Raw genomic sequence first — 57,671 nt, 5'->3', positions numbered from 1 at the left:
TGACCTTGGTTGGGCGACCCAGCATTTCGTTCACGGCGGCATAGGTGTCTTCGATCAGCTCGAAACGATCGGCCAAGCCCAGCGCGCTGGCCTGGGTACGCAGGTTCGACAGCTGGCCGCCCGGGATTTCGTGCTTGTACACGCGACCGGTCGGCCCTGGAATACCAGACTCAAATGGGGCGTAGACCTGCCGTACGGCCTCCCAGTACGGCTCCAGATCCCCCACGGCCTGCAGGTCCAGTCCGGTGTCACGCCCGGTGTTTTCAAAGGCTGCCACAATCGCCGACAGCGACGGCTGCGAGGTGGTGCCAGCCAGTGGTGCCGACGCACCATCGACGGCATCAGCACCCGCATTGGCTGCTGCCAGGTAGGTAGCCAGCTGACCGCCCGCGGTGTCGTGGGTGTGCACGTGCACCGGCAAGTCGAAGTTCTTACGTAGCTCAGTAATCAGCTTGGTGGCTGCGGCAGGGCGCAACAGACCAGCCATGTCTTTGATCGCCAGAACATGTGCACCAGATTTCACGATTTCTTCTGCCAGGCGCAGGTAGTAATCCAGGGTGTAAATGTTTTCTTTCGGCGAGGTCATATCACCCGAATACGCCATGGCAACCTCAGCGACCGACTTATTGGTCTCCAGCACAGCGTCGATAGCCGGACGCATCTGCGAGACATCATTCAACGCATCGAAGATACGGAAGATGTCGATACCGGAATCAGAAGCCTCCTGCACGAAAGCCTTGGCGACGGCATCTGGGTACGGGGTATAACCCACCGTATTGCGACCACGCAACAGCATCTGCAGGTTGATATTCGGCATTTCTTTACGCAGCAGATCCAGGCGCTGCCACGGGTCCTCGTGCAAGAAGCGCATGGAGACGTCGTACGTAGCGCCACCCCAGGCTTCCACGGAATACAGGTCCGGAGTCATGCGTGCGACGTGCTGGGCTGCGGCGAACAGCGTGGAGGTACGCACGCGTGTAGCCAGCAACGATTGGTGTGCGTCGCGGAAAGTGGTGTCGGTGACCGCCAGCGCATCTTGCTCACGAATGGACTTCGCGAAGCCTTCTGGCCCAAGCTCTAGTAGACGGTCACGCGAACCCTTCGGGATCTCCGGTGCCAGCGTCTTCGGCAGTTTGTCGAAAGCACGCAAAGCGGTCGGGCGCTCGCCGTGTGGCTTGTTCACGGTCATATCCGCGATGTATTCCAGGATGCGGCCTGGCTCATCGTCAGCCGGTGGGGCTTCCAGCAAGTGCGGGTGATCCGCGATAAAGCCGGTGTTGATGCGCTCATTGGCGAATTCCGGTTCCCGCAGCAGGGCGCGCAGGAAGCCGATATTCGTAGACACACCGGTAACGGTGAATTCGTTCAGTGCCCGCTGCGCGCGAGCAACCGCGATCTGGAAATCCGCTCCCCGGCACGTCATCTTCACCAGCAGCGAGTCGAAGTTCGGGGTGATTTCTGCACCAACAGAGGTAGCACCGTCGAGGCGCACACCTGCACCACCCGGCGAACGATACGACGAGACCGTGCCGGTATCTGGGCGGAAGCCGTTGGCAGGATCCTCAGTGGTAATGCGGCACTGCAGCGCGGCACCGGAGAGCGTGATGGAATCTTGCGTGAGACCAAGCTGCTCCAGGGTAGCGCCAGCGGCAATGTGCATCTGCGATTTCACGATGTCTACCGAGGTCACTTCCTCAGTGACGGTGTGTTCGACCTGCACACGTGGGTTCATCTCGATAAAGACGTGCTTGCCGTTTTCGTCGACAAGAAACTCGACGGTACCCGCACCCTCGTAATTAATGTGCTCACAAAAACGCACCGCATCGGCGCAGATCTTTTCGCGCAGCTCGGCATCCAGGAATTGCGCCGGGGCGATCTCGACGACTTTCTGGTGGCGGCGCTGCAGCGAGCAGTCACGCTCATAAAGGTGGACGACGTTGCCCTGCGAATCCGCCAGCACCTGCACCTCAATGTGCTGTGGTTTAATCACCGCGGTTTCCAGGTAGACACTGGCATCACCGAAAGCGGCTTCGGCCTCACGGGAGGCCTCAGCGATCTTGGTGCGCAGCTCTTTCTCGCTTTTCACAAAGCGCATACCGCGTCCGCCACCACCGGCCACGGCCTTAACGAACAGCGGGTATTCAAACTCCGAAGAATACTCCACCAGCGTGTCGACGTCCGACGACGGCTTGGAGTCTTTCAGCGTCGGCAAGCCAGCCTCTTCCGCAGCATGCACAGCGGCGGACTTGTCACCAGTCAGGTGCAAAGTGTCCTCAGTAGGGCCGATGAACTTAATGCCGTTTTCTGCACACTTCCGCGCCAAATCCGCGCGCTCAGAGAGGAAACCATAACCCGGGTAGACAGCATCCGCGCCCGATTTTTTGGCAGCACGGATGATTTCGTCGACGTCCAGATAAGCCTTGACCGGCTGGGCCTCAGCACCAATGCGCACTGCCTCATCAGCAAAAGCGCGGTGGAACGAGTTGCGGTCCTCTTTCGGATACACCGCGACGGTACGCGCCCCGGTTTCGAAAGCGGCGCGGAATGCGCGAACGGCAATCTCACCGCGGTTAGCGACCAGAACTTTGTTGAAGGCTGGCAAGCCTGACTGTGCCACGTCAACTTCCTTTCGGATATACACAAGAGAAATCACCCAACCGGCACCCTCGTATGTAGGCATACGGCACACAGGCGCCTGGGTAATCTAGGTCTCAATATACTAAACCCGCCGTGGGTGACGGCGGGTGGGGTGATAACTCGACAGATATTGCGGAATCTGGCGCTACCGAATTCGGCTTTAGGTCAGCGTATCTGGCGCAATCAGGCGACGAGCGGCCTCGGTAATCGAACCAGACAGCGATGGGTACACGGCAAACGAATCAGCCAAATCCGTCACGGTGAGGTTATTCGCCACTGCAACAGCGATCGGCAAAATCAATTCCGAGGCGTGCGGGGCGACGACGACGCCACCAATGACCAAGTCCGACTGCCCACGGCAGAAGATCTTGACGAAACCGTGGCGCAGCGAACGCATCTTCGCGCGTGGATTGGTGTGCAGCGGCAGTTTGAACTTGCGGGCCAGCACTTCCCCGTCTTCGATTTCTTTTTCTGTCACACCCACAGCGGCAATTTCTGGGCGGGTGAACACCGCAGTAGCCACGGTTTTCAAACGCAGCGGAGAAACGCCTTCGCCCAGCGCGTGATATGCCGCAATGCGCCCCTGCATGGCGGCCACCGACGCTAGTGGGAACAAGTTCGAGCAGTCACCAGCAGCATAAACGTTGGGCACGTTGGTGCGCGAAACGCGATCCACCATGATGTGTCCGGATTTTTCCATCTCTACGCCGAGGCGTTCCAGGCCCATATTGGAAGTATTCGGGATGGAACCGATCGACAGCAGCGCGTGCGAGCCGTGGATTTCGCGGCCGTCGTCGGTAATAACGACCACGCCTTCCCCGCCCTCACCGTCGGTGCGCTTGATCTCGGAAACACGCGCGTGCTTTTCCAGCTCCACACCGCGTTCTGCCAGAACCTCCTCCAGAGTATCGGCGGCGTCGGCGTCGTCATGCGGCAAAATGCGGTCCCGGGAGGCAACCATCGTGACCTTGACGTCCAGCTCAGAAAACGCGGAGACGAACTCAGCACCGGTAACACCGGAACCGACCACGATGAGGTGTTCTGGCAGCTCCTCCAAGTTATAAATCTGCTGCCAGGTCAAAATGCGTTCACCATCCGGCTGCGCGCCCGGAAGGATCCTTGGACTAGCACCGGTAGCCAAAAGCACCAGGTCACACGGGATAAGTTCTTCGCGGCCGTCTTCCTTATGGGTCGCGGTAACCAAGTGGGTGACACCAGAAACCATTTCTTCGAAGCTGGCGCGGCCGTTAATCACGCGAACGCCCAGTTCTTCCAGGCCTTCAGCAATATCGGCAGACTGCTCATTGGCCAGCACCTGCACACGCTCGTTCAGGGCTTTCACCGACAGATTGGTTTCACCGATGCCTTCGTTCAGGCCCATGTCGTCGGCACGGCGCAAGTCGGTTTTAATATTCGCGCCGGCGATAAATGATTTCGACGGAACACAGTCCAATAGCACCGAGTTGCCGCCCGGAGCCAGATCATCGATCAACGTCACTTTGGCCCCATATTTGGTAGCCGCCGAGGCTGCTTCATACCCGGCTGGTCCGCCGCCTATGATGACCATTCGCTTTGCGGTGTGAGACACGCGGGCTCCTTACACTCTCGTCAAAAAATTTTGTGCAGTCTTGGGTTTCGTCATAATTAGTTCCTCGCCACACGCCCGCACACCTGATTTGGCACACAAAACTGTGCGGCGAAGATTACACTTTTCCCTATTCTAACGTGCTTGGGCTTCGTAACGCGCAACGATGCCTGCGAACAGACGGATTCCCACGGACACCGAGCGCTCATCAGGGTTGAAGTTGCCTTGGTGCAAATCCTGCATCTCGCCAGTTCCCGACCAACAACCCAACCGCGCCATCGAGCCCGGCACGTGTTCGAGGTACCAGGAGAAATCTTCGCCGCCCGACGACTGCGGCGCCTGCACCGCAGCGTGCGGATCAATACTGGTCACTGCCTCTGTCAGCAGCGCGGTGGCCACTTCATCGTTGAGCACTGGTGGCACTCCCTGATCATGCGTGACGACGTAATCGACGCCCGTCGGAGCCAGGATCTCGCCAATAATCTCCGATAGCTCCCGGCGCAGCCACCGCCACACGGTGATATCCGCGGTCCGCAGTGTGCCCATCACAGAGCCTTGTTCCGGGATCGCGTTCGGAGCAAAACCGGCATGAATAGCGCCAAAAACCACGACGGTGCCGGTACGCGGATCAACCCTGCGCGACAGCACCGCCGGTAATTCGGTCACGAGTTTACCCAGCGCATAGACGACGTCGCTGGTGAGATGCGGGCGTGAGGTGTGGCCGCCAGTACCAGAGACCGCGATTTCAATGACGTCGGAGGCCGAGGTGATAGCACCGGTGCGGATGCCGATTTGGCCGACTTTTAGTTTTGGTTCAGCGTGAACCGCGTACAAAGCAGATACGCCCGCCAGCGCACCCCACTCAATGACATTGACCGCACCACCCGTCATGACCTCTTCTGCGGGCTGGAAAATGACGCGTACCCCGAAGCTCAAAGCACCAGGATAGGCGTTAGTCAACTGCCCTAGGGCGCACGCCAAACCCAAAGCGACGGTGGTGTGGATGTCGTGGCCACAAGAATGCGAAACTCCATCAATCTGCGAGGCAAATTCAGCACCGGTGAGTTCTTGGATCGGCAGCGCGTCAATATCGGCGCGGAAGCCCAAGCGCCTTTTTCCGTGGTCATCACCGATATCCACGTAGAGACCGGTTTCTGGGAAGCGGTGCGGCTGCAGGCCATATTCTTCTAATACGCCACAGAGGAAATCTGTGGTGGCGTGCTCTTTGTGCGAAAGGTCCGGGTTGCGGTGAATGTGACGCCGCCAGCCGATCACCTCGTCGTGGTGGTGCTCGATCCACTCAGCAACGAACGAGGCAATGTCCATTAACCCGATCCTTTCTTCAGCTATTTCACGCTCATAGTTTTCTGAGCTGTATATTACGGCACGTGTGCAGATTATACGCGGTTGTGCCTACAGGCCGGTGTCGTCGGCACGCTGGTCTGCCCACTGGTTCTGGGAACCAGCAAATTTCGGCAACTCGTTAGCCCGCGCACGCGTCAGATAACCCGAACTAAACGGCGCGGTATCAACCTCGTCAACAGGCCACACCCTGCGCAGATGCGGCGTGCTCGCGGTACAAGGCCCGTCGATTAACGCATCAGCTTGCGGCAGCAACACCCCAGGCGGGACGTAGAGAATCTGGGCCAGTTTATACACGGTGGACAGCTGCGGATCGCAGGCTTTCGCGCCGGATTCATTGCGCTCCAAGTTAGAGATCACCGTGCGCGACAGCCCGGATAATTGCGCCAACCTGGCCTGCGAAAGACCACGCATTTTCCGCAACGCACGCAGGTTATTCGCCAGTGCATGGCCAAAACTCGCCCAATACCAACGGTGGTATTCCCCCATTGCAGATCCTCCCCGAAATCCCCCGAAATCATGTGCAATGAGGCCTAGCTTACAGGTAGGTGTTTAGAGGTAGGGGCTTACAGGTCGATATTGCGCGGTCCATACAAGCGGTCGCCGGCGTCGCCAAGCCCGGGAACGATATACGCGTTGTCGTTGAGTTCCGGATCAATCGCCGCGGTCACTAGGCGAACCGGCAACCCGGACTCTTTCAGCGCCTGCACACCGGGTTGCGCCGAAACGATGCATACCGCGGTGATATCGCGCGCGCCGCGGTCTGCCAACAAGCGCAACGAATGCAACAGGGAGCCGCCGGTGGCCAACATGGGATCGACGAGAAAAACCGTGCGGTCGCTGAGATCGTCGGGAAGCGCTTCCAGGTACGGCACCGGCTCGTGGGTTTCCTCATCGCGGGCCATACCGATAAAACCGACCTGCGCATCCGGGATCATCGCCAAGGCCGGGTCCACCATGCCCAACCCGGCGCGGATGATCGGCACAATAATCGGTGGGTTCGACAGCCGCGTACCGGTGGTGTCGGCGACCGGGGTGGCCAGGGCGAATTCGTCGACATCCAGATTGCGGGCGGCCTCATAAACCAGCATGGAACCGAGATCTTTCAGGGCAGCGCGGAAGGCGGCATTGTCGCTACGTTGATCGCGCAACAAGCTCAAGCGTGCGGCGGCCAGGGGGTGTTCTACCACGGTGATATCCATATCCCCCATGCTATGCCATGACGAAGTAGTTCCGGTGACTGTGCTCGGTGATATTCGGGGTGTTCGGTGATATTCGGGGTCCCGCGGAACCATTCTGCGGATTGCACTGTCTAATGGACCATGACGACGTTTGCTTTAGATTATGACCACGCCACTGCACTAGCGAAGGATCTAGAACGCGCCGCCATAGATGTGCGCGAACCCGCCGCCCCACCTGTCGATCTCTCCCTGCCCGCTCATGCTGCTGGCCACCAGGAATTCCTCTCTGCTATGCAACGTGCCAGCTCCGTTACCGCCATGCAGTCACGCCAGTTAGCACAACGTTTATCCGCCGCAGCTGATTCTGGTTTTGCGATGGTCCGCGATGCTTCCTTGGCAGAAAATGCCACGAGAGCTGGGATCCATTCGCTTGCCGACGCCGTGCCGACGGCTGAGGAGGTGCGCTGATGAGTGTTGTGGAAACCGTAAGCCGCATTAGCGAGTTAGTGCCTGCCCAGTTGGGTGATTATTCCGTACCCGTTATGCCGGATGTGTCTGCCGCCGGTGAATTGGCAGCGATCAGCGGGGCAAGCGCAGCCGATATCGAGGCTGCAGCAACGCTGATTGATGGGCACAATCACCAGATCGCCGGGATCACCGCTGAGGCACAAGCGGCGATAAGCGCCACCGCAGAACAACTATTCGGAATAGGACAATCGTTTCTGCACCAGGCCGCGCCAGTCGCGCTTTCTGCTTTACAGCCAACCCCGGGTGCAGCCACCTCTGCTATTGCGCAGCTTGAAGCGGTGGCACGTACGCATATTGCCCAAGCAGAAGCGGCTGCAGGTGAGTTAGACGAAACGCTTTCTACCCTGGCGGGTCGGCTGCACAACATTGCCGACGAGCCTTTCGCGCTTACCGAGGCACCAGCTGCAACCCAGGCCGCCGCAGCGACCTCCACTGCTGGCCCGCCGCCAAGCACGGTTCCTACCGGCGATGCCGGATCAGCTACCACTTCTGATCCTGCTTTCGCACCGGCAGCGGTAGACGCACCAGCCCCGAGCGATGATGCTGGGGCTGAAGCTGGACGCCAAGCCGTGGCTGCCGCGCGCAGCCAACTGGGCACGCCCTATGAATGGGGCGGGACCACCCCCGGAGTCGGTTTTGACTGCTCCGGGTTTACGCAGTGGGCTTGGGGCCAAGCCGGTGTGGATATTCCACGGTTGGCGCATGAACAAGCCGTCGGCCAGCAGATTTCTGCCAGTGAATTACGTGAAGGAGACCTGGCTGTCTGGGACGGGCATGTCGCCATGTACGCAGGAAACGGTGAACTCATTGAGGCTGGCAGCCCGGTTTCCACCTCACCACTGCGCACTAACAACCTGGATATGAACTTTCATGGTTTCTACCGGCCGACGAGCTAGCGTGTCTACCGGCCGACGGCACCACCCAAGCACCACGACGGCACACTGCCCCACCACGTTCGCTAAACTTAGTGCCCATGAATAATCGCGCGATCATCCCGGTTTCTCTATCACTGAGCAGCGGTGATTTTTATACCCTGTGGGCTCCGACCTGGAAAGAAAACGGCTCACAGTGGGAAGCTTTTCTCGGCGACGACGACAACGTCCTGGTCTTTCCCACAGTGGCCGAAATGCTGGTGTATCTTGAAAACACCACTAAGCACGACCTTCGTGAGCACCCGAAATGGGGGGATTTCGCGAAGCTTCCAGAATATCGCGCGCACCCAGAAGACCGCGACCACTACGACATCGTTGGGCTGCCACACTACTTGGCCGACCGTCCGTCCTATGACGCGGTGGCAACCTCGGCCAAGATCTTGTCCATCACCAAGGCGCTGGGAAATGTCTGCGCCGACGATGACACCATGATCTTCTTTTCCACCCACTCCGTGCTCGGCAATGTGCAACGCGGCGCTGATCACTACTCCGGCGACCATGGGCTTTCCGAGTGGTCATCAGTAGGGCGTGCGGTACTGACAAACTGGAAAAAGATCGAATCCAACCTGGCAGACAGCGTGCGCATCGTCGATGTCACCGAAGATTTCGACAGCGTGGATAAAGACACCATCGCCGATGCAGAAAAACGCATCACCCAATCGAAAGAACAAGCAGACAAAGAACGCGCAGAGCGGGAAGAAGAACGCAAACGTCAGGCCGAGGCTGCGGATCCGTATGATTCTTCTGCCTGGGCGGCGGCAGGCATCGACCCAATAAAAATCACCATCGACGGCAAATCCGTCTACACATTGCGCTGCTATCTGGACGGCGCGCCGATCTTTTTGGGGCGTTTCGGCACCATCAACACCTTCCCCACCGGCCGTCAACTGTTGCGCTGGATCATCGAAAACGACGAACACGATCTCGCAAAAGTTGCTACCTGGGAAGACATCGTCACCGCCGCCAATGCTGGTGAACTCGAACTGACCGTACACCGCGATAACGCCTACAGCTTCCAGGGTCTTACCGAGGACATGGAAAAAGGCCCCGAAGCCGTGGATATCCCACAGATGTCAGCCTGCTACGAATTGCTTGCCGACGCCGCCGACTGGGCCGGCGATGATTCCATCAACTCCTATATGCTGGCAAACCCACGCTTCCAGGATTACCTGGGCTATATGCTGGGCTCGCAGCAAACTAGTGGCTACGTGCCATCCAAGCCGTACACCGACCACTCGAAGGGATGGCGCGGCTTGGAAGACATGCTGGTTAAGCGCTTCGCGAAATTCTAATCAGCCTGCTAATCAACGGCAGCATCGCTCTTCTCTGGCTCGTCCATATCATCTGACTCATCCGCATCATCTGGCTGGCGCAGTTCCGCGTCGGCCAGTTTTTCATAGCGCGGCAAAATCTGGGTCTCCATGAGCTGCTGACGCTCCGGCTCAGTCAAAAAACTTGCCGCAACTGTCTTTGCCGTGAGGTCAAAGAATTCTTCCAGACCATAACCGAAAGTTTCGGTCAGCGCGTTCATGACATCGGTGCAATTACCGGCTGCCACCTCCCCGGCGGAAATCGTGCAACTAAAACCAAGCTGCTGAAACAGCGGAAGCGGATGATCCGGCAGCTCACCAACAGCTGCATCGCCCAACGAGTCGTCGGCAAGATCCCATAATGGCGTCATTTCTGCAGCAATGCCACGATCACGCACCCAACCAGAAATCTTTCCCGGCACGATGCCGGTCATATCGGCAGAAAAATCATCAACCAACGCCAACGGACGCCCCAGGCGCAGCGCCCCCAATCGCACGGCTGCGCCGATGGATTCGATATCAGCAGCGCCATCGATGGCAAACGGCAGAAAATTTTCCCGCAGCTTGGCACAGGCGGCTGCCAAAGCCGAGCCAGCAGCGCCCGGTTTGGCATCATGGGTAGTTCCAGAAACCAGGAACACCACACCAGCCAGGTTCGGGTCACCTTGTGCATGCAGCACAAGCTCCGCCAACTCAGCGACGGCATCGCCGTCTGCGCGCGCAACTGGCAGCAATCGCGCCCGGATTCCATCCACCGCCACGGCATCCAGAGCGGTGGCGAAGGCGTCGGCAAGCACAAAGTTGTCGGTGCAAAAATCCTCCACCACAACACGTAATTCCAGGTACACCACGTTGTCGTCGCGGTATTTGTGCACGGTGGACTGGATGTGTGCGGCCAGCTCCTCGCGCGTGGTCACCGCTGCACCATCCTGGGTGCGGGTAGGCAACTGCTCGTGGATCGTGACTTTCGGCAGCTCACTGATCAACTGGGAAGCAAAATTTTTGTGCTCGGGGCTAATCGCAGGGGTCTCAATCATGCCCACGATGGTACCGCGCGAATTTCACACGCAGAGTTTCTTCGCCCCGCCCAAACAAAAAGGCAATGCTGCCATAACAAGGAGTAGACTTATCGGCTGTTATGAATGAGAGCAAACCCGGCCGCCGCGCCCTTGTGAGATACGGATCGACCTGCTGCGCGGCTGTACTTGCCACTGGCTTGGTCACGGGAACCACCGCGTTTGGCATCGGCACACTCAACTCCGCTGCCCCACACGCTGCCGCGGCCCCGCTGATCCACGCCCAGCAGGAAGAACCCACCCCGCTGGAAGGCCCAGCTCCAAGCGAGGGCGACGAGTCGGCAGCTCCGGAGCCACTTAGCCGCGAGGAAGCACCCGATACCAGCTCGTGCCCAAACCGCGTGCACCCGCCGCAGGCTCGCACGACCTCTGAGGCTGTCGCGCCCGGTCAACCCTCTCCTACCCCATTGCCGCCGCTGGAAAAACAAAATTGCGGGGTCAGCACTGCTCCGGGTTTTCATGTCGACGAATCCGTCTTGGCTTCGGCCTGGTTGGTTGCCGATATTGATTCCGGCGAGATCATCGCACAGAAAGATCCCCACGGGCGCTACCGCCCGGCCTCGATCATCAAGGCATTGCTGGCTTTGGTCGCCATTGAAGAGCTGGATCTGGAAAAGACCGTGACCGTCTCGCAGGAATCTGCCGATCAAGTCGGCTCCCGAGTAGGCATCGGCGCCGGTGGCGAATACACCATCGAGCAGTTATTACACGGTTTGTTGCTGGCATCGGGTAACGATGCCGCCCACGCTCTGGCACAGGAACTTGGTGGCGACGAGGTGACGCTGCGCAAAATCAATAAGCTTGCCGACGATCTCGGCACCACGGACACCTACGCCGCAAGCTATTCCGGCTTGGACGTGGCGGGTAACTCGGCTTCTGCGTATGACCTGGGGTTAATTTATCGCGCGGCCTACCAAAACCCTACTTTTGACCGCATCGTGAATACTGAATTCATTGCATTCCCGGGCTTCGACGAGCACGAGGGATTCGAAGTGTGGAACGACAACCACCTGTTCATGAATGCCCCGGATGGCATGGGCGGTAAAACTGGTTACACCGACGATGCCAACCACACCTTCGTCGGTGCACTGAACCGTGACGGCCGTCGATTGATGGCGGTAATTCTCGATACCACCGTCGACAAGGCCCGCGCGTGGGAGCAAGCGCAGAAACTATTGCACTCGGGATTCTCTGTGGCGCCGGGCACGAATATCGGCATGTTGCAACCAGTCGCCGATGCGGACACCGAACCCACTCTGACACAGGGGGCGAGCCCGGCACCGCAAAATTCCGACGATGCCTCACCGGATAGCGCGGACGCGGGCAATGCCGGTACGAATGCTGAACCCCACGAAAAGACAATCTTGATTGTGGTACTCGCGGTCATCGCCGCTGGCGCCGGAATTGCGGCAATTGCTGGATTCTTTTTGCGTAGGCGTTAAAACTCCTTTTTGGGGGCAACGCCGCTGATAACTATTCTGACAAATACCCCAGCGATGCGCTATACCTCAGGTTATTTCGCCTTAAAGATCCGGCGAAGCGCCCAACCACCAGCCGCACCCAAGCCTGCACCGGCGCCTAGCAGGGTTCGGGTCGACGGGCGCTTTTTCACCTCGTGGCGCACTCGAATCACGGCTGGTTCGGGAACCGGAACCTCTTCCGTGGCACGAGCCTGCTTGGTGGTGGCGGTGAATGCAGAAACGTAGAGCACCACGCGCCAGATCAGATACAACACAATCATCAAAGCGATGATCGGCCCGAAGATCGCGCCAGTTGGGCTGCCTGTGGCCGAAGACAGGATCACGGTAAACAGCTGCTTAATTACTTCAAAAACAAGTGCACCGAGCAATGCACCAATGAAGCCGGCTTTCTTCGGTACCTTCTTACGCGGCAGAATAACCACCAGCCACCACATGACCAGGAAGTTCGCCAGAATACCAATGAACAGCGCGGAGAAGAACAGAATATAGTTCAACCCTGGCATGACATCGTCAACATTCAGCCACTCTAAAACGGTAAAGACAATGCCAGACGAACCCACAGCGGTGATGCCGAAAGCAATGACGAATGCCAGGATCAAACCGATCAGGCCCAGCAAATCATTGAACTTCTTGACGACGAAGTTTGCGCCATCGTTCGGATCCATGTTCCACATCGAGGAAATGCCGGCGCGCAGATTATGCATCCAGTTCAGACCGGTCCACAGCGCAGTCAAACCACCAATTCCGGCCACGGCACCACGGCGCTCCACCGCGCCTTCCAGGATTTCGTTGGCGATCTCGCCCATCTGGCCTTCCAGCGACTCAGTAATTTGATCCTGGAAACTAGCGAACAGTTCCGGACGACCCGCCAAGACCTGCGCGGCAGCCGCAACGATCAACATCGCAATCGGAAAAACCGCCAACACCGAGAAATACGTAATACCAGCGGCAAACTGATTACCACCCTGTGCACCGTAACGCTCGACGGTGCGCATGATGTGGTCGAAAAAATCAGACTTGTGCCGCATCTTCTCGACGAATCCAGGATCATCGTCCCGCACGCGTTCGATGCCGTAGTTGTCCTGGTTTTTCTCAGCTGACTTTGTGGTGGTGGCTGCCACTTCAGTGTCCTTTAAGTTGGTAATTGGCGCTGGCTTGCACGGCCCTGGATTTTCTCTGTGAGCGTTGCTTCCTCACTCTAACGCATCCGTAGCTAACGCGGCTGCGCTGGCAGGAAACCCACCTTGTCATAGACGTCGGCAAGCATCCCTGCGGCAACATCCCGGGCACGGTCCGCGCCGTCGGCAAGAATCTGGCCCAGCTGTGCGCGATCATCCATGAGTTCGTCGTAACGAGCACGCAACGGGTTTGTGAATTCTTCCAGCGCATCAGCAGTATCAACCTTGAGGTGGCCGTAGCCCTTTCCTTCATAGGAAGCAACCAGATCATCGACAGGAGTATTGGTTAACGCGGACTGGATGGTGAGCAAGTTGGAAACGCCCGGCTGCTGCTCACGATCAAAGGCGATCACGCCGCGGTCATCAGTCACGGCGGACTTCAGGCGCTTTGCGGAGGTCTTTGGCGGATCCAGCAGGTTGATCAGGCCCTTGGGGTGCGGGGTGGATTTCGACATCTTGATCGTCGGATCCTGCAGATCGTAAATCTTGGCCGAACCTTCGGGAATGAATGGTTCTGGTACCTCAAACGTTGTGCCGAAACGCGTGTTGAACCGCTCAGCCAGGTTACGGGTAAGCTCCAAATGCTGGCGCTGGTCCTCGCCCACGGGCACATACTGCGGGTGATAGAGCAGAATATCTGCGGCCATGAGCATCGGGTAGGTAAACAGGCCCACCGAAGTGCGCTCCTCGCCGTGCTTGGCGGATTTGTCCTTAAACTGTGTCATGCGCGCGGCCTCGCCGTAGCCGGTCAGGCACTGCAATACCCAGTTCAACTCAGCGTGTTCTGGCACATGCGACTGGATGAACAGCGTGGAACGCTCCGGATCAATCCCCAGCGCAATCAGCTGCGCAACACCGGCGTAGGTGCGCTCGCGTAGCTGCTTCGGGTCCTGTTCCACGGTCAACGCGTGCATGTCCGGGATGAAGTAGAACGCGTCGAAGTCATTCTGCAGTTCGATCCACTGCTTCAGGGCTCCGAGGTAGTTTCCCAGGTGGTACGAATCAGCGGTTGGCTGAATGCCAGACAGCACACGAGGTTTGTCTGTAGTAGGTACCGATGCGGTCATCTTTTTATCCTTTACTCAGTACTGAAAGTGGCAGTTTACGTTGCACTTAACGTGGTTTCTGGCACGCAAAAACCCTGCTGGCGCAGAGTACAGCCAGCAGGGCGCGAAGCTAACGGTAGCTTGTAGGTAGTCGGCTACACCTTGCGCGAGGTTGGATCATACAGATCCAGCGCAGTGGCGAAAGCAGCAACGATGCACGCGCCACCGACACCCATGGTGATACCCGAGACCAGCCCTGCCATGGAGAACTGTACGTTCATGTACCAGACAATCGAGCCGGCCAGGATGGCAATGCCAATGATCAGCCAGGATAAAACGCGAATCATACTGAATTCTCTTTCCGGTCAGTATCAGAAAATAAGTCTCTTTTATGCTAGCAGCTTAGTCGCTTTCCGACGATTTTGACTGCTCATTTTCAGGGTTCTTAGAAGTGTCCACGGATTTCTTCGACGTCTCCGGCTTGATCCCCCTAGCAACCTTCGATTTCGCTTTCCGCGCGGTTTCACGCACAAACTGCGCAGATAGGCGCAGGCGCGGATCCACCGGCTGGTTTTCGTCGTTATACGCGAAAATTGGCATGGACTTGTTGTATTTCACTGCCCACATGCGCACCGCGAATGTCACGATCAGCCCTGCGGGAATCACCACGGCCGGTGGGGCACCTAATTGTTCCAAGACCATATACGTCACCGAGCCGATCAGTGCACAGGCTGCATACAAATCGCCCATGAATACTAGCGGGACACGGTCGCTTAGAATATCGCGCAAAATTCCGCCGAAAACACCGGTGCAAATCGCGGCCACGATAGCGATCAATGGCCCATGGCCTTCCGACAACGCCACCTGGGTACCCAACACTGTAAACGCTGCCAGCCCCACTGCGTCGAGAGCCAGGAACAGCGACCGGAAATAGTGCATGAAAAACGACAGCGACACCGTCACCGCCGCTGCTACCAGCACCACGATCAAATAAACCGGGTTATCCACCCACACCAGCGGGTAATGCCCAAGCAACACGTCACGCACGGTTCCCCCACCGAAAGCCGTAATAGCGGCGAGCAAGGAGACCGCAAAGAAATCCAGCCGTTGGCGCCCTGCGGACAAAGCCGCGGTCATCGCCTCTGCAGAAATACCAACCACATACGTCGCGGTTAATAACGTCGTCACGGTCATAGGTGCACGTCCTTTACATGAGAATCGAGCTTAGTGAAATTCCACCAGCAAAGGCGAGTGATCGGACCAACGCTGCTCAACGGTCGGGGCTTTTTCTACCCACGTCCGTTGTGCGCGTTCCAGCATGGCGCGGGTGGCAGCCTGGTAATCGATACGCCACCCCGCATCATTGTTGAAAGCCTGGCCACGGTAGGTCCACCAGGTATACGGGCCGTCGTGTTCCGGATCTGGGTTTAGGCGACGGGCCAGGTCAAACCACTGCGGATCCGTGGCTGGCTCACGCTGGGTGTTCGCTGCATAGTCCACAACACCCTGGTAGTCGCCGAGGTATTTCTTTTCCTGCGGGGCTTCATCAGGAAACGCACCAAAGACGGAATCAAAGAATGCGCGTTCTTCGGGCAAGTGGCCCGACACTTTTTCGTTTGGTTTGTTGTTTTTCAGATCTTGGCTGCGGTGGCAAATATTCCAGTCGCCGCCAATGACCATGTTCTCGTGTGCATCTGCGCGCTGCAGCAAGATCGAATCGAATTCGTCCAAGAAGGCATATTTTTCATCTTGCTTGGCTGTCCCCTGCGCGCCCGACGGCAGATACAGCGAGGCCACGCGCACGTCACCAAAACTGGAGTCAACAGTGCCCTCAATCCAGCGGCCAGCGGTGGCAAACGCGCTTGCGTCGCCAAAGCCCACCTGGACGTCGGCAAGCGGGCTGCGCGATAAAATTCCCACCCCGGCGCGGCCCTTGGCTTCGGCATCGGCAACGACTAGGTGCCAGCCGGCTTCCAGCGCCGGGGCTAATGCCTTTTCGGTTTGTTCCGGGGTCGCGCGGACTTCCTGCATGAGAACGACGTCGGCCGAGGTATTTTCCAGCCAATGGTTCATTCCCAGGTTGTCGTCGTTACGCTTTTTGCAGGCGGCGCGGATGCCGTTAACGTTAACTGTGGCTATCGTCAGTTGAGGTTCAGACATGGCCACCACTGTATAGCGTGGGTGCCACAGTCAAGAAACTAACCGGTTTTAGTGAAAGACTTGTGCCGCAACCAGATGGTCGGGAACCAAATGACGATGGCAGCGATGGCCAAACCAGCTCCGGCGAGAGAAGGTGCGCTGTAGCTGTAACCGGCAGAAATCACCGCGCCGCCCAGCGCGGCACCAGCGGCATTCGCCATGTTGAGGGCGGAGTGGTTTAGAGCCGCAGCCAGGGTTTGGGCGTCGCCAGCGGTATCCATCAGGCGAATCTGCAACGACGGCACCAGCGTCGAACCGAAGAAGCCGACCAAGCCGAAGTTGATGGTGCCCAACCACGGGTTCGACGAAGTGAAGTAGAACGCGACCAGCACCAGGCAGATCATTGCCAAGGCGAACAAAATGCCCTTTTCCAGGTTCCAGTCAGCAACGCGGCCACCGAACCAGGTACCGGCCACCATGCCGATGCCGTAGGCCATGAGCACGATCCACATCAGCGACGGATCCAGGCCTGCTTGCTCGGTCATTGTCCAGGAAATATAGGTATATACCGCGAACATGCCGCCGAAACCAACGGTGCCCATCGCCAGCGTGAGCCACACCTGGCCGCGTTGTAGCGCGCCCAGTTCCGTGCGGACCGACGTCGCACCCATGCGCACCATGTGCGGCATCAGGTACCACAACGAGACCAAAGTGATCACACCGACGACAGTGACGAATACGTAGGAGGCATGCCAGCCGAAGGCCTGACCGAGTGCCTGTGCTGCAGGCACACCACCGACGGTGGCAAAGGACAGACCCATCGAGACAAAGGAAATCGCGCGCCCACGCTCGCCCTCCGGCGCCATGGAGGCCGCAGCCAAACCGGCCACCGAAAAATACGCTCCGTGCGGCAGGCCGGCAATAAATCGCGCTACCAGCAAAAACTCATATGTCGGAGCAACGACCGACAAAAAATTACCAACAATAAACGCACCGACCAGCAACAACAACAGGCGTCGACGCGGGATTTTGCCGGTGACCGCCGTGATCGCTGGCGCGCCGATAACCACACCCAGCGCGTAGAGCGAAATGATGCGCCCTGCGGTGTCCTCGGTGACTCCGTAATCTTCGGCGATCAGCGACAAAAGGCCCATGGAGACGAACTCCGTCACGCCGATTCCGAACCCACCCAACCCGAGGGCGACCATGACGATGTATCGCCGTTTTTCGGTAATTTCCGTCTGCCGTGGCAGGGCTCGACGACGGGGGCTAGAAGCTAAATTGCGCAAATGACTCAACTGTGGCACGCATGAGACCCTACGCCCATAAAAGCGCAGGTGCCTAGTCCGTCAAAGTTTCTGTGGCAGGTACCACAACTACCTTGTGAAACCTCCATACGTGGGTCACAATTCTCGGCGTCGAACAGCAAACTAGTCAGTTTATAGGTAACCTGGGGCCGCAACATTTTAGTGACGAAATATTTCAAGGAGTCTGAAATGGCTAAAATTGTTTGGACCCGTACCGACGAAGCCCCACTGCTGGCTACCTACTCGTTCAAGCCAGTGGTTGAGGCGTTTGCTTCCACCGCGAATATTGATGTCGAAACCGCCGATATTTCTTTGGCCGGACGCATCATCGCGCAGTTCCCAGAGCGTCTCACCGACGAGCAGAAAATGGACGACGCCCTGGCACAGCTTGGCGAGCTGGCGAAAAAGCCAGAGGCCAACATCATCAAACTGCCAAACATCTCGGCTTCCCTGGTGCAGCTCAAAAACGCCATTAAGGAGCTCCAGGAAGACGGTTACGACCTTCCTGATTACCCAGATAAGCCAGCGAACGCCGAAGAAGAAGAGATTCGCGATCGCTACGATTCCGTGAAGGGTTCGGCTGTGAACCCGGTGCTGCGTGAGGGCAACTCCGACCGCCGGGCACCGCAGGCTGTAAAGAACTTCACGAAGAAGCACCCACACTCCATGCAGGACTGGCCAGCAGATTCCAAGTCCGCTGTGGCCACCATGGACGACAACGACTTCGCGCACAACGAGAAGTCCGTCATCATCGACGGTGACGACGAGCTGAGCTTCGTGCTGAAGGCCGCTGACGGTTCCGAGAAGGTTCTCAAAGAAGGCCTGAAGGTAGAAGACCGCGAGGTCGTCGACGCCACCTTCATGTCCGCCAAAGCCTTGGATTCCTTCCTGCGTGACCAGGTTGCCTACGCCAAGGAAAACAACCTGCTGTTCTCGGCGCACCTGAAGGCCACCATGATGAAGGTCTCCGACCCAATTCTATTCGGCCACGTCGTACGTGCTTATTTCCACGACGTCTTCGACAAGTACGGTGACGCACTCATCGAAGCTGGCCTGAACGGCGAAAACGGTCTGGGCCACATCCTGGAAAACCTGGACAAGCTGGACAACGGCGACGAGATCAAGAAGGCTTTCGACAAGGCGCAGGAAGACGGCGCCCCACTGGCGTACGTCAATTCCCGCAAGGGCATCACCGCCCTGCACGTGCCTTCGGACGTCATCGTGGACGCTTCCATGCCTGCCATGATGAAGACCGGCGGTCAGATGTGGAACAAGAACGACGAAACCCAGGACGCCCTGGCAATCATCCCGGATTCTTCCTACGCCGGCGTTTACCAGACCGTCATCGAGGATTCGCAGAAGAATGGTCAGTACGACCCAACCACCCTGGGTACCGTGCCAAACGTGGGCCTGATGGCCAAGAAAGCCGAAGAATACGGCTCCCACGACAAGACCTTCAAGATCCCTTCTGCAGGCACCGTCGAGGTTCGCAACAGCGCCGGTGAAGTTCTAATCTCCCACGACGTCGAAGAAAACGACATCTGGCGCGCCACCCAGACCAAGGATGAGCCAATCCAGGACTGGGTCAAGCTGGCAGTTTCCCGTGCACGTACTTCCGGCATGCCAGCCATTTTCTGGTTGGACGAGAACCGTGGCCACGACGCCACCTTGATCAAGCTGGTGAACAAGTACCTTGCAGATCACGACACCGAGGGCTTGGACATCACCATCATGGATCCGGTCTCGGCCACCAAGAAGTCCGTGGAGCGCATGCGCAACGGTGAGGACACCATTTCCGTGACCGGTAACGTGCTGCGTGACTACAACACCGACTTGTTCCCGATCTTGGAGCTGGGCACTTCCGCGAAAATGCTGTCGGTGGTTCCGCTGATGGCTGGTGGCGGCCTGTTCGAGACTGGTGCTGGCGGATCCGCTCCGAAGCACGTCCAGCAGGTTCTGGAAGAAAACCACCTGCGCTGGGACTCCCTCGGTGAATTCCTGGCTCTGGCAGAATCCTTCCGCCACGAGGCAGCGAAAAACGACAACGCCAAGGCGAAGGTCTTGGCCTCCACCTTGGACAAGGCCACCGAGAAGCTTCTCGACGAAGGCAAGTCCCCTTCCCGCAAGGTAGGCGAGATCGACAACCGTGGTTCCCACTTCTACCTGGCGATGTACTGGGCGCAGGAGCTGGCGGCACAGTCCGAGGAATCGGAGCTGGCTGAGCACTTCGCACCAATCGCAGAGAAGTTCTCCGAGGCCGCCGACAAGATCGACGCCGAGCTGATGGAAGTTCAGGGCGAAGGCGCTGACCTGGGTGGCTACTACCAGCCATCCGACGAGCAGGCTTCCAAGGTGATGCGTCCATCGGCTACGTACAATCAGCTGATGGAAGAGCTGAAGAAGTAATCTTTCGGCTTAAGTCGGGGATGCTGCCGAAACCACAAAGCATGCAGCAGCTGTAGTAGCTGCTGTTGCTTTCGAGCCGTTCTGAATTCGGCAGCTGCGGCGGCTAAATTAGCTGCAGAACCTGCGCCGTATAAGCGGCGCAGGTACATAATTAAAGCTGAAAGCGCCCGGGGCAGGTTTTTCTGCCCCGGGCGCTTTGGTTTTCTGGTTCCGGGTCTGGCTCCGGACTTGGATTCTCGGGGGGTTGCCCGGCTCTGGCTCTGGGCTTAGATTCTCGGGGTGTTGCGCGGCTCTGGATGTTGCCGAGATATTCGGGTTTTGTGTCTTTTTTGCAAATAGTGGGCCAAAACCCGCCCTTTTTGCCACACTATTTGTAAAAATGCACCACTAGTTTTGGTTCAAAAACCCATTTTCCCAGGTTGCGAAGGTTTCAGGGCTGCCCCAGCCCCGTTTAACCCACCAGGTTGAGGAGGTTTCAGGGCTGAACCCCAGGTTGCCCCAACCCCATTTATCCCACCAGGTTGCGCAGCACATCCCAGAAGGTTCCGGCCATCACGACGATACCGATGATGACCACGAACCAGTTGCTGGCAACCGGCCGGAAGCGCTTGAGAGCATCGACTTTGTAGATCGCCCACACTGGCAGCAGGTACGTCATGAAGCCCATGAAGATGCCACCGATCAGCGTGATCATGTCCAGGATGGATGGGTTGATGATCGCCACGGCGGTGACCACAACAAACACGAATACGTAGATCGCGATGGCCACGCTACGTGGGTTAGCATCCCGCATCGCGCCTGGGGCCACCAGTTTGCCGAAGTACCGGGTACCTTCCACCGTGGCCAGCAGATGGCCGAAATACGACGAAACAATCGCACAAATCACCACGATCGGCACAATATAGGCCAGGAACTGCGTTCCGGTTTCATTCGCCAGGTAAGACAGCACGGGGATGTTTTGCTCGTAGGCTTCTTCCATGCCGTCCGCACCCAAAGCGAGTGCGGAAGACCAGACGAAGAACATGGTGAAAAGCGTCAGCAATGCCGTGGCAATCAGGATGATCTTAGAGGATTGCTTCTCGGCTCCGTCACCGTAGAAGCGTTCCGTGTCCAGCACGAACTGCGAAATTGCGGCCAGGAAGCTGAAGGAGAACACCAGCACCGGCATGATCAAGATGATGTCGCCGAGGTTAGCAACGAAGCCGTCGGCGCTGTAGTGGTAGAACGAGCTGAAATCCCACTGCGGGATCAGGTACAAAGACACCGCTGCCAGCGCCACGATCAACGGGTAGATCACGAACTGCGCAACCAGCAGCGCGGTGTTGCGGCCTAGGGCAAAGCCGAGCGTCATCAAGCCGACGCAGAGCGTCGCCAAGATTGGGCGCGAGATTTCCGGGCCGTTCAGCTGGTTTTGGATGAAGCTGTCGACGGTGTTGGTGATCGAGATGCCGTAGATCATCACGATCGGGAACACCGTGAACCAGTAGATCAGGGCGACCAAAATACCTGCGTTTTTGCCGAAGAAACTGGTGACTACTTCCAGCACGTCTTGGCCTTGCTGCGAGGATCCGCTGAGCATGCGCGCGTAGGCGCGGTGCGAAAAGAATGCCATGGGGCCGATCAGCAGGGTGGCTACCAAAAGCGGCCAGAACCCGAAGCTACCGGCATTGATGGGCAAAAAGAGGATGCCGGCACCGACTGCGGTACCAAACAGTGCCAGGGCCCACTTCGAGTTGTTGGGTTTTTCTCCGCGGACGTCCTGATCGTAGCCAGAACCGCCTGGTGCGCTGGGATCGCCAGCTGTACCTTGGCCGCCTGCGGTTTCGGTCTGTGCTGAGGCGGGAGTGTGTTTTTCGCTCACGAGCTGGAGCCTTTCCGTCGTCAAGAATGATTATTAATAATCACAGATTGTTGAGCAGTCCACACCATTATGTCAGCCACATCACAAGAATGAAAAACCGGATCTGAAGCACAAATAAATCAGCCACATCTGGCTTGTCGACGAATCCCGCCGCGGAAGCAGAATATAATTCTACAAGTAGACAGCTCTGTTCATCTAGACTGTGTGAAGCAAGTTACCGTCCACGTCGGAAAGCGACAGATATGCCTCATACCACGCCTTTTGGCCCAACTTCCACGCTGAACCACGCCAGCATCGGCGAATTCCGCACGGAGGCTGGCGCCATGATGGATGAGGTCACACTGGGCTACCACGTCTTCGGCACCTTCCGGGGTGAGCTGGATGGCCCCAATAACGTCATCCTGATCGAACACGCCCTAACCGGTTCTTCCGATGTCTCTGACTGGTGGGGAGAGCTCCTTGGGCCCGGCCGCGCACTCGATACTTCACGCTGGTGTTTTATCTCCGTGAACGCGTTGGGCGGCTGCCATGGTTCCACCGGGCCGTCTAGCATTGCCTCCGACGGACGCGCCTGGGGTTCACGCTTCCCGGCGGTATCAATTCGCGATATCGTCGCCGCGGAGGCCCAGCTGCTCGCCATGCTCGGCCTGGAAAAAATACACGCCGTCATCGGCGGTTCCATGGGCGGTGCCCGCGCGCTCGAGTGGTCGCTGCTCTACCCTGAAATGATGGATGCGGTGTGCATCCTGGCGGTCTCTGCCCGGGCTTCCGGCTGGCAAATTGGTATTCAGTGCGCGCAGATTTCCGCCATTGAGCGCGATATCAACTGGCACGGTGGCGACTACTACGACACCGACGACTATCCTCTCGAGGGCCTGTGCGCCGCCCGCCGGATCGCACACCTGACCTACCGCGGTGAGCAGGAGATCGACGAGCGCTTTGGTTCCGATCCCAACGAAGGCGAAAACCCCTTTGGTGAATTCCGCGATCCCACCCAGCGCTTTGCCGTCAATAGCTATCTAGAGCACCAAGGCCTTAAGCTGTCGAAGCGTTTCGACGCCGGTTCGTACGTCGCACTCACCGAGGCGCTAAACCGGCACGATATTGGGCGTGGGCGCGGCGGCCTCAATCGTGCACTCGGAAATTCCACTGTGCCCACGATGATCGTCGGCGTCGACACGGATATTTTGTACCCGTATCACCAGCAAGAACACCTTTCGCGCAATATCGGCAACTTCTTGGGCATGGCCAAAATTGTCTCCCCCGTGGGTCACGACGCCTTTTTGACGGAAACACGGCAGCTGGATCGCGTTTTTCGGAAGTTCTTGAAGCTGTCCCTGCCGGAGCCCTACAGCATTTAAGCCTGCCTGCCCGCGCCCTGCCAGGCGCAATGTGGGCCATCCCCACCCCCGCGCGACACTATCCATAAGCCCCGCGCGATACTTGCACACCGACTGCAATCTTGCATAGTATGTGCAAGTATTTTATTTGCTGCATACCGCAAAGGATTGTCATGTCGCGCTTCCTCTACCGGCTCGGTAGCCTCGCCTACCGGCACGCCTGGCCTTTTCTCGCCTTTTGGCTCATTGTTCTTACCGGCTTAGGCATCGCCGTTGCCACCGTTGCCCAGCAACCTTCGCCGAATTTTTCCATGCCGTCGATGGATTCCACCGACACCCAAGAACGCATGCAGGAGCATTTCGCACGCGATAAAGCTGCGCAGGGCGAGGCCACCGACGAGCAGGATTTCGTCTCCGCGCCCGAGGGCACGGTGGTTATCCAAGCACAGGATGCCCCACTAACGGACCCGAAGGTCATGGCTGAAGTCGACGCCTTGGTCGCCGATATGCAGGCCACCGGCGTGCTCGCTACCCCAGAATCCGTGGTCAACCCGGTTATGGCGGCTGCGGGCATGGAACAGCAAATGCGTGAGCAGCTCGCCGCCCAGGGCATGCCGGAAGAAAAAATCCAGGCGGACCTGGCCGCAATCTCGCCATTATCGGACGACGAACACACCGGCACCATCTCGCTGACCTTCGATGCCGTAACCGCCATGGACATTGCGCCCGAAGACCGCGAAGCCATTACCTCGCTTGTCGACGCCTTCGACGAGCAACCCGGCTTCCAGGCTGGATATTCCGGCAACGCTTTCATGGGTGAAATGGGCATGGACCCAACCGCGGAAATGATCGGTTTAGCCGTTGCCGCCATCGTGCTGCTGGTGACTTTCGGTTCCGCTATCGCTGCCGGCATCCCGCTGATTTCTGCGATCGTCGGTGTTGCCACCGGGCTGCTCATTGTCATGTCCGGCACCGCACTGACCGACGCTATCAATGACATGACCCCGGTTTTGGCCAGCATGATCGGCTTGGCCGTGGGCATCGACTATTCGTTGTTCATCCTTTCGCGCTTCCGCAACGAGCTGATCACCGTGACCGGGGCGCAGCACCAGTCGCCGAAGGAATTCGCCCAGACGCTACGTGGCCTGGACAAACCTACCCGCGCGCACGCGATGGGCATGGCGCTGGGCACCGCAGGCGGTTCCGTGATTTTCGCGGGTGTCACAGTACTGATCGCCTTGGCTGCCCTGAGCATCATCGATATTCCATTCTTGACCGCCATGGCCTTAGCCGCCGCAGGCACCGTCGCACTCGCGGTGCTGGTCGCACTGACGTTCCTTCCCGCTCTGGTCGGCCTGCTGGGCTCTAAAATCTTCGCATTACGCATCCCGGGCCCGAAGGTCCCGGACCCAGAAAACGACAATCCCACCATGGGGCTGCGCTGGGCGCGGCAGATTCGCAAGCACCCAATTCTGAACCTGTTGGTTGGCGTCGTCATGCTGGGCATTCTGTCCATTCCTGCAGCGCAGTTGCAACTGGCTATGCCTACCGAGGGCCAAGAATCGCCCGGCAGCCCGCAGCGCAACGCTTATGAGATGACCGCCGAGGCCTTCGGGGACGGCCGCAATGCCCCGATGCTCGCGTATATCGACGCCACCAACACCCCTGCCGGGCAGCGCCCGCAACTGATGCAGGAAGCGATGACGACGTTTACCGCCACCGACGGCGTCGTCAATGCCCAGGTGATAGATACCACCGCCGAAGCCGATGGCATCCAGATGCTGATCACCCCCACCACGGGCGCTACCGACGAGGAAACCACCGATACCCTGGAGCGTCTGCGCGAGAACCAGACGCACTTTGCTGAGCAGTACGACGCGGAATTCGGCATCACCGGCATCGCCCCGATCTTCGACGATATTTCGCAGCTGCTGACCAGCATTTTGATCCCGTATATCCTGATCGTGCTGGGCCTGGCATTCATCGTGTTGGTGCTGGTGTTCCGCTCCATTCTGGTGCCGCTGATCGCGGCCGCAGGCTACGCCCTCTCGGTTGCTGCGACCTTCGGCCTGACGGTGTTCATTTTCCAGGAAGGCGGGTTCGGCATCGTCAGCGATCCGCAGCCGATCTTGTCCTTCCTGCCGATCATGCTCATCGGTCTGACTTTCGGTTTGGCCATGGACTACCAGGTCTTTTTGGTCACCCGCATGCGCGAGAATTTCGTGCGCGTCGGAAAGACCGCTGGCAATGCAACGGCGAACGGCTTCAAGCACGGCGCGCGTGTGGTCACTGCTGCTGCGCTGATCATGATTTCGGTATTCGCGGCGTTCATGCTTCTCGACGAACCGTTCATCCGCACCATGGGATTCGCACTGGCCGTCGCCATCCTGTTGGATGCGTTTATCGTGCGCATGACGCTGGTTCCGGCCACGATGTACCTGCTGGGCAACAGCGCTTGGTGGTTCCCGCGTTGGCTGGATAAGATTTTGCCGCGCCTGGATATCGAAGGCGAAGCTTTGGAAGACGACAAGGAGAAGCTGTTGGCACGCACGGAAAAGCAGGCCAGCGATGACTAGCCTCACGGGCCACGGTGCTGGCAACAGGGCGACCGGGGGCTCGCCCAGCAACACCAGCCTGCGGGAGAAAAAGAAAGCCGAAACCAAAGAGGCCATCGCCCGAGCTGCAGCGCACGTCTTATTGCGCGACGGCGCAGAGGCGCTGACTGTCGCCCATGTTGCCCAGGCGGCCGGGGTTTCTCCCCGCACGTTTCACAACTACTTCCAGTCCATGGAAGAGGCCTTGCTGTGGTTTATCCATTTGCACGGCGCGGAGATCACCGAGGCTTTCGCGCAGGTTCCGACTGAGTATTCCGTGGTAGAAGCTGCCCGCGCGGTGTTTGTTGTGGGTTCCGATGCTGGTGCTGGCACTAGCGCTGCCACTGGAACTGACACTAGCGCTGCCACTGGCACTGGCGAGCAGTCCTCGATGGTTGCGTTAATGCACGTGGTGCAGCAGGTAGCGGCGATGCCGAATATAAGTGCAGCAAAATACGCTTTCGAGGAGAACTACGGCGACACGTCCCCGCATTTGCTTGCCGACGCTTTGGCCGCGCGGATGCCGGATGCTGATCAGTTCACCATCCACACGTACGACTGGTTGATCGGCGCCGCGATTGCCTCGGCGGTCGACGAATACACGGCTGCACGGTCGTCGGCACGCAGCCGCGATGTCGGCAGCTCCGGCGTCTCTGATTCTGACTCTGAAGCAACCGAAGCAACTGAAGCAGTTGGCGAAAAGACCCGCCCTGAGTTGAATTCTTTGCTCAATAGTGCGTTCGATGCACTGAAGTTGATCTCCTGATGGTCTAGGAATTATCCACGTCAGGATTCATTAATTAGCAATCTTGCTCGACTCCGCACGGCTCTGTGTGCAGCGGCATCTTATTCTTAAGTTATGTCGTTGCCACAGCAGTCTTATTTAATTAACCTCCTTAGTCCTAACTACATCGCCGACCACACAGATCCCGGAAGCTTCCACAAGGGATCCACTATCGATCCCGCGGCAATTTCCGGCCATACAGTAACCGACAAATCTATTAAAGCTTTTGTGCAGGGATCGACAATCCACCCCTATGAGGTGCACATCAAGCTGGTCGAAGGCGTGCCCATCACCTATTGCAGCTGTCCTGTGCAGCACCAATGGTGCAAGCACTGCGTCGCCGTCGGTTTACGCAGCATCGCATTATTTCAAGCGCCCGAGGATCGTTTCCTAGAAAACTTTGTGGAGACCGCCAGCCCGAGTGAAATCGTTAGTGCATTCCGGCAAATTTTTCAGTGGGAACCACAGGTGCAGCTCCCGCTACAGCTACACGTTTTGGCGCATACTGGCACGACCGTGAGCATTTCGGAGTTTCTCGAAGATCACCTTGGCAAAGCCATTGGCAGCTTTCTGCCGCCGCGGTGGACAGAAAACAGCCCTCCATCCGGAACTGGTGCACATTCAAGTCTGCAACCGGGCGTCGGCAAGCGCGAGCACACTGCGCGGTTTGAAGAAATGATGGTGATTTTTCGGCATTTCCTCGACCACGGACATACAGAATTAATGCTCCCGTATCTCGAGGAATTCATTAAGCAACTTGCCACCAACCGTACGCTGAGCCTTGCGGGATCTGAGGCTGCGAAAAACACGCTTAACGATGCGCTCGCTCTGCATTTATCCGCGGCCAAGGCTGTGGTGAACTTACCGGATGCGCATGCTGGGGCGGATATCGCGCGCTGGATAACCTGGACCTATTTTTTCAGCGAAGATATTGCGCCACGTCTGCCCGTCTACGCTGCCGAGGAAGCATTGGGGCAAACCGGCATAGACTACTGCGTAAATTTCGCATTCCTGGCAGAAGGCTACTACGGCAAAGAGCACCCGCGGCTGTGGGCGTACCTGCGCGACGTCATCGCCATCGCCGCGCCGCCGCAAGCTAGTGCAATTACAGCGTACGCAGAGAGTTTAGGCCTGCCGAGGAATAACGCCGACGCAGCCGCCGATGAGGTTCCCGGCGAGTGTTAGGATCACGGTCATGCCTGAACATGCACCGGATGCACCGCTGCCCCACCACATCGTCGTGATGGGGGTTTCTGGCAGCGGCAAGACCACCGTCGGCACGGAGCTGGCGAACCTGATGGGTCTGGTCTACCTGGATGGGGATGATTTTCACCCGCAAGCCAATATCGACAAGATGGCCAGCGGCATCCCGCTTGACGACGCCGACCGCTGGCCGTGGCTACGGCGCGTGGGAAATTGGCTCGCCGAGCAGGAGCACGGCGCCATCGTTGCCTGCAGCGCGTTAAAGCAAAGTTACCGCGAGGTACTGCTTTCTGCATGCCCTGGCGCAGTATTTGTGCACTGCACGGGCACACGCGAGCTGCTGGAGCAGCGCATGCTGGAACGCACGAAGCATTTCATGCCGGCGCACTTGCTAGACTCGCAGCTGGCGACACTCGAACCGTTGCGTGGCGACGAGCCCGGCGCGAGTTTCGATGTCGCAGCCCCGCCGACACTGGTGGCGGAGGCAATGAAAGACTGGATTACAGCGCGCTGACGCCGTAAATCACCATAACCAGGGCGAAACCAATAACGGAGATCAGTGTTTGGTTCACCGTCCAGGTTTTGAGCGTGGTGGCGGTATCCATGCCCATCAGGCGGCCAACTAGCCAGAAGCCGGAGTCGTTGACGTGGGAGGCAATAACGGAACCAGCCGCCGTCGCCAAGACGATCAGTGCAAGCGCGACTTCAGAGTAGTCCGCGGCGGCCACACCCGGTGCCATGAGTGCTGCGGCCGTCGTCAAGGCCACGGTCGCCGAGCCTTGCGCAACGCGGAGTGCGGCGGCGATCAAGTAAGCGGCGAGGATCAGCGGGATGCCCATGCCTTCCATGGATTCGGCAAGCGCATCGCCAATGCCTGAGGTACGCAACACGCCACCAAACATGCCGCCGGCACCGGTGATCAACACGACGGAACAGATTGGGCCCAGTGCGCCGTCCATTGATTTCTCGATGGCTTCGCGGCTTACTCCCCTACGCAATCCCAACACAGCGATGGCGGCAAAGGCGGTAATCAGCAAGGCGATCGGGGTTTGGCCGAGGAAACGCAGGAATTGCACCAGCCCGGAATCGCCATCGATCCAACCTGCGGTGGCGGCGGTATTCGCGCCGGTATTGCCGAAGATCAGCAGCATCGGCAGCAACAGGATCATGGCGACGGAACCAGCGCCCGCCGGGTTCTTCGGGGCCTCAGAGCGCGCGCCCAGCAGCAAATCAGGTACCGGCAGCGGGAATTTACGGCCCAGGAACTGCCCCCACACATAGCCGGAGATATACCACGTCGGCAAGGCAATAAGCAGGCCGAACAGCAAGATCAGCCCGATATCCGCGTTATAGAATTCGGCGGCCGCCACCGGGCCTGGGTGCGGCGGCAAGAACACGTGGGTGACAGAAAACGCACCGGCGGCCGGAATACCATAAGCCAAGATCGGGCCATCCAGGCGCCGCGCGACCGCGAAAATGACCGGCAGCATGACGATGAGACCGGCGTCGAAAAAGATCGGAAAGCCCATCAGCAACGACGCCACGCCCAGGGCGAATGGAGCTCGTTGTTCCCCGAATTTGCTCACCAACAGCTCCGCCAGCGATTGCGCGCCACCCGAGTTTTCCACCAATCGGCCCAGCATCGCGCCCAAACCAACCAACAAGGCCACCGATGCCAAGGTAGAACCGAAACCGTCGGTCATGGTCGGGACGACGCCTTCCAGCGGGATGCCCGTGGCCAAGGCCGTCAGCGCGGAGACGGTGATCAGGGTGATGAATGCGTGGATGCGGAAATAAATCACCATCAGCAAAATCATTGCGACGGCGGCCGCGGCGATGCCTAATAGCGGTGCGGTGCCCAGCGTGGGCTCCCAGGTATCCATTGGTGACATTGGTGCAACTTTCTACTCTGTGCGGCTATGTGCGGCGCACGACTAACTTCCTAGTGCATCCACCGAGGCGGACAAAAACATCAGCGCTGCTCCTGCAACAGCACTGAACGAAGCATCGAACCTGCGCGAACGCACAGCAAAAACGCCCAGTTTTGCGGAATCGCAGGTCAGCCGCAACGCAGCCAGCCAAAGCATCGCCACGCCCAGGGCAAACGTGGAACGACGCCAATGATCCGCCACCAAAAACCAGGCGGCGGCGGCCAGCAGCACGATAAACGCGGCCATCCCGACCCACTGCAACCACCCGGGTATGCGCGAGGACGCCAGGTTCAGATCATGCGGGTTGGCCAAGCCGCTGCGGTCGACCTTGTTCCGGTGGGTGCTCAGGCGACGAGCACCGTCACCGACGGGTAGTTCGGCGCGGCCACTGGCCCGGTGCGAGTGTGGTTTATCCGGCATGCAATTCTGCTCGCTCCACGACGTTGTGCACCAGGAATGCGCGGGTCAGGGGGCCCACGCCGCCGGGGTTGGGCGAGACTGCACCGGCCTTGTCCCAGACTTCGGGTGCGACATCCCCGGCGAGTTTGCCGTCGACGCGCGACACGCCCACGTCCAGCACGGCAGCACCTTCTTTCACCATGTCCGCGGTGAGCATGTGCGGCACGCCAGCAGCGGCGATGATGACATCGGCGGCCTTGGTTTCTGCCGCCAGGTCCTTGGTTCCGGTGTGGCACAGGGTGACAGTGGAGTTTTCGCTGCGGCGAGTCAACATCAGACCAATCGGGCGGCCAACAGTCACACCACGCCCGATGACCACGACTTTTGCGCCGTTAAGTTCCACGCCGAAACGACGCAGCAACGAAATGCAACCGTTCGGGGTGCACGGCAGCGGTGCATCCTCATTGAGCACAAGCTTGCCCAAGTTCACTGGGTGCAGGCCGTCGGCGTCCTTGCCCGGGTCGATGCGCTCTAGCACCTCGTTTTCATTCAGGTGCTTCGGCAGCGGCAACTGCACAATATAGCCGGTGCAGGCTGGGTCTTCATTGAGCTCATCGATGACGGCGAGCAGTTCTTCCTGGCTGATATCAGCAGGGAGATCGCGACGGATCGAGTTGATGCCCAGGGCTTCGCAGTCGCGGTGCTTCATTTTGACGTAGCTGTGCGAACCTGGATCATCGCCCACCAACACAGTGGCCAGACCAGGGGTAATGCCCTTTTCGCGCAGCTTGTCGACGCGCTTTTTCAGATCGTCGAAGATTTCGTCTCGGTAGAGTTTTCCATCCAATGTCAATGCAGTCACGGCTACCATTCTAGACTCTTGCCATGGCCGATTTGCATGTTGTCTTTGATAATCCGGTAATCCCCTCGAATACCGGCAACGCGATCCGTTTAGCTGCGGTAACCGGCGCCCACCTGCATTTGGTGGAGCCGCTGGGTTTCAATTTCGACGATAAACATTTGAAACGCGCGGGGCTGGATTATCACGATTTGGCGGATCTGCAGATCCACCCGAACTTGGATGCGTGCTTGGATTCGCTTGCCGACGGCCGGCTCTTTGCTTTTAGCACTGGTGCCAGTACTTTTCACACCGACGTCAACTACCAAGACGGCGATATTTTACTCTTTGGCACAGAACCCACCGGTCTGCCAGCTGAGGCACTTGCGCACCCGCGGGTGACCGAGCAGGTGCGCATTCCCATGCTGCCGGCGCGCCGGTCGATGAACCTGTCGAATTCTGCTGCCGTCGCGGTATTTGAGGCGTGGCGGCAGCTGGGTTTTAGTGGCGGAATCTAGTGAAAAGTCCCCGCCTGTTCTAGTTCTGGCAACGTGCGCTGGCGCAAGTATTCGAGGAGTTCTTCGGCATCGCCTGGGGAAAGATCCGCACCTACCATGCTCACTGGCCCGCCGACCAGGTCCAGGCGTAAACTGCGCAAACCAAGCAGCGCCTGTATCGGCCCCCTGCGCAACGAGAGCTCTTGGATGTGCGGCTCAGCGACGATGGCAACCTTGCGCCCAATTCGCCCGTGGTGGATGATCACGGCGTCGTCGACAAGCGTGACGCCCTGTTGTTGGTAATCAATCGGCGAGCACCAACGGGCCTGTTTCGGCGAGGTGTACCGGGGGCGGGTGAAACCGTCTGGCCGGGCAAACTCGGCAAGCTGCTCGTCGGCAAGCGGGGTGACCAGCGCGGCGATCTGTTGGGCCTGTTGTTTGCTGCCAACGGGCAAGATCATCGTGGAGCCGGAATCGCTACCGGACAGCGCGCCATAACCTGCGACGTCTACCTGCACGATCCACCAGCCAGTCAGCCGCCACAGGACGGGTTGGCTGATTTCGACGGCGTGAATGCGGTTCAGCGGCACTGATTGCCGACGCCTGCTGGTTAACCCGTACGCGATGTCGAGGGACGGAGAGTTGTTCGGCCCGCCGGTCTCGTTGAGCGTGGCGGTGAATTGCCACGCGTTGTTGAGGTGGCCAAGCAACGTGCCCAGGGCGGCAAAGACGATGACGAAACTGGAAATGATATTCAGAGGGGTAAACAGCTGGGCAAGTACGACGAAAGCCGCGATCACGGTGCTGGGACGCAGCGCCCGTGAGCCGAGCACCCGTCCGTCGGGAATCGGCGGGATGATTACGCGGTTCGACTGGTCAGTCGAATGAGCCGGATGGGCGAGATCAGGCTTGTGTGTTTGCGCGGCATCACCAGCTGGGGTTTCTGCTGGCGTCGCTTCCGGTGCACCGGGTTCTGCGATGCCCGAGTGCGCGGTATCAGGCTCGGTTGATTTTTCACCACGCACGCGCTGCAGAACTTCCGCGCGTAGGCGTTCTGCTTCTTTCTTGCGCAGATATTCGACTTCAATCACAGAATCCGAGCCGCCGGCCGTCTCGACGCGGACTTTCGCGAGGCCAAAGATGCGGGCGACGAACGGCTCGACGATGTCGACGGCTTGGATGCGATTGAACCGTGCCGAGCGCACTTGGGTAGAAAACACGCCCTTTTTCCGCGCGATTTCTTCGTCGTCAAGCCGGAAGCCCATGGCCCGCCACCAGAAATACGACAGTCCCACGATGAGTACCGCGATGCCGAGCAGAATCGCGGTGCCAACCAGCAAGTCGGTCAGGTGTTCGCCATCTGCCCAACTGGAGACCGTGTTGATAATCGTCGAATTAATGTTGACGAAAATGACGACGGCCAAACCAACGAGCAGCGACCAGAACTCCAGGATCGGAGTGAGGAAATGGACGCGGTGCCACTGCTGTTGGTTGGTTTGTGCCTCGGCCGGTGGGTGTGTGGCTGCTGGTTCTGCGGCAGTTGGGTGCGAAGCCCTGGGGTGCTGATCGTGTGGCTGAGGGTTTTCTGCTGAACTCATAGACCGCTCATCCTCTCACGAGCCTTTTCGGACAGGCGCTGACGTAATGCATCTGCGTCGGCAGCTTCTAGCCCGGGGACATCGGAGTCGGAGGAAGACGAAGCCGTATGTAGCTTCACGTTTTTCAAGCCGAAGAGTTTATCGATGGGGCCGGCAGAAACATCCACGAATTGAATCCGCCCATACGGCACGACGGTGAAGGTGTGCCAAATTTTGCCGCGGGTGATCAGAAGTTCGTCGTCGGTTTCTTTCCAGCCAAGCAGTTTCACCTGCCGTGGAATGAGCCAGATGCGAAAAAGGACGAAGGCGACTATGACGGCGGTGACAATCCACAACCAATTGCTCCAGAACACGGCGGCTGCGATGGAGGCACCAATAAATAATAAGGCCCAGGGCAGACCTGAAAGATAACGCGCTTTGATCAGTTTCCTCGACACTGGGTTCATAGCAGCCCAGGGTACCTTCCGTCTCCGACGCACGCTGCTCATTGCGCATCGTCGCGTTCGGATTCTAGGTGTGGACCCAGCGAGGAATAATCAAGGGTGTTTCCGACTCTGGGTCACGAATAACTCGTGCATTCACGCCGAAAACTTCGCTAAGCAAGTCTTCTGTAAACACATGGTCGGGGCTTCCCTGTGAAACTATTGCGCCCTGTTTCATTGCAATGATGTGGTCACCGTAGCGTGCGGCTTGGTTGAGATCATGCAGCACTGCCACCAAGGTCGCTCCCGTTTCTTGATTCAATCCACGACAAAGTTCCAGTAGCTCAATTTGGTGATTCAGGTCGAGATACGTGGTGGGTTCGTCGAGAAGCAAAACGCCGGTCTCTTGGGCTAGCGCAACCGCCATCCATACCCGTTGCCGCTGTCCACCAGATAGTTCGTCGACGAGCTTCCCAGATAATTCATGCACTCCAGTTGCCGTCATAGCTCGAGACACAGCCGCATCATCGTCGTGCGTCCAAGGACTAAAAAGCTTTTGATATGGATATCGGCCTCGGTTAACCAAGTCCACGACCCGCACGCCTTCCGGCGCTACAGGGCCTTGCGGCAGTAAACCAATTTCTTGGGCCACCTTTTTCGTGGGTAGAGATTGAATTATTTCCCCATCTAACATGATGTGCCCTTGCGTCGGACGCAATAATCGAGCTAATGCTTTCAACAAGGTCGACTTACCACAAGCATTGGGACCAACAATCACCGTGAATTTCTCATCTGGGATTTCCACTGACAAATTTCGTGAAATCACGGTCGATTCGTAACCCAAGCTTGCATTTGCAGCTTGCAATCTGCTCATCGCGCTTTTCCTTCCCGGAACAGCAGCCACAAAAAGTAGATGCCACCAATCGAGACAGTAACAATGCCCACCGGCAACGGTGAATCTGGATATATCCGCTGAGCAATAACGTCTGCCAATAACAACAACAATGCTCCGACGGCAGCAGACGTGCCTAATACCAATCCGTCGAGGCGCACAACACGACGGGCAATATGGGGAGCTGCAAGGGCAATGAAGGCAATCGGACCGACAGTGGACGTAGCTATTGCAATCAATCCGATGCCAACCACGATGGCAAGCAACTGCACCCGATGCACGTGCAAGCCAAGAGCGGTAGCGAAGGGGATACCGATTTGTATAATGCGCATTGGACGTAACAGGCATACCGCGCCGATGCCGAAGATTATTGCCCCGCAAGCGATCAGCCACACATCAAACCAGGTAGCACCGGATAGATTTCCGGCTCCCCATAAACTTGCCATCAGAGCATCTTCTACTGTCGCGGTCAGCAGCATCCACGTATTCAACGAAGCCAACATTGCACTGACTCCAATGCCAACGATCACTAAACGCACACCGCGGGTATTGCCATTGCGCACCGATAGGAAAAATACCACCAGTGCAGTCATGATCCCACCGACCAGGGCCCCAATCATCACGCTAATCGAGCTGCCTCCAACCACCAACATGATGAATAATGCACCGGTATAAGAGCCGGTTTGGAAGCCGATAACATCCGGTGAACCGAGCGCGTTGTTTGTGAGTGTTTGGAAAATCGATCCACTCATAGCCAGTGATGCGCCGAGGAGTACCGCGATAATGATGCGGGGTGCTCTCCATTCCACGACAATCATCGTGGTGAAGCTATCTCCCCGCCCCAACACAGCATTCCAGGTCTCGGTTGGTGTTACTGAAGCAGATCCGGTAAAAAGCGCAAAAATTCCCAATGCGATTATCGCGATCCAGACCGCAACACTGACCCGCAGCGCTCGCGCGTCAATGCGCCAGACGCCGTGAGTTTTCCCAGGAATAGGCAACTCATAACATTGCCTTCCAAAATCAAGTCTCTGCGCTGTATGCACGAGTTCTCCTGTCTGTGCTGACTGCTGATCGCGGGATCCTATCCGCTCGTTTCGTGCTTCGTCGCCGATTCCGCGCTTTACGGCGCTCACGTCAGCCTTATAACTCATTCAGCCGGAATCGCCGCGCCATCCAGATGAGCACCGGAGCACCAATGAATGCTGTTACTACGCCAACAGGCACTTCACCTGGAGAAAGGATTCGTCCCAGCACATCGCTTACGGCAACAACGAGGGTTCCCAAGAACATTGAATATGCAGTGATCCACCCCTGATGCGGCCCAACCATCATGCGGGCGAGGTGTGGGGCAAGCAGGCCCACGAAGCCAATGGGGCCGGTTGCTGCTGTAGCACCGCCCGCCAGCAACGTGATGGCTACCAAAGCCACCAACCGGATTTGGTTCGGTCGTGCACCCATCGCAACGGCACTTGCCTCTCCTAAGGCCAATACGTCTAAGGCTCGTGTGCTGAGAAATGCAATCACGAGGCCAATCGCAATCAGTGGAACCACTGAGAGTGCATCCTCGAGTGATTGTGAAGCCGTAGTACCTGCAGCCCAGCCCCTCATTTGGCGCAATACATCTGAATTGGTCAGCAAAATTGCGGAACTAAATCCGCTCAGTACTGCACCAATGGCAACACCTGACAAGGTCATGCGCACGGCATTACCCCGATTTTTTCCAGTGTTACCGACGATGAAAACGACAATCGAGGTTATAAAAGCACCGGCGAGCGCGAACCACATGTAGTTTCGTAGATCGGTGAGCCCCAAAAAGGCCAATCCTGCAACCACAGCCAATGATGCGCCAGCGTTGACACCGAGAATTCCTGGGTCAGTCAGCGGGTTGCGGGTTACAGTTTGCATGAGCCCGCCGGCCACACCCAACGACGCACCAGCTAAAACCACCAGGACAGTTCGAGGTACACGCGACTGCCAGACCACCTGTGAAATCGGATCTCCGAGTTCTGGGTGAAAAAGGTAACGCAGTACATCGTCGGGGGCGATCGAACGGGCTCCGATCGCCAAGCTGAGTAGTAAAGACGCCAACGTGACGATGACGAGAACAACCAGCCCTGCCGTTCGGAAGCGAGAAAACACTGTGAATGAGCCTTAGCTCAGCTTGTCAAAGTCTTTGACTTTTTCAGCCAACCCCTGCAACCAATGTGCAAACGTGGAATAGGTCATCGCACCCTTGGAAGCCCATCCGCTAATCTGCCCCTGTTCAACAGCTGGCAAACTCTCCCAGAGCTCAGCAGAAAACGGCTGTTCATCATCCAGCCCTTCGACCAATATGACATCAGCTGGGTAGGTGTTAGCTTCCTCCCATGCAACTTTGCCCCATGGATTGCCCTCTGCCGGCGGCTCAGCTCCGACGATGTTAGCACCAAGCTCTTCGAGCAGGTTTGCATGATTGAACCCTACAGCGGTGTAGAGCGTTTCTTTTGTTGGGCTAGCCAGCATGAAATCAAGATCTTTGCCCTCGACAGCAGCGCTGAAATCGTCTTTAGCCGATTCATAATCTTCGCGTGCCTGAACCAGTTTTTGATCGCTCAGGTCGGCGCCGAGAAATTCACCTAATTTTTCTGTGCCTTCAATATTTTCTTCAATACTGTCGCCATCAGGTAGCGGGATAAACGTAGCGACACTTGCCAATTGCTTGTTGACATCATCATCGAACCAGCTCCAACCATCGGCATCACCATGCCCGATTACAGCATCAGGGCGAAGCTCGGCAAGCTTTTCCATATCAATCTCGCCGTCTTTGCCAATCTGCTCGATATTGCTGATATCGGTATCGCCCATGACCCACGGATTATCGCAGTCATAACCGAAAATTGCGTCTGGAATAATGTCTAGATGATCCAAAGCGCTATACGCATAGCAATCCATCACCAATTTTTCAGGGGTCTGCTCGAATTCTAGACTAAGTCCCTCAATTGTGGGATGTTCAAAAGCAACGGCTTCACCGCTATCCGACGAAGACGGTTCATTACCTGCTGAGGTACCAGCGGAATTATCTCCGCTACAAGCACTCACGAATAGAGCAAGCGCACTGGCTGTCGCCAGTGCGCGGGTGTTTTTCCTGCTAAGCATTACAGTCCTTTCAGCTCCCGACTTCTAGGGTAACTTACTCAGACTAGCATAAGCTTAACAGGTTAAGGCAAGCCTTTATGAATAAATATAACGCTCACCAGAAATACTAAGCCTTAAACGAATTTGATCTCGGTTTCTTCGACGCGCTTGAAGCCTTCGGTGTGGTCACCGAACAACTGCACGTTGCAGTCCTGGGTGGTGCAGTCGACGCCTTCGCCGGTTGGGGTGGCGCGCAGGGTGACGGTAGCGGTGCCGTCTTCGTTCATGTCGACGGTGCCGCCCTCAGTCTTGACCCATGCCTGGGTAGCTTCGTCGCCGTGGTCACCAGTGCACAGTGGTGGACGGCCTTCAGAGTCGTTTTCGTCGTCAGCACAAATAGCGACGTAGTAGCCTTGCTCTGGGTTCAGACCAGACAGTTCAATTTTCAGTTCGCTGTCTGCTTCCACACCAGCTTCTGGGTCTGGGGTCACGCGCATTTCAGCGTCAATGGCCTGCATTGCTTTATCACCGGCTTCTTTCGCCTTTTCGGTGGCGGATTCAGCAGCGTCACCAGCGGCTTCGGTGGCAGACTCTGCGGCGTCGGCAGCCTCGGAGGTGACAGAGGCGGCGGTGTCTTTAGCTTCTTCAGAAGAGCAGCTAGCCAGCACCAGTGCGGAAGCAGCGGTGATGCCCAGGGCTGCGGAACGAAGCGTACGGCGACGGGAAGTCTTTGCAATAGTCATAAGCGCCATTATATGCATGGCTTATTTTTGAACAAGGTAAGAGTTGCTTTAGAGGTAGACATCAGGAAATATGGCCACATGTGAATTCCCTGCGCAAAACACTCTTAGCGACGCTTTCTGCCACGTGCATTCTCTTAGCATCGTGCACGGATGTGGATTCTTCAACGGGCCAAGCAATGGTTACCGAAACGTCAACGGAAGCATTCACGGAAACTGCAACCGCGTCAGCATCGTCCATAGAAGAAGCACGTGCTGAAGACGCAGCGGAAAACCCAGCCGAGGTCAACGCGCACGAACATTCTGAGCGTGGCAATGGTACGGTGCTTCCGGAACGCTACGACGATCGCTTCCCGCGTGCTCAGGAAGCACCAGCAGGTCAGCCACCAGTACCGGAGGCTCCGGGGACGAATCCCGAGATGAACGAACACCCGGTGGCACCGGCACAAGTCGAGGCACCTGCTCCTGCTGCTCCACCGGCGGCACCCAGCGGCGAAACGTATTTCCAGAATTGCGCAGCCGCTCGTGCAGCCGGTGCCGCTCCCCTGCACGCAGGCGATCCGGGCTATCGCTCACAACTTGACGGCGATAACGACGGCATAGCCTGCGAATAATCCGCCTGTGAAAAATCCTGCCTGGGCTACAGCTTGAGCCTGTGGCCTACAGAAAGCGATAGCCGCAGCGGAACCACTGCGGCTGGAAAAAATAACTGTGCGGCCAAGCAAAGACCGACGTTTGGTTTAGGCCCGGTGGTTCCCGTCGCTGGTCTTATCATCTGCGGCAGGCTCGTCGGCACGCTTGTACTCGGCTGCTTCCGGGCGTAAATCCATCGAGGTGAACTCGCCCGCGTTCATACCAGCGGCATCGGCATGCTCCGACGCATTTCCCGCCGCATGTGCGCCAGCATCATCGCTGGCCACACCGCGTTCTTTCCCGACATTTTTATCACCAGACCCGCTGCCCACCAAGGAACTCAGGTTTTGATTGAGGTCAGCAAAGCCTTTTTGGAATTTACCCATGTTGTCCATAAAGCCACCCAAAATGTCGATAGGCAACGGAAAGACTACGGTCGAGTTTTGGTCTGCCCCGAGCTCCAGAATGGTCTGCAGGTAACGCAATTGAAGCGCAGCCGGTGCCTTCTGTAGTTCCTCGGCGGCCTCACGCAGTTCCTTGGAGGACTGCAACTCACCGTGGGCAGAAATTACCTTCGCGCGTCGCTCACGCTCGGCCTCAGCCTCGCGTGCCAATGCGCGTTGCATGAGCTCTGGAATTTCCACGTCTTTAATCTCTACGATACGGGTCTCCACACCCCAACGATGTGTTTGACCGTTGATAATGCGACGCAAATCTTCGTTGAGCTCATCACGATGAGCTAAAAGATCATCCAAACTAGCACGTCCCAGCAGGGAACGAAGGGTGGTTTGCGCGATCTGCGAGGTTGCCACCGCGTAGTTTTCCACCTGCAGCACGGCCTTGATGGAATCGGTAACCTCAAACATGACGACGGCGTTGACTCGCACCGATACATTGTCTTTAGTGATAATTTCCTGCGGCGGAATAGTTAGCGTAACCACACGCTGGTCGACGCGTTCCATTTTGTCAATCACCGGGATGATCCAGTGCCCACCAGGTTCCATTAGCGGGCGCAAGTGTCCGAAACGGAACGCCACACCACGCTCGTACTGTTTAATTACTTTGAATGAATAGCTGATGATAACTACCAGCACTCCCAGTGCTAGTAGTGCCATAATCGGCCAAAATACTAGTGCGCTCATTGTAGATTCGCCTGTGCCTTACTCTTTATCTGCGGATTTGCTAGCTGCCCGCTTATCAGAACCGTAGTAGTGCTTATATTTCGCAGCGATAACTTCCTCGTGGTTCTCCCCAGTAGCGCGGATGCGTTCGGACCCATATTTCTTCGCCAAACGGGTGACTTCATCGTCGCGTACACCGGCGATCGCTTCTTTTGTCGAACGATACTTCACACCGTATTTATCGGTCACCGCCGCCGTCACTTCAGCTTCGATATTGTCCATCGAGGGCAATGCTTCTGGGAAGTTCGACGGCGTCGTCCAGAGATGGCGCGCCAGTGGCATGGTGCCTCCGATCAGAATGATGAGCACGCTCCCAGTCAGAATCAGGTCCGCGGTGTCTGAATGCACCAGTAACGACATGATCGGAAGGATAAAGCCCATCAGTGCGACCGCAAGGGAGACGCCGCGGTGGAAGCGACCAGTTTCCGAGTGCGGCCATGGATCCAATTGGCGGGTGACTTCACGACCTTTCGCGCTGACGGTGCAGGCGTCTTTGACCGGACAGGTGTTGCATACCGTCGGGTTTCCGCGGTAGCGCATGACTCGGTTTTCTGGGTCAAAGCTCGATGGCCACAGCCACTGGTCTTCCGGGCACTGCCAGGCGTCGTGCGATTCCATGTAGCGGAACCCACCAGCCTGGTCTCCGGTTTTATTCGATGCCGACCGTGCCATTCGGTCAAAACCCCAGGCGACTGCCAAGAGAAACAGACCATAAATGGCACTAAGAATCGTAAATACCGCAGGTAATGCCATTACTTACTCACTGTCATTTCTTTGGTCGCCGTCGCCAGCGTCACGGTTATCTGAGCTGTAGCTACCGCCCCACTTGGTAGAGCTGGAAGAATTAGCACCTTTGTGCTTACGCAATGATTCTGAAAGCTCAGCTCCGCTGCGGTTGTCGACACGGCCATGGCCACCGGAAACCAACCCGACTGGAGAACCACCGGTGCCTGCTCCGGCCGGTTCCAGGTTTTCTTCGGATTCGATCTTGCTAAACAATGGTGTGACTGGGAATTCTTCCTCGTCCTGCATCGTTGGAATCTCACCGCTATGACGAATGGCCTTAAACGCTCCCCAAATCAAACCTGGGATACCAGCTAAGAAGATGACATCGCCTGGCAAACGCAACCATTCGATGATTGCGTTATCCGGCTGCGTAATATATCCCAACGAGCGGGCTTCTACATAGCCTTCTGCAACGGAGTGATAAAGCTGCAGTGTACCCAGCGGTAGCAGCGAGATAAAGACCATCCATAAAAGACCGATATTAAGCAGCCAGAAGCTCCATTGCATCGATTTATCGGACCAGTATTTCGGTGGGGTTAGGTAGCGGAGCGCGAATACGCCCAGGCCGACGGCCAGGAATCCGTAGACACCCATCATGGCGCCGTGAGCATGGTTTGCGGTGAGCGCGGTACCGATCTGGAAATACGACACGATTGGCAGGTTGACCAAGAAACCGAAGATACCAGCGCCCAAGAAGTTCCAGAAACCAACGGCTACCAGGAACATCACGGCCCAACGGTGTGGGAATGGTCGATCGCCGGATGCACGTTGCTTGGAACCAAGCTGCATAAACGTCCACGCTTCGACAGTCAGCAACGTTAGCGGAACGACTTCGGCTGCAGAAAAGAACGATCCCAGCGCCATATGTTCTACCGGCGTACCTGAGAAATACAGGTGGTGCATAGTGCCGATCACGCCACCAATGGAATACAGAATTATGTCCAGGTAGATGATGCCCAGGGCGATCTTTTCACGGATAACACCCAGTAGCACGAAAACGTAGGCAACCATGATCGTCGTAAAGAGTTCCAGGAAGTCTTCGACCCACAGATGAACAACCCAGAAGCGCCAGAATTCAGCGACGGTCAGGTGCGTTGATGATCCAGCCAGCATGCCGACGGCATAGAAGCCCGGAATAGTCAGACCGGAGAAGAAGAACAGCCACGGCATGTTTGATTTGTGCTCGGTTTTCAAGCGGCCATGCAAGGTCCGGAAAATCATGAAAATCCATATGAACATGCCAACTGTCAGCAAGATTTGGAAGAAGCGTGGCAGGTCCAAAAATTCCCATTGCTGGGACCAGATGCTTCCCTCAGGAACGAGTCCAAACGATGACAACCATTCGAAGGCCATCGACCCGAAAACGACAAAGGCAATAGCACCCAACAATGCCCAGGTGAGCCAATTTTGTTTTTTGGGTTCACGGCGCGCGATGAAAGGAGCCAAGAAAATGCCGGCTGCCAGCAATCCACCCGCAGTCCAGAGAAGGGACAGCTGTAAGTGCCAGGTACGCGCGACGTTGTATGGCAGGATTTCTTGCAACGGAATACCGAAGAAACCTTCGATTTCCACCCGGTAGTGCTGCACGGCCGCACCTAGAAGTGCCTGAATGAGGAACAACAGCATCGTGACCAGCACAAACCAGGCAACTACTTTCTGCGATTTAGAAAGTTTGACCTCACCTGGTTGTTTGAAATCCAAGTTCGGGGTTTCTTCTGCGTGCCAACCGATTTGTTTAGACCAGCGCCCGTAAATGGCGAAAATTAGACCGATGCCACCGATGAGTGCAATCAGCGAAAGCACAGACCAGACGACGAGATCTGCCGTCGGCTTGTTGTCCACGCGCGGCTCTGCGGGCCAGTTGTTGGTGTATGAGTAATCTTGCCCGGGGCGCTCTGCGGCGGAAGCCCACGCCGTCCAGGCGAAAAATGCCGTTAGGTCATGGATATCTTCGTCATTGGTGATGAAGTCCGAAGGCAAACCGTGATCGCCGGAATTAGCACCAAAGTAGTCACGGTAGTACCGCTGGGCTTCTTCAAACGCGGAAATCTGGTTCGGGGTCCATTCCAATACGCCGGTTTCTTCGTCATAGCGGTTGGTACGGAATTCCTCAACAATGGCTTCGTCTTCTGTGGCTTCAGGAGAAATGAAATCCGGGATGCCATTTTCAGTATTCTGTTCTCCCGCATGCTCTGTGGCCATACGCAGGTACTCAGCCGTGAAATCGGGTCCTAAGTATGCACCGTGCCCCATGACTGAGCCGTATTGTTGCAAACCACGCGCTTGAAATAGTTGCTGACCATGCGTTATCTGCTCTGTGGTCAGGATTTCCTCGCCAGTTTCCTGGGAAACGATTTGTTGCGGCTGCGGCATGGACGCGTCATACGTGCGGTAAGCCAAAAACCCCATGACGAAAAAACCGAAGAGCATGGTCAGTGCAACGCCTTGCACCCATGCACTGTTGAGTTTGAGAACTGGTTTTGCCCGGTCCTCTGCGCCCTGCATATAGGACGCCCTCTGCGCGTCTGACATTATTTTCCCAATCCGGTCAAAAAATTCCTATTACTGTCTAATCATTACCCCATAAAACGTTCGGAGAATAGCCAGTTCGCCCTAATTTGGCTCCTTTTGGGTGCTACAAAAGACGTAGATTATAGTGTGATATTTGTTTCGCCTGAAAACTCTGCCTTCGCCTTGCATTTCGCACTAAAATTGTGCTCATGACCTTTAAAGAGCACACGAAAAAGAATTGGCTAATCACCTTTTTTGCTGCGATCTTCGCTGCTTCGGTCGTAGTAATGATTTTTTTCGATGAACCACGCAATACCGTCGTGATCTCTTTGGCGTTCGTGGCGATCGCGGTACTGCTGTTTCTTTTAATTCTGGTGCTGTGGCTATGGTTTTCTAAACGGAAGCAACAAGCACAGGGCGGTAGTGGCGACAACCACCGAACTGAATCTTCCGACTCACCGTCGGCCTAGTGCTGCGATTCTTTACCCCATAGGCTTAGGGCATGAAGTGATTGCTTATCGACGCACATGAGGTTCTTTCTGACGCCAAGCAGGCGGAAGTATTCACTGGCGCGCACGCTGCGCGCAACACACCGAGCCCAACGCCGGGCACCGCACCCCGCGGCAACACGAAGGGTAACCGCGACGCAAAACGTAGATGAACTGCACGAACACGCAGGCAGCGAAGAAGTTTGCGCCGCCAGCGTGGTTGTCACAGCCACCGCTGCGGAGACTCTGCCACGCATACTCACGGGAGGATCAATAGCAATCCGTAATCTGGTATTCAGGAAGACTATGGGTTACAAAGCACCAAACGGCCACAAAGCACCGTTGTGGCGAAATTCCCCGATCATGTCAACCAATGGAAACGCTTAGGACACCTACTATGAATCATGCCAGGTCAATATGTGTTTACACGCTCATCTCCAGAGCATGGGGCCACTACTTTGTCCAGGGCCCATCGCATCTGCGAGACCAACTTGCATTCAAAACCCATTCACTCTTGTTCAATAATATCCAATTCTCCGAGGAGGTAACAGGAAAACTAGGCAAGACCGCTCTCAAAAAAGCCCACGATGCTTATAAAGCCGCATTTTTTGACCCCCGCTACCAAGCAGCAATACAGCGGTGCATCATACACGCAAAAATATCTCAAATCGCCACCCAAATTACACCATTTCTCCACCACCACATATATCTGCAACCCGAAATATTCGACGACGACTCCCTACTGGAATGGATCAAACAATATGCCCACACAATTGATCCCACACTGAATCTAGGCCGACCAGTCCATTTCAATCCAGATTTTGAAATAGAAACACCCCAAGGACAAAAACCAGAACTAGTAGGCTTTTACGCGTATATGTATGGATTTCCATTGCCGAATGTATCCGGATTTTACCGAAATGAACAAGAACTTCTGGCGCGCACAGCAGGAATGGCCTTTGAAGAGCTTGCCGCCACCATACATTTCCGGCATTCCCCACCAATGGACAGTGAATTTCCTTTTCGATACAACGCCCAATTGCGTTGGTGGGAAAGCTACTGGAATGGCTGCTTCGATGAAATGGCACCATGCGAAAAAGTCGCAAGCTTTATTCGCGCGAAGCGTCGTTACGAGCCTCATTTCATCCGAATTTATCCATTGTTCCCTGCAACACAATCATCCGAGGTCAAGGATTAAATGCCTGGGCATCAACCCCAGGCCAACTTCGCGCGACTAAGCTCGATGAACACGCTGTGGCGCAATTGTTCGTCAAACCCATAGAGGGCTACCACCAGGGCAAACGATGCTCCCTCAACGAATTCATCTCGGGCAGTGCCGTCGCTTTGAGAGAAACGGCGCATCGGGTACCAGTATCCGGACAAGCGGTAGTAGTTCAATCGCGCCAGCAGCGTCTCAGCATGCTGGGGATCATTCACTCGCATCCCACGCTGACGAAGCAATTCGACCTGTTCACCGTAGGCCTTGAACTGCTTCCCCTGCTCCACGCGAACCCCTGTTTGATACGAAAACGAAGACCGGCCCTGGACTCCCACCGAGGTGGGCAGCGGAACCGGTCATGTTGATTACAAGGCCACCTGGTTGATGACGCCGAAGCAAGAGCACGGGGCACGGAGCCATCGGTACGTTCACACACCAGTGTGCCCTCTGACCCGTCCGGATTTGTTGGTGCTCGGGGGCGTATGGGTGAGCAGGCGTTCGCGGCCCGTCAGGTTTCCTGGCGGCTGGTGCCTGACAGATGAGACCGCCGAAGTCGGTGGTTCGGATGGAAGGGAGCCAACCGGTGACGACAGTGACATCAACCTAGCAGAAGCAGATCACCGTGCTGCGTCGAGCCGGGGTCACCTACGCGGCGATTGCCGTCCACCTGGAACTCAACGCCAACACCGTCAAAACGTGGTGCCGCCGCGCCCGTATCACCCCTGATCCGACCATCCCGCCAGTCGAGGACCCGCTTGGGCACTCCTCAACCTACCCCTCGGATATGGGTGATTTCGGGAACGCTACTTTTAGTGACAAGCGTCAACATCCCAAGAACTACCCAGAGGACTCCGCATGGAAACCACCCTGCAACGCCGTTTAGGCGTCACCGGCATCGTATTCATGGTGATTGCAGCAGCAGCTCCCATCACCGTCGTCGGAGCTAATTTCCCTATCATCTTTACAGTTTCTGATTCCGTCGGTGCGCCATTAATGATCGCAGTTGCCACTGTTATCTTATTGCTCTTCTCCGTTGGATTTTCGTGGATGAGCCCACGAATTCCTGATGCGGGAGCATTCTATTCCTACGTTCACCATGGGCTCGGGAAACGAGCCGGGCTGGGAACCGCCGCGGTGGCATTACTGAGCTACATACTGCTTACGGTTTCCATGACCTGTTACCTAGGTGTGCAAGCAGGCAATCTATTAGAGTCATGGACCGGAATCGAACTCCCGTGGTGGCTTATCTCAGCAATAATGTTGCTGATCGTGGGTTACCTAGGCTTTCACGACATTGAACTATCCGCAAAAGTGCTTGGCTTGGTATTAATACTCGAAGTCGTCGCCGTCGTGGCCATCGACCTCGGTGTCCTGCTCTCCGGCAATGAACTTGCCACCCAGCCGTTCAGTCCTTCCGAAGCCATAAGCGGAGCACCCGGGCTGGGCCTATTATTCGCATTCCTCGGGTTTTTCGGTTTCGAAGCCACCGCAGTTTTCCGAAACGAGGCAAAAGACCCAGAACGCACGATCCCACGCGCGACATTTCTGGCTGTAAGCATCATCGGCGCGCTCTACTTTGTGTCCTCATGGCTAGTTATCTCAGGCTTGGGCGTCGACGATGCCGTCGCGATTGCCCAGCAAAACCCGGACACAGCCGTGATCGCGCTTGCCGGTGAGGTCGTCGCCCCGATCATGGCTGATGTGGTTCAGGTGCTCATCGTCACCAGCATGTTCGCTTGCATGCTTGCGTTCCACAACATCGTAACCAGGTATCTTTTCACATTGGGACAACGCGGTGTTCTACCCCGCAGCCTGGCGGTAGTTCATGCGACGCACCGCGCACCGTCGCGTGCATCGCTGTGGGTTAGTGGCACCACCACGCTCATCGTGGCGGTTTCGGCGCTCGCACAACTAGATCCGGTACTGCAGATTTATACCTGGTACTCGGGTGCCGGTGCTGTTGGCGTGATCTTCATGATGACGCTGACCAGCGCCGGCATTCTCGGTTTCGCGAAAAATTACCGCGCGCACGCAACAACCACGCCACGCGCCAACACCGGCGTTCTGCTTGCAACGGCTCTCGGCGGGATTGGTTTGCTACTGGTGCTGGGCATTTCTCTCTGGAACTTCCCATTCTTGGTCGACGGCACCACTGCCGCGGTCATCTGGGGATTAGTGCTTAGCGGGTTTTTTCTTGCGGGATTTTTCCTGCCTTCTGGTGCTCTGAAGTCTGGCGCCGCGCGGACTTCCTAAATGATGGGGCCCGGCCAGCGGTAATCCTACTGTCATCCGCACTAACAGCCGGACGCTGCAAAATATAGGCCAGCGGCACTATATATTCTATGGCTAAGCACTCTCCCACCTGCCCATCCGTACATTTTCTGAGGACGAAAAATGACCAGCACCCCGCGCTATATAGCAATTGCAGATGCTCTTCGTGCAGATATTGACGCACAGGTTTTTCCTCAGGGGAGCTATCTTCCCTCAGAAGCAAAACTTACGGAACGCTTTCGCGTAGCCCCAGGCACGATCCGCCGTGCACTCAACGTGCTGGTCGACGAAGGAACTCTAAGCTCTCGGCGCGGCGCAAAGAAAACTGTAATCCGTAATCCAAAGCAAGCCGCACAGTTCAATGAATTCCACAGCTTTGCGCAATGGGCATACGGGCAAGGAAAAACCCCAGGCGGTCTGGTCATCAAGCAAGAGTGGGTAACCGCCAGCCCAGAAGATTTGCGGCTCATGGACATCGCCCCAGATACACACGTCCTCTCCGTGGTTCGAAAACGCACTATTGATGGTAAAGCAGCATTACTGGAACACACTCACTACCCCGAACGGGTGGGGTTGCTAGTAGAAAATCTGGCACCCGATCTCCCATCGGTCACTAACGCGTTATTGACCGAATATTCGATCGAGTTCGTAGCTGCCGACCACGTTTTTAGCGTCGGCACTGCAAATGACGAAGAATCACGAATCCTAGAGATCTCCCCCGGTTCTCCTTTGTTACTGCATAAACGCGTCAGCAGAGACCGATTCGGGCTGGTTCTAGAACATTCGGAAGATAAATACCTGCAAGGAAGCGTTGCATTAGCCGTAACGAATACACAGGCGAATAATCCTTTGAGTTGGACAGAAGAAGAACGCCTGCACAGCTGATTAGTTTTACGCTTCCTACCAGGATTTGCCAGTTAACTTTCAGTTCATTTCCGTCTGTCTATAATGATTGGGAAAAGTTCACTAGTGAGGTTTATCCAGTGAGCTTTGCTGTACGACCACACGCTCCCGTAGTCAGACACAGAAAGTACCCCTTACCATGCTTGGTAACCAGTTCCACTCTTTTTCACGCAAAAAAGTCAGCATTGCTGCCCTAGCCGCATCGAGCATTGTGCTCGCCTCGTGCTCAGCAGGTGGCGATTCTGAAGCCAGCGCACAATGGCGCGAAGCAACCTCAGTTGAAGATGGCGGGGGTATGGACGCTTTGATAGAAACTGCCCAAGCTGAAGGTTCCTTTAACGTCATGGGCCTCTACGAGGATTGGGCCAACTACGGCGAGCTGCTCAAAGTGTTCGGCGAAAAGTACGACATCGAAATCAATAACGACGTCTCCTCGGGTTCGTCCCAAGACCTCGTCAACGCGGTCAAAAACCGTCAGGGCCAGGACACCTCGCTGGATTACCTTGATACTGGTATGAGCTTCGCAGAGGGCGCAAAAAACGACAACCTTTTGGCGGAGTACTACCCAGAAACCGTTGCTGACATCGACGATGACAAGCAATCCGGCGACGGCACATGGTACAACCACCTTGGTGGCAACATGGCCTTTGGTTGCGATGCCGCTGCCGTAGAACAGTGCCCTACCGAGTGGGAAGACCTACTCTCTCCGGAATACCACGACAAGATCGCTATCTCCGGAGATCCCACTTCCGGCGAATCAGGATTCATGACTGTCCTGGCTGCGTCCCTGGCCAATGGTGGTTCTCTCGACGATATTCAGCCTGGACTCGATTTCTTCAGCGAGCTTTCAGATTCCGGAAACCTCCTGCCGGTCGAAGCTTCGGCTGGCACGATTGAAACCGGTGAAACCCCAATCGTGATCGACTGGGACTACCTCTTAGCACCAATCGCTGAGGACCTCGACGGCACGGGCGTCGATCTACAGATTTCCCTGCCTTCCGAAACTGTGTCCTCGTATTACGCAGCGTCCATTAACGACGATGCGCCGCACCCTGCGGTGGCTCGTCTCTGGTTCGAGTTCTTGTTCTCCGATGAAGGCCAAAACCTACTGTTGGATGGCTACGTCAAGCCAGTACGCCTGCAGTCCATGATTGATGCTGGCACCGTCGATCAAGATGCCCTGGACAAACTGCCAGAAGGCTCGTTGGAAGACTATCCACAAGCAAGCCTGGAACAGCGCGATTCCCAGCACCCGGTGCTCGTCGCAGGTTGGGGAAAGGCCGTCGGCTAAACGATGGCTGCTGATTTTTCACAACAAGAAATAACGGAGACTAACTCCAGCGCAGCCGGCCCAAAGGCAAAACGCGTCTCAAACCGGGGTGTGGCACTAGCCACTCTGCTTCCCTTGGGCACAGTGCTGGTGCTGTTCTTTCTCATTCCCATCGTGGGAATGGCCATCACATCATTCCAAGACGGCGCCACCGGCGATTTCACCTGGGCAAACTACGAGGCAATGACGGAAGGAAACCGGGCGCAAGCTCTGCTGAACTCGGTATTAGTCTCGTTGTATTCCTCTTCCATCGCCTTGGCAGTAGGAACCCTTATTGCATTCTGCATATCGTTTTTGAACTCGAAAATCTTAAATTCGATTACAGCAGTCGTCTCCTCAGTACTCGCGAACTCTGGAGGCGCCCCGCTGGCGTTTTCGTTCATCGTGTTGGCCGGGAATACTGGTTATCTCATCTCCATGCTGTTGGCCATTGACTCCAGCTTTTCGCTGTACACCGTCAAAGGTCTGGTCCTGATGTACCAATACTTCCTGATCCCCATGGTGGTGCTTTTGCTGTTGCCATCATTCCAAGCAATGCGTACATCGTGGAAGGAAGCGAACACATCCCTCGGTGGATCAGCATGGACATTCTGGCGACGTGTGGGATTACCGATTCTCACACCAACCATTTTGGGTGTGTGGATTTTGGAGTTCGGCGCTGCTTTTGCCACGCACGCCTCATCGGCAGTTCTGATTGGTACGGGCACCTTCCCGTTGATCGTTCTACAAATTTCTACTGAAATGAGTGGCTCGGCTGCCAGCGGCGGCGAACACATCGCCATGGCTATGGGTCTAAGCACAACGGCAATCGCGATTGTCACGTTAATTGCTTTCAACTGGCTACAGAACAGGAGCCAAAAATGGCTGGGTTAACACCGACCTCTTCTCGTACCTCTCGCCGCGCACTCGCTTGGTTGCCCATCATTGCTCTGACAGTTTTCATCGTGGCGCCACAAGTCGCGATGGTAGCCTACGCAATGTTTACCAGCGGGGAGTTCACCGTCAGTGCATTTACTGGACTAATCGGCAACAACGCGTTCTATAGTGCACTGACGCTATCGTTCGTGATTTCGCTGGCAACCGTCGTTCTCTTGGTGGTGGTTCTGGTACCGGCAGTTGTTGCCGTGCATTTATGGGCACCAAAATTATCCGGTTTGCTATCCACCTTGTGCACGCTGCCGCTAGTCATTCCCGCAATTGCACTAGTAGCCGGACTGCTACAGATTCTGCGCACCATGGCCAGCACCGGACGTGGCTCCCCTCTCAATGTACTTTCGGCGTCCCTGCAAAATTCTGATTTTCCAATAGCGCTGATCGGAACCTACGTCGTCCTCAGCCTGCCGTTTACTTATCGTTCGGTTAATGCGGCGCTAGGCACCATCCCGCTGCGTGTGTATTTTGAAGCCTCCGCCAGCCTCGGTGCAGGAACCTGGACAACACTCGCGCGCATCATTCTTCCGAATATCCGGGGTTCCATATTGTTCTCGGCATTCTTTGCCTTTGCACTTGGTTTTTCGGAATATACCGTCGCCGCCACGATGTCAGTACGAACCTTGCCGGTATACATGACAACGCTGTCCTCGACTGATTTCCGCGCCTCTATCGCTCTATCGCTGCTATCAAACGTCATTACCTGGGGTCTTTTGGCCGTAGCCATGATTTACGCCGAACGTGCAGGTAAGAAATCCACCAGCAGGAAAATCAAGCGACGTCGTGCACGCAGCCAGGATTCGCCAGGCAGTGACAAAGCTCAGTCGGCTACTCCAGGCCCAGACACTGCCGACAACATCAGCAACTCAGCGCGCAACCTCGATGAAAAGGAGAAAACTTCTCGTGGCATCGTTTAGCACTTCTACGGAACCGCTTTCCGTGAGCTTTCGTGGGATTAATAAATCTTATACCGCAGGTGGACCTCTGGTCTTACGTGATTTGGACCTAGATATCGAGGCTGGTGAGCTGCTGACTGTACTGGGACCTTCCGGTTGTGGAAAGACCACTACCCTGCGCATCCTCGCTGGTTTCGAGAACCCGAATTCCGGTGACGTGTTGGTCGGCGGTAACTCAATCGTGTCCACGCCAGCGTCGAAAAGAAATATGGGAATGGTCTTTCAATCCTATTCCCTATTTCCCAACCTGTCGGTCGCCGAAAACATCGAATACGGTCTGCGCATCCGCAAACGCGATAAAGCAGCCTCGCGTAAACGCTGCGAGGAGCTATTAGAAATGTGCGGGCTTCCGGACTATGGCGACCGTCGGCCAGAACAGCTTTCTGGTGGTCAGCAGCAACGTGTGGCTTTAGCACGTGCTCTTGCCATTGAGCCACAGGTGTTACTGCTCGACGAGCCACTTTCTGCGCTCGACGCCACAGTACGTGCGCAGCTGCGCGACGAAATCCGCAACGTGCAGCAAACCATGGGCACTACCACGATGTTCATTACCCACGATCAGGCCGAAGCACTCGTTATGGCAGATCGGGTGGCCGTCTTAAATGGTGGAGTTGTTGAACAGCACGCCGCCCCAAAGCAGTTGTATTCCCGGCCAGAAACGCCATTCGTGGCACGCTTCGTGGGATCCATCAACGAGTTCTCGGTGCCTGCCAGCTGGCAACCCGCAGATAATATCCCAGTCAACCTGCCTGCAGCACAAGCAGACGACGTCGTTTTCGTACGCCCGGAAGCGCTGCGTTTAGTCGCGGATGAGAACTCGTCTGCGCGCGTTACTAACCATGCGTATTTAGGTGACCACATCCGCGTGACCGTGGAACATGACAATGCCCGCACTGGCTCGTGGACTGTCCAAGTTTCCAGCCGGGAAGCTGGCGAAGTTCCTGTCGGTAGCCGCGTGAGTGTGTCGTTGATTGATGACATAGCACTGCGCCTGCCTGCTTCAGAAACGGGGGAATAACATGGCGGATTTCACGGACGTAACCAATGTGCCCGAATTACCAGACATACGGGTCTCTGCGGCTGTATTCGATTGCGACGGAACCTTGGTCGATTCGGAGCAATGTTGGCTCGATCTGTTACACGAATTGATTACCGAGCTTGGGCTTTCACCTGATGAGTTTGGCGATGTACGCGGTATCACTGCTTTTGAGGCCGCTCAACGACTCAGCCCTCATACCGACTACACCGTCCACGAGCTCAACGTGCTTATCGACGCTCGTTACACGCAGGCTTTGCACAATGTCACCACTGCCCTCCCCGGCGTCGACAAGCTGCTGCGAAGTTTGCATGGCGTAGTACCCATCGCGGTCGCAACGAATGGACGTCGCGAAGACGTCGTCGGCATGCTACAGCGCAGTGGTATCGCGAATTATTTTGACGCAATCATCACCGTCGAAGATGTGGAACATGGCAAACCGCACCCAGAGATCTACCAAGTTGCCTGCGAGCGGTTGGGGGCGAGGCCGGAATCCACCGTTGTTTTTGAAGATTCCGCTGTCGGAGCTTCTGCTGCACAGGCTGCTGGCTGCAATGTCATTGGGCTAAGCCTGAAAAAAGAGGGTACGTACCCGGCGCGTGATGTGCGGGACGTCGAATTCGATGGTGCAACAGCACGATTCCGAATCACAGCTGATTCCCGCTTTCGCCTGGCAACCTGGAATATCTGGTGGGGCGGACAAAAAGTGCGCAATGGGCAGCAAAAGATATCCGATATTATCCGTCAGATAAACCCAGAAATTATCTGCTTTCAAGAATGTTTTGGCGAATACGCTAAAGAAGTATCACAAGATACTGGCCGACAGCATGTGCAACAGGGATTTGATTGCGCCATTTCCACTGGTTTTCCAACGGACCAAGACGATTCGGGCAACAGCATCGAGCTCATTTCGACTAATACCGAACCTTATGCCACTGCTGCGTGGATATGGATCGCCGGAGCCCGAGTGCTGGTGTGGTCGGTGCACCTTGCTCCGTGGGATTACGGCCCTTATGCCGCACTCAAGGGTGAAGACCCCGCAGTAATGAACAAACAGCCAGAAGAAATCCAGCGACAAGAACAGATCGCAAAAATCCTGGATCTTAGCGATGAGCTTACCGATTACGATCCAGACGCCGCTGTGGTTATTGCTGGTGATTTCAACAGCCCGGCAACTACAGACTGGCAGCAGCGCGACGATCTTCCGGATTATCGGTGGATTCCCACCGATGCGCCAATACAGCGCGGATACCACGATGGGTTCCGGGAGATCTATCCTGACGCCAACACTGTGTGGGGTGATACGTGGGCACCTATCGAACCACTGGATTCCGAACCGCGAGACCGCATTGATTTTATTTTCATCAAAAACCTCGCTGTCGAATCTGCCGTCATCCGCGGCATTAAGGTTTCAGATACAGAGGCCTATGATCCGCCTGAGCGGCGCAGCGACAGCCCGCATCAGGGATGTTTCGCATCACTTGATTCCAACGGGCGTCTGATCCCGCACCAGGAAGACAACACTTATCCGAGCGATCACCAGATGGTGGAATTAACGCTGCGAATCACCCGGTAAACTTAGCGGTTGCTGGGACAACCACTTCCTCAACGGATTCTGTCGAGAGTGCCCCGCACGCAACCGTCTTTCGACGCTTCCTGCCAATGGCTTCGAAATTAGCTTTACTCAGATGCCCTAGCCCGCCAGCACCAACACCAACTCAGCGCGGGTTAGCGGATCCTCCAGATCAAAGCCCGCGCACTGCTTAACCCGCGCGATCCGCGAACGCACCGTATGCCGGTGAATCCCCAGCGCATCGGCGGTTGCACCCACATTGCAGGAATTCAGCAGATACACCCGCAACGTCGCGATCAACTGCTCCGCTTGCTCGTCGCCAAGCCCCTGCGCATACACCCCAGCCAACAACTCTTGCCGACGCCGTCGCAACGCAGCATCCACCCCCGGCACGCGCAACCACGCAGGCGTAGTCTCACGCCACTCCGCCACGCTCCCCGGGGCAAGCGCACCGGCATGCACCAGCAACCGATCACAATCCACCTGCCCAAAACCACGCCACGGCCGCCGCTGGAACGCCAACCGAGCTGTCGCGCACGCAGGAAAATCCTGCGCCAACTCCTGCGGGGCCGGCAACCGATCTTCTGGATGAGCAACTAGCAACGCCTGGGTATCAGAAAGCCGCAGCGCATAACGGACCCCGCCCCCAGAACGGGCTGCGTTTCGACGACTAGCTGCGCCTGCACCCTGCACATACGCCGTGATCGTGGCGGCCAACTCATCCGATCGATCAGCAACGAGTCCCGCAAAGACCACCTCGCCACGGCTGGCCACCAGACCCATCGCATCCGCCAGAAGGTCACGCTGACGAGACACCGCAGTGGAGCCAGCAGGCCCGGCTTCTGCTCGATCACCGGGACTCTCGCGCACACCACCAACCTCGCCCGCCAGCAGCGTCGACAAGACCAACGCCCCGAGTGCTTCGGCAGGCCCGGCATGGTCCTGCGCAGAGCGATGCACCAACAACCCCGCCAGGCCAGCCAAGTGCTTGATCAACGCGCGGGCATAGGCATCAAATTTCCCGGCCGCTTCCACCACCAACATGGCCGCCACCCGGCCCGGCAACTCAATCTTTTGCTGCATCCGGGCCCCCTGAAGCCCCATCGCACCGCCAGCTTGCGCCCACACCTCACCGGATTCCCCGACAACCGCCACCGCGGCAGCCAGCTCCCGCGCACCCACGCGGCACACATCATCCAGCCCGCCGCGCCAGGCAGCAGCGCTCAGCTTTTCTTGTTGCTTGCGCAAGACGGTTTGCCGTTCCTGCTCCCGCCGGGTCTGCTCGCGGCTAACCGCAGACATCACCGACAAGAATGGGGTGGGCCGTGGGACCTCACAAAGCACCAGGTCATGCTGCGCCGCGGCGTCGACAAGCTCCTCTGGCACGGAAGCAAAGGCAATCCCGGTACCGAACCCAATCCCGGCCACCCCGGCGTCGGCAAGCACCCGGACATAGGTGGCAAACTCGCCGCGCTTGTCGACGAAATCGAGCCCCACCAGCATGATGATCGCGCCCGGCAGCGTGAATTCGGCCGGATTGCGCAGCTCACTGACGTGCACGGTGGTGAAGGTGCGCTGTTCAGTATTAGTTCCCACCAACCGGCGCAGCCCGAGCTCGCTTTGCTGAAATAACCACCGAAACGTCAAATCCGACATGCTTATACACAGTAGCGAAATGACGGCTCAAAATTCGCCATACTGGACATAGATTTTGTGATCGAAACTACAGATAATGAGTGGACAGCACTTCACACACCACCCAATTCGCAGAACAGGATGTGATCGCGATGAAAGACCTCACCTACCGCATCGAACAGAAAATCTCCATCAACACTGAGCTCCCCGGGCCCAAAAGCACCGAGTTGTTCACACGCCGCAACCAGGCCCTGCCTTCCTCGGTGGGATCGGTGCTGCCGGGATTCGTCGTGGACGGCGACGGCGGCATTCTTGTCGACGCCGACGGCAACCAATTCCTGGACCTGGCCTCCGGCATCGCCGTGACCTCCGCCGGTGCCTCCAACCCGCGCGTAGTCCAAGCCATCCAGGACGCTGCCGCCCGGTTCACCCACACCTCGTTTATGATCTCGCCGTATGAATCCTACGTCGCGCTGGCAGAAAAACTCGACAAACTCACCCCCGGTGAGCACGACAAACGCACCGTGCTGATGAACAGTGGCGCCGAAGCCGTGGAAAACGCGGTGAAAATCGCGCGCCACTACACCAAGAAAAAAGGCGTCGCCGTGTTCGACTATGCCTTCCACGGCCGCACCAACTTGACCATGGCCATGACCGCGAAGGAAAACCCGTACAAGGCCGGGTTTGGCCCGTTCGCGGGTGATATCTACCGCGCACCAATGTCCTACCCACTGCGCGATGGTTTCAGCGGTGCCGAGGCCGCCGAGCGCACAATCGCAGAATTGGAGAAAGTCGGCGCAGACAACCTGGCGTGCGTGGTCATTGAACCAATCCAAGGCGAGGGTGGTTTCATCGTGCCTGCCGAGGGATTCTTGCCGCGCATCGTCGACTGGTGCCGCGCCAACGACGTAGTATTTATCGCTGATGAAATCCAGGCTGGCATCATGCGCACCGGAACCTGGTTTGCCAGCGAACACGAAGGAATCGTGCCGGACCTAGTCACGATGGCCAAAGGCATTGGCAACGGCATGCCAATTTCTGCGGTTACCGGGCGCGCGGAAATCATGAACGCGCCGCAACCGGGTGGTATCGGTGGAACCTACGGCGGAAACCCTGTCGCGTGTGCCGCTGCGCTGGCCACCTTGGAAGAAATGGCAGCCGAAAACCTTGGCGCGCGTGCCATAGAAATCGGGCACATCGTGCGCGAGGAACTTGCCGAAATCACCGAACACCCGCGCGTGGCAGAATTGCGCGGGCGCGGTGCCATGGTGGCGCTGGAATTTGTTGACGACGACGGTAACCCGGATAAAGATTTGACCAGTGCCATCGTGGAGGCCGCGAAAGCCGAGGGCGTGCTGGTACTCAGCTGTGGCCAGGACGGCAACGTTATCCGCTTCCTGCCGCCACTAGTGATCCCCGAAGCTTTGTTGCGTGAAGGCTTGCAAACCATCGTGCACCACTTCACACAGTTGGTTTAGCAATACTCTGTGATGTCTAGTGACTTCTTGGACTCGGAGTCCAGTTAGTTTTTTGACTCGGAGTCCAGGAAGTTTATGGACAGGATGTCTAACGACTTTTTGGACTCTGGCTTGTTGACAATGTGGGGATGGCAATTCCCATTACTCTCCGCAAGAAGATAGCGGATTTCGACCCCATCCGTGAGGGCATCACGGTCCAGCAGTTCTGCAAGAACATCGGCGTATCGAAGCAGACGTACTACAACATCAAAGCACGTATCGCCGAACGCGGGCGGGCTGGCATCGTGCCGGATCGCACGGCACCGCTGAACCCGCGACGGGTCTACGATGACAAGAGTCGACAACAGGTCCTGCAAG

50 protein-coding genes and 2 pseudogenes (1 of these 52 running past the window's edge) are annotated in these 57,671 nt (G+C 56.8%); 24 read left to right on the top strand and 28 right to left on the bottom strand.

The features are described 5' to 3' along the window. The 5 genes from B142_RS0110145 to upp all read right to left on the bottom strand — a co-directional run. Positions 1-2,617, bottom strand: partial view of a pyruvate carboxylase gene (locus B142_RS0110145; protein ID WP_018121437.1) — the 5' portion only. Its footprint begins 812 nt before the window's first position; only the first 2,617 of its 3,429 coding nucleotides appear in the window; its start codon is at positions 2,615-2,617; its stop codon lies off the left edge, out of view. A 180-nt stretch (positions 2,618-2,797) separates the two neighbouring features. Beyond that, a complete protein-coding gene (locus B142_RS0110140) occupies positions 2,798-4,204 on the bottom strand; it encodes an NAD(P)H-quinone dehydrogenase (RefSeq protein WP_018121436.1) in 1,407 nt (468 codons plus the stop codon). Positions 4,205-4,357: 153 nt separating this feature from the next. Then, positions 4,358-5,548, bottom strand: coding sequence for an amidohydrolase (locus tag B142_RS0110135; protein WP_018121435.1), 1,191 nt, complete (start codon positions 5,546-5,548; stop codon positions 4,358-4,360). Between the two features lie 87 nt (positions 5,549-5,635). Beyond that, entirely contained in the window at positions 5,636-6,073 is a 438-nt protein-coding gene (locus B142_RS0110130; protein ID WP_018121434.1) for a helix-turn-helix transcriptional regulator, read from the bottom strand. Between the two features lie 77 nt (positions 6,074-6,150). Next, positions 6,151-6,786, bottom strand: coding sequence for a uracil phosphoribosyltransferase (upp, locus tag B142_RS0110125; RefSeq protein WP_018121433.1), 636 nt, complete (start codon positions 6,784-6,786; stop codon positions 6,151-6,153). A 120-nt stretch (positions 6,787-6,906) separates the two neighbouring features. Between upp and B142_RS0110120 the strand changes: the two genes are divergently transcribed. From B142_RS0110120 to B142_RS0110110, 3 genes are all read left to right on the top strand, one after another. Continuing rightward, entirely contained in the window at positions 6,907-7,233 is a 327-nt protein-coding gene (locus tag B142_RS0110120; protein ID WP_018121432.1) for a hypothetical protein, read from the top strand. After that, entirely contained in the window at positions 7,233-8,189 is a 957-nt protein-coding gene (locus B142_RS0110115; RefSeq protein ID WP_018121431.1) for a C40 family peptidase, read from the top strand. The genes B142_RS0110120 and B142_RS0110115 overlap by 1 nt, the downstream gene beginning before the upstream one ends. Before the next feature lie 77 nt (positions 8,190-8,266). Further along, on the top strand, positions 8,267-9,517 hold the full coding sequence (locus tag B142_RS0110110) for a hypothetical protein (RefSeq protein WP_018121430.1): 1,251 nt from the start codon (positions 8,267-8,269) through the stop codon (positions 9,515-9,517). Positions 9,518-9,525: 8 nt separating this feature from the next. Here the strand turns inward: B142_RS0110110 and B142_RS0110105 are convergent, their stop codons facing one another. After that, positions 9,526-10,572: an amidohydrolase family protein gene (locus tag B142_RS0110105; protein ID WP_018121429.1), complete on the bottom strand. Its 1,047-nt coding sequence runs from the start codon at positions 10,570-10,572 to the stop codon at positions 9,526-9,528. 101 nt (positions 10,573-10,673) lie between these two features. On the opposite strand from B142_RS0110105, the gene B142_RS0110100 reads away from it, so the two are divergent. Beyond that, positions 10,674-12,053 carry a D-alanyl-D-alanine carboxypeptidase family protein gene (locus B142_RS0110100; protein WP_018121428.1) on the top strand — a complete coding sequence of 460 codons (1,380 nt, stop codon included), beginning with the start codon at positions 10,674-10,676 and terminating at the stop codon, positions 12,051-12,053. A gap of 71 nt (positions 12,054-12,124) precedes the next feature. On the opposite strand, the gene B142_RS0110095 is transcribed toward B142_RS0110100, so the two are convergent. The 6 genes from B142_RS0110095 to B142_RS0110070 form a co-directional block, all read right to left on the bottom strand. Next, complete coding sequence (locus B142_RS0110095; RefSeq protein WP_018121427.1) at positions 12,125-13,213, bottom strand: YhjD/YihY/BrkB family envelope integrity protein; 1,089 nt, start codon at positions 13,211-13,213, stop codon at positions 12,125-12,127. Positions 13,214-13,305: 92 nt separating this feature from the next. Next, positions 13,306-14,337, bottom strand: a complete 1,032-nt coding sequence (gene trpS, locus B142_RS0110090) for a tryptophan--tRNA ligase (protein ID WP_018121426.1) — start codon at positions 14,335-14,337, stop codon at positions 13,306-13,308. A 134-nt stretch (positions 14,338-14,471) separates the two neighbouring features. Continuing rightward, positions 14,472-14,663, bottom strand: coding sequence for a hypothetical protein (locus B142_RS0110085; RefSeq protein WP_018121425.1), 192 nt, complete (start codon positions 14,661-14,663; stop codon positions 14,472-14,474). Positions 14,664-14,718: 55 nt separating this feature from the next. Further along, positions 14,719-15,510 (bottom strand): trimeric intracellular cation channel family protein, encoded by a 792-nt coding sequence (locus tag B142_RS12560; RefSeq protein WP_018121424.1) that lies wholly within the window; start codon positions 15,508-15,510, stop codon positions 14,719-14,721. Positions 15,511-15,540: 30 nt separating this feature from the next. Next, the gene (locus B142_RS0110075; RefSeq protein ID WP_018121423.1) at positions 15,541-16,476 is read right to left on the bottom strand and encodes an exodeoxyribonuclease III; all 936 of its coding nucleotides are present in this window, start codon (positions 16,474-16,476) and stop codon (positions 15,541-15,543) included. A 38-nt stretch (positions 16,477-16,514) separates the two neighbouring features. Continuing rightward, the gene (locus B142_RS0110070; protein WP_026168052.1) at positions 16,515-17,762 is read right to left on the bottom strand and encodes an MFS transporter; all 1,248 of its coding nucleotides are present in this window, start codon (positions 17,760-17,762) and stop codon (positions 16,515-16,517) included. A 189-nt stretch (positions 17,763-17,951) separates the two neighbouring features. Between B142_RS0110070 and B142_RS0110065 the strand changes: the two genes are divergently transcribed. Next, complete coding sequence (locus tag B142_RS0110065; protein ID WP_018121421.1) at positions 17,952-20,168, top strand: NADP-dependent isocitrate dehydrogenase; 2,217 nt, start codon at positions 17,952-17,954, stop codon at positions 20,166-20,168. A gap of 508 nt (positions 20,169-20,676) precedes the next feature. Here B142_RS0110065 and B142_RS0110060 read toward each other — a convergent pair. Beyond that, positions 20,677-22,029: an amino acid permease gene (locus B142_RS0110060; RefSeq protein WP_018121420.1), complete on the bottom strand. Its 1,353-nt coding sequence runs from the start codon at positions 22,027-22,029 to the stop codon at positions 20,677-20,679. Between the two features lie 242 nt (positions 22,030-22,271). Here B142_RS0110060 and metX point away from each other — a divergent pair, with 242 nt between their 5' ends. The 5 genes from metX (at position 22,272) to B142_RS0110035 (ending at position 28,464) form a co-directional block, all read left to right on the top strand. Then, positions 22,272-23,390 (top strand): homoserine O-acetyltransferase MetX, encoded by a 1,119-nt coding sequence (gene metX / locus B142_RS0110055; protein WP_018121419.1) that lies wholly within the window; start codon positions 22,272-22,274, stop codon positions 23,388-23,390. A 152-nt stretch (positions 23,391-23,542) separates the two neighbouring features. Then, positions 23,543-25,945, top strand: a complete 2,403-nt coding sequence (locus B142_RS0110050) for an MMPL family transporter (protein WP_018121418.1) — start codon at positions 23,543-23,545, stop codon at positions 25,943-25,945. Then, the gene (locus tag B142_RS13035) at positions 25,938-26,729 is read left to right on the top strand and encodes a TetR/AcrR family transcriptional regulator (protein WP_018121417.1); all 792 of its coding nucleotides are present in this window, start codon (positions 25,938-25,940) and stop codon (positions 26,727-26,729) included. Before B142_RS0110050 ends, B142_RS13035 begins: the two co-directional genes overlap by 8 nt. A 93-nt stretch (positions 26,730-26,822) precedes the next feature. Beyond that, positions 26,823-27,932 carry an SWIM zinc finger family protein gene (locus tag B142_RS0110040; protein WP_018121416.1) on the top strand — a complete coding sequence of 370 codons (1,110 nt, stop codon included), beginning with the start codon at positions 26,823-26,825 and terminating at the stop codon, positions 27,930-27,932. A 10-nt stretch (positions 27,933-27,942) separates the two neighbouring features. After that, complete coding sequence (locus B142_RS0110035; RefSeq protein WP_018121415.1) at positions 27,943-28,464, top strand: gluconokinase; 522 nt, start codon at positions 27,943-27,945, stop codon at positions 28,462-28,464. Here the strand turns inward: B142_RS0110035 and B142_RS0110030 are convergent. From B142_RS0110030 to B142_RS0110020, 3 genes are read right to left on the bottom strand one after another with little or no spacing between them, the layout of a single operon-like run. Then, a complete protein-coding gene (locus B142_RS0110030; protein ID WP_018121414.1) occupies positions 28,451-29,833 on the bottom strand; it encodes a GntP family permease in 1,383 nt (460 codons plus the stop codon). The two genes, B142_RS0110035 and B142_RS0110030, sit on opposite strands and share 14 nt — an antisense overlap. A 51-nt stretch (positions 29,834-29,884) precedes the next feature. Then, positions 29,885-30,301 (bottom strand): DUF3017 domain-containing protein, encoded by a 417-nt coding sequence (locus B142_RS0110025; protein ID WP_018121413.1) that lies wholly within the window; start codon positions 30,299-30,301, stop codon positions 29,885-29,887. Beyond that, complete coding sequence (locus B142_RS0110020; RefSeq protein ID WP_026168048.1) at positions 30,291-31,142, bottom strand: bifunctional methylenetetrahydrofolate dehydrogenase/methenyltetrahydrofolate cyclohydrolase; 852 nt, start codon at positions 31,140-31,142, stop codon at positions 30,291-30,293. Before B142_RS0110020 ends, B142_RS0110025 begins: the two co-directional genes overlap by 11 nt. Before the next feature lie 23 nt (positions 31,143-31,165). On the opposite strand from B142_RS0110020, the gene B142_RS0110015 reads away from it, so the two are divergent. Further along, entirely contained in the window at positions 31,166-31,636 is a 471-nt protein-coding gene (locus B142_RS0110015) for a tRNA (cytidine(34)-2'-O)-methyltransferase (protein WP_018121411.1), read from the top strand. On the opposite strand, the gene B142_RS12550 is transcribed toward B142_RS0110015, so the two are convergent. From B142_RS12550 to B142_RS0109980, 7 genes are all read right to left on the bottom strand, one after another. Beyond that, complete coding sequence (locus B142_RS12550; protein ID WP_018121410.1) at positions 31,633-33,213, bottom strand: PH domain-containing protein; 1,581 nt, start codon at positions 33,211-33,213, stop codon at positions 31,633-31,635. The genes B142_RS0110015 and B142_RS12550 overlap by 4 nt on opposite strands. After that, positions 33,210-33,659 carry a PH domain-containing protein gene (locus B142_RS0110005; protein WP_018121409.1) on the bottom strand — a complete coding sequence of 150 codons (450 nt, stop codon included), beginning with the start codon at positions 33,657-33,659 and terminating at the stop codon, positions 33,210-33,212. Before B142_RS0110005 ends, B142_RS12550 begins: the two co-directional genes overlap by 4 nt. Positions 33,660-33,723: 64 nt before the next feature. Further along, positions 33,724-34,509 carry an ABC transporter ATP-binding protein gene (locus B142_RS0110000; protein WP_018121408.1) on the bottom strand — a complete coding sequence of 262 codons (786 nt, stop codon included), beginning with the start codon at positions 34,507-34,509 and terminating at the stop codon, positions 33,724-33,726. Continuing rightward, positions 34,506-35,663, bottom strand: coding sequence for a FecCD family ABC transporter permease (locus B142_RS0109995; protein ID WP_236658176.1), 1,158 nt, complete (start codon positions 35,661-35,663; stop codon positions 34,506-34,508). The genes B142_RS0110000 and B142_RS0109995 overlap by 4 nt, the downstream gene beginning before the upstream one ends. Before the next feature lie 7 nt (positions 35,664-35,670). After that, entirely contained in the window at positions 35,671-36,669 is a 999-nt protein-coding gene (locus B142_RS0109990) for a FecCD family ABC transporter permease (RefSeq protein ID WP_018121406.1), read from the bottom strand. A 12-nt stretch (positions 36,670-36,681) separates the two neighbouring features. Then, positions 36,682-37,665, bottom strand: coding sequence for an ABC transporter substrate-binding protein (locus tag B142_RS0109985; protein ID WP_018121405.1), 984 nt, complete (start codon positions 37,663-37,665; stop codon positions 36,682-36,684). Positions 37,666-37,778: 113 nt separating this feature from the next. Then, complete coding sequence (locus B142_RS0109980; protein ID WP_039734271.1) at positions 37,779-38,387, bottom strand: hypothetical protein; 609 nt, start codon at positions 38,385-38,387, stop codon at positions 37,779-37,781. A 152-nt stretch (positions 38,388-38,539) separates the two neighbouring features. Here B142_RS0109980 and B142_RS14200 point away from each other — a divergent pair, with 152 nt between their 5' ends. Then, entirely contained in the window at positions 38,540-38,998 is a 459-nt protein-coding gene (locus tag B142_RS14200; RefSeq protein WP_261792558.1) for an excalibur calcium-binding domain-containing protein, read from the top strand. A gap of 405 nt (positions 38,999-39,403) precedes the next feature. On the opposite strand, the pseudogene B142_RS12540 reads toward B142_RS14200, so the two are convergent. The 3 genes and pseudogenes from B142_RS12540 to B142_RS0109960 form a co-directional block, all read right to left on the bottom strand. After that, positions 39,404-40,132: pseudogene (locus tag B142_RS12540) on the bottom strand (SPFH domain-containing protein); the annotation flags it as partial. A 45-nt stretch (positions 40,133-40,177) separates the two neighbouring features. Beyond that, positions 40,178-40,951, bottom strand: a complete 774-nt coding sequence (locus tag B142_RS12535; RefSeq protein WP_018121401.1) for a hypothetical protein — start codon at positions 40,949-40,951, stop codon at positions 40,178-40,180. Positions 40,952-40,954: 3 nt separating this feature from the next. Then, positions 40,955-43,489 carry a nitric-oxide reductase large subunit gene (locus B142_RS0109960; protein WP_201803769.1) on the bottom strand — a complete coding sequence of 845 codons (2,535 nt, stop codon included), beginning with the start codon at positions 43,487-43,489 and terminating at the stop codon, positions 40,955-40,957. Between the two features lie 215 nt (positions 43,490-43,704). On the opposite strand from B142_RS0109960, the gene B142_RS0109955 reads away from it, so the two are divergent. Both B142_RS0109955 and B142_RS0109945 read left to right on the top strand, forming a co-directional pair. Further along, positions 43,705-43,965 (top strand): hypothetical protein, encoded by a 261-nt coding sequence (locus B142_RS0109955; RefSeq protein ID WP_039734263.1) that lies wholly within the window; start codon positions 43,705-43,707, stop codon positions 43,963-43,965. Between the two features lie 532 nt (positions 43,966-44,497). After that, a complete protein-coding gene (locus tag B142_RS0109945) occupies positions 44,498-45,181 on the top strand; it encodes a hypothetical protein (RefSeq protein WP_126844076.1) in 684 nt (227 codons plus the stop codon). A gap of 11 nt (positions 45,182-45,192) precedes the next feature. Here the strand turns inward: B142_RS0109945 and B142_RS12530 are convergent, their stop codons facing one another. Then, positions 45,193-45,489 carry an Abi family protein gene (locus B142_RS12530; RefSeq protein ID WP_018121397.1) on the bottom strand — a complete coding sequence of 99 codons (297 nt, stop codon included), beginning with the start codon at positions 45,487-45,489 and terminating at the stop codon, positions 45,193-45,195. A gap of 335 nt (positions 45,490-45,824) precedes the next feature. Here B142_RS12530 and B142_RS13680 point away from each other — a divergent pair, with 335 nt between their 5' ends. The 8 genes from B142_RS13680 (at position 45,825) to B142_RS13030 (ending at position 54,204) form a co-directional block, all read left to right on the top strand. Then, positions 45,825-46,085, top strand: coding sequence for a hypothetical protein (locus tag B142_RS13680; protein ID WP_126844074.1), 261 nt, complete (start codon positions 45,825-45,827; stop codon positions 46,083-46,085). Continuing rightward, positions 46,058-47,455, top strand: a complete 1,398-nt coding sequence (locus B142_RS0109930) for an APC family permease (protein WP_018121395.1) — start codon at positions 46,058-46,060, stop codon at positions 47,453-47,455. The genes B142_RS13680 and B142_RS0109930 overlap by 28 nt, the downstream gene beginning before the upstream one ends. A gap of 141 nt (positions 47,456-47,596) precedes the next feature. Beyond that, entirely contained in the window at positions 47,597-48,358 is a 762-nt protein-coding gene (locus B142_RS0109925; RefSeq protein WP_018121394.1) for a GntR family transcriptional regulator, read from the top strand. Between the two features lie 157 nt (positions 48,359-48,515). Then, on the top strand, positions 48,516-49,667 hold the full coding sequence (locus B142_RS0109920; protein ID WP_018121393.1) for an extracellular solute-binding protein: 1,152 nt from the start codon (positions 48,516-48,518) through the stop codon (positions 49,665-49,667). A 3-nt stretch (positions 49,668-49,670) separates the two neighbouring features. Further along, on the top strand, positions 49,671-50,579 hold the full coding sequence (locus B142_RS0109915) for an ABC transporter permease (protein WP_018121392.1): 909 nt from the start codon (positions 49,671-49,673) through the stop codon (positions 50,577-50,579). After that, positions 50,567-51,553, top strand: coding sequence for an ABC transporter permease (locus B142_RS0109910; RefSeq protein WP_018121391.1), 987 nt, complete (start codon positions 50,567-50,569; stop codon positions 51,551-51,553). Before B142_RS0109915 ends, B142_RS0109910 begins: the two co-directional genes overlap by 13 nt. Continuing rightward, the gene (locus B142_RS0109905) at positions 51,540-52,610 is read left to right on the top strand and encodes an ABC transporter ATP-binding protein (protein WP_018121390.1); all 1,071 of its coding nucleotides are present in this window, start codon (positions 51,540-51,542) and stop codon (positions 52,608-52,610) included. Before B142_RS0109910 ends, B142_RS0109905 begins: the two co-directional genes overlap by 14 nt. A gap of 1 nt (position 52,611) precedes the next feature. Beyond that, positions 52,612-54,204 (top strand): HAD-IA family hydrolase, encoded by a 1,593-nt coding sequence (locus tag B142_RS13030; RefSeq protein WP_018121389.1) that lies wholly within the window; start codon positions 52,612-52,614, stop codon positions 54,202-54,204. 117 nt (positions 54,205-54,321) lie between these two features. Here B142_RS13030 and B142_RS0109895 read toward each other — a convergent pair whose 3' ends face one another. Then, the gene (locus tag B142_RS0109895) at positions 54,322-55,857 is read right to left on the bottom strand and encodes a PucR family transcriptional regulator (protein ID WP_018121388.1); all 1,536 of its coding nucleotides are present in this window, start codon (positions 55,855-55,857) and stop codon (positions 54,322-54,324) included. A gap of 131 nt (positions 55,858-55,988) precedes the next feature. Here B142_RS0109895 and gabT point away from each other — a divergent pair, with 131 nt between their 5' ends. Beyond that, entirely contained in the window at positions 55,989-57,314 is a 1,326-nt protein-coding gene (gabT, locus tag B142_RS0109890; protein ID WP_026168042.1) for a 4-aminobutyrate--2-oxoglutarate transaminase, read from the top strand. A 128-nt stretch (positions 57,315-57,442) separates the two neighbouring features. Next, a pseudogene (locus B142_RS0109885) lies at positions 57,443-57,671 on the top strand (helix-turn-helix domain-containing protein); the annotation flags it as partial.

It is taken from the genome of Corynebacterium propinquum DSM 44285, from assembly GCF_000375525.1.
Classification (GTDB): domain Bacteria; phylum Actinomycetota; class Actinomycetes; order Mycobacteriales; family Mycobacteriaceae; genus Corynebacterium; species Corynebacterium propinquum.
This window is presented reverse-complemented; position numbering and strand designations above follow the sequence as displayed.

Excerpts from the sequence above, each read along its gene's own strand:
- B142_RS12560 (WP_018121424.1), bottom strand. The coding sequence starts at position 15,510 with ATGACCGTGACGACGTTATTAACCGCGACGTATGTGGTTGGTATTTCT.
- B142_RS0109925 (WP_018121394.1), top strand. The coding sequence starts at position 47,597 with ATGACCAGCACCCCGCGCTATATAGCAATTGCAGATGCTCTTCGTGCA.
- B142_RS0110085 (WP_018121425.1), bottom strand. The coding sequence starts at position 14,663 with ATGATTCGCGTTTTATCCTGGCTGATCATTGGCATTGCCATCCTGGCC.
- B142_RS0110140 (WP_018121436.1), bottom strand. The coding sequence starts at position 4,204 with ATGGTCATCATAGGCGGCGGACCAGCCGGGTATGAAGCAGCCTCGGCG.
- B142_RS0110120 (WP_018121432.1), top strand. The coding sequence starts at position 6,907 with ATGACGACGTTTGCTTTAGATTATGACCACGCCACTGCACTAGCGAAG.
- B142_RS0109915 (WP_018121392.1), top strand. The coding sequence starts at position 49,671 with ATGGCTGCTGATTTTTCACAACAAGAAATAACGGAGACTAACTCCAGC.
- B142_RS0109955 (WP_039734263.1), top strand. The coding sequence starts at position 43,705 with ATGACCTTTAAAGAGCACACGAAAAAGAATTGGCTAATCACCTTTTTT.
- upp (WP_018121433.1), bottom strand. The coding sequence starts at position 6,786 with ATGGATATCACCGTGGTAGAACACCCCCTGGCCGCCGCACGCTTGAGC.
- B142_RS0110130 (WP_018121434.1), bottom strand. The coding sequence starts at position 6,073 with ATGGGGGAATACCACCGTTGGTATTGGGCGAGTTTTGGCCATGCACTG.
- B142_RS0110110 (WP_018121430.1), top strand. The coding sequence starts at position 8,267 with ATGAATAATCGCGCGATCATCCCGGTTTCTCTATCACTGAGCAGCGGT.
- B142_RS0110065 (WP_018121421.1), top strand. The coding sequence starts at position 17,952 with ATGGCTAAAATTGTTTGGACCCGTACCGACGAAGCCCCACTGCTGGCT.
- B142_RS0109985 (WP_018121405.1), bottom strand. The coding sequence starts at position 37,665 with ATGCTTAGCAGGAAAAACACCCGCGCACTGGCGACAGCCAGTGCGCTT.
- B142_RS0109980 (WP_039734271.1), bottom strand. The coding sequence starts at position 38,387 with ATGACTATTGCAAAGACTTCCCGTCGCCGTACGCTTCGTTCCGCAGCC.
- B142_RS0109895 (WP_018121388.1), bottom strand. The coding sequence starts at position 55,857 with ATGTCGGATTTGACGTTTCGGTGGTTATTTCAGCAAAGCGAGCTCGGG.
- B142_RS0110105 (WP_018121429.1), bottom strand. The coding sequence starts at position 10,572 with ATGATTGAGACCCCTGCGATTAGCCCCGAGCACAAAAATTTTGCTTCC.
- B142_RS0109910 (WP_018121391.1), top strand. The coding sequence starts at position 50,567 with ATGGCTGGGTTAACACCGACCTCTTCTCGTACCTCTCGCCGCGCACTC.
- B142_RS12550 (WP_018121410.1), bottom strand. The coding sequence starts at position 33,213 with ATGAGTTCAGCAGAAAACCCTCAGCCACACGATCAGCACCCCAGGGCT.
- B142_RS0110035 (WP_018121415.1), top strand. The coding sequence starts at position 27,943 with ATGCCTGAACATGCACCGGATGCACCGCTGCCCCACCACATCGTCGTG.
- B142_RS0110100 (WP_018121428.1), top strand. The coding sequence starts at position 10,674 with ATGAATGAGAGCAAACCCGGCCGCCGCGCCCTTGTGAGATACGGATCG.
- metX (WP_018121419.1), top strand. The coding sequence starts at position 22,272 with ATGCCTCATACCACGCCTTTTGGCCCAACTTCCACGCTGAACCACGCC.
- B142_RS0110050 (WP_018121418.1), top strand. The coding sequence starts at position 23,543 with ATGTCGCGCTTCCTCTACCGGCTCGGTAGCCTCGCCTACCGGCACGCC.
- B142_RS0110015 (WP_018121411.1), top strand. The coding sequence starts at position 31,166 with ATGGCCGATTTGCATGTTGTCTTTGATAATCCGGTAATCCCCTCGAAT.
- B142_RS13035 (WP_018121417.1), top strand. The coding sequence starts at position 25,938 with ATGACTAGCCTCACGGGCCACGGTGCTGGCAACAGGGCGACCGGGGGC.
- B142_RS0109960 (WP_201803769.1), bottom strand. The coding sequence starts at position 43,489 with ATGCAGGGCGCAGAGGACCGGGCAAAACCAGTTCTCAAACTCAACAGT.
- B142_RS0110005 (WP_018121409.1), bottom strand. The coding sequence starts at position 33,659 with ATGAACCCAGTGTCGAGGAAACTGATCAAAGCGCGTTATCTTTCAGGT.
- gabT (WP_026168042.1), top strand. The coding sequence starts at position 55,989 with ATGAAAGACCTCACCTACCGCATCGAACAGAAAATCTCCATCAACACT.
- trpS (WP_018121426.1), bottom strand. The coding sequence starts at position 14,337 with ATGACCGCATCGGTACCTACTACAGACAAACCTCGTGTGCTGTCTGGC.
- B142_RS0110030 (WP_018121414.1), bottom strand. The coding sequence starts at position 29,833 with ATGGATACCTGGGAGCCCACGCTGGGCACCGCACCGCTATTAGGCATC.
- B142_RS0110025 (WP_018121413.1), bottom strand. The coding sequence starts at position 30,301 with ATGCCGGATAAACCACACTCGCACCGGGCCAGTGGCCGCGCCGAACTA.
- B142_RS0109920 (WP_018121393.1), top strand. The coding sequence starts at position 48,516 with ATGCTTGGTAACCAGTTCCACTCTTTTTCACGCAAAAAAGTCAGCATT.
- B142_RS12535 (WP_018121401.1), bottom strand. The coding sequence starts at position 40,951 with ATGGCATTACCTGCGGTATTTACGATTCTTAGTGCCATTTATGGTCTG.
- B142_RS13030 (WP_018121389.1), top strand. The coding sequence starts at position 52,612 with ATGGCGGATTTCACGGACGTAACCAATGTGCCCGAATTACCAGACATA.
- B142_RS0109930 (WP_018121395.1), top strand. The coding sequence starts at position 46,058 with ATGGAAACCACCCTGCAACGCCGTTTAGGCGTCACCGGCATCGTATTC.
- B142_RS0110135 (WP_018121435.1), bottom strand. The coding sequence starts at position 5,548 with ATGGACATTGCCTCGTTCGTTGCTGAGTGGATCGAGCACCACCACGAC.
- B142_RS0110115 (WP_018121431.1), top strand. The coding sequence starts at position 7,233 with ATGAGTGTTGTGGAAACCGTAAGCCGCATTAGCGAGTTAGTGCCTGCC.
- B142_RS0110075 (WP_018121423.1), bottom strand. The coding sequence starts at position 16,476 with ATGTCTGAACCTCAACTGACGATAGCCACAGTTAACGTTAACGGCATC.
- B142_RS0110040 (WP_018121416.1), top strand. The coding sequence starts at position 26,823 with ATGTCGTTGCCACAGCAGTCTTATTTAATTAACCTCCTTAGTCCTAAC.
- B142_RS0110000 (WP_018121408.1), bottom strand. The coding sequence starts at position 34,509 with ATGAGCAGATTGCAAGCTGCAAATGCAAGCTTGGGTTACGAATCGACC.